Origin of the sequence: Tsukamurella pulmonis, from assembly GCF_900103175.1 — a bacterium.
In the GTDB taxonomy this organism is placed as follows: Bacteria; Actinomycetota; Actinomycetes; order Mycobacteriales; family Mycobacteriaceae; genus Tsukamurella; species Tsukamurella pulmonis.
This window is the reverse complement of record NZ_FNLF01000002.1, coordinates 3949383-4004905: the sequence shown is the minus strand read 5'-3', so window position 1 is coordinate 4004905 and position 55523 is coordinate 3949383. Positions and strand designations below refer to the sequence as shown.

56 protein-coding genes and 1 tRNA gene (2 of these 57 cut by a window edge) are annotated in these 55523 nt (G+C 72.5%); 33 read left to right on the top strand and 24 right to left on the bottom strand.

The window, feature by feature from the left end:
* The 3 genes from BLQ62_RS19650 to BLQ62_RS19640 all read left to right on the top strand — a co-directional run.
* Positions 1-182, top strand: the 3' end of a protein-coding gene (locus BLQ62_RS19650) for an MFS transporter (protein ID WP_082756232.1). 1108 nt of this gene lie to the left of the window's left edge; 182 of the gene's 1290 nt are visible here — the last part of the coding sequence; the start codon falls outside the window, past its left edge; its stop codon occupies positions 180-182.
* Between the two features lie 170 nt (positions 183-352).
* On the top strand, positions 353-838 hold the full coding sequence (locus BLQ62_RS19645) for a hypothetical protein (protein WP_068564474.1): 486 nt from the start codon (positions 353-355) through the stop codon (positions 836-838).
* Positions 839-918: 80 nt separating this feature from the next.
* Complete coding sequence (locus BLQ62_RS19640) at positions 919-1290, top strand: hypothetical protein (RefSeq protein WP_139184259.1); 372 nt, start codon at positions 919-921, stop codon at positions 1288-1290.
* 241 nt (positions 1291-1531) lie between these two features.
* Here the strand turns inward: BLQ62_RS19640 and BLQ62_RS19635 are convergent, their stop codons facing one another.
* From BLQ62_RS19635 to BLQ62_RS19615, 5 genes are read right to left on the bottom strand one after another with little or no spacing between them, the layout of a single operon-like run.
* Positions 1532-2185, bottom strand: a complete 654-nt coding sequence (locus tag BLQ62_RS19635; RefSeq protein ID WP_068564478.1) for a hypothetical protein — start codon at positions 2183-2185, stop codon at positions 1532-1534.
* 14 nt (positions 2186-2199) lie between these two features.
* Positions 2200-2958 (bottom strand): DUF6928 family protein, encoded by a 759-nt coding sequence (locus BLQ62_RS24035; RefSeq protein WP_068564481.1) that lies wholly within the window; start codon positions 2956-2958, stop codon positions 2200-2202.
* A 4-nt stretch (positions 2959-2962) separates the two neighbouring features.
* On the bottom strand, positions 2963-3754 hold the full coding sequence (gene sepH, locus BLQ62_RS19625) for a septation protein SepH (RefSeq protein WP_068564483.1): 792 nt from the start codon (positions 3752-3754) through the stop codon (positions 2963-2965).
* 25 nt (positions 3755-3779) lie between these two features.
* Positions 3780-4904 (bottom strand): phosphoserine transaminase, encoded by a 1125-nt coding sequence (gene serC, locus BLQ62_RS19620; protein ID WP_068564485.1) that lies wholly within the window; start codon positions 4902-4904, stop codon positions 3780-3782.
* Between the two features lie 3 nt (positions 4905-4907).
* Positions 4908-6011, bottom strand: coding sequence for a citrate synthase 2 (locus BLQ62_RS19615; RefSeq protein WP_068528139.1), 1104 nt, complete (start codon positions 6009-6011; stop codon positions 4908-4910).
* Positions 6012-6074: 63 nt separating this feature from the next.
* Between BLQ62_RS19615 and pdxH the strand changes: the two genes are divergently transcribed.
* The gene (pdxH, locus tag BLQ62_RS19610) at positions 6075-6695 is read left to right on the top strand and encodes a pyridoxamine 5'-phosphate oxidase (RefSeq protein WP_068564700.1); all 621 of its coding nucleotides are present in this window, start codon (positions 6075-6077) and stop codon (positions 6693-6695) included.
* Here the strand turns inward: pdxH and BLQ62_RS19605 are convergent.
* Positions 6692-8104 carry an amidohydrolase gene (locus BLQ62_RS19605; protein ID WP_068564486.1) on the bottom strand — a complete coding sequence of 471 codons (1413 nt, stop codon included), beginning with the start codon at positions 8102-8104 and terminating at the stop codon, positions 6692-6694. The two genes, pdxH and BLQ62_RS19605, sit on opposite strands and share 4 nt — an antisense overlap.
* Positions 8105-8166: 62 nt before the next feature.
* On the opposite strand from BLQ62_RS19605, the gene BLQ62_RS19600 reads away from it, so the two are divergent.
* Both BLQ62_RS19600 and BLQ62_RS19595 read left to right on the top strand, forming a co-directional pair.
* A complete protein-coding gene (locus BLQ62_RS19600; protein ID WP_068528145.1) occupies positions 8167-9393 on the top strand; it encodes an MFS transporter in 1227 nt (408 codons plus the stop codon).
* 19 nt (positions 9394-9412) lie between these two features.
* Entirely contained in the window at positions 9413-10081 is a 669-nt protein-coding gene (locus tag BLQ62_RS19595) for a DsbA family protein (protein WP_082756234.1), read from the top strand.
* A gap of 6 nt (positions 10082-10087) precedes the next feature.
* Here BLQ62_RS19595 and BLQ62_RS19590 read toward each other — a convergent pair whose 3' ends face one another.
* Positions 10088-11005 carry an SDR family NAD(P)-dependent oxidoreductase gene (locus BLQ62_RS19590; protein ID WP_068564490.1) on the bottom strand — a complete coding sequence of 306 codons (918 nt, stop codon included), beginning with the start codon at positions 11003-11005 and terminating at the stop codon, positions 10088-10090.
* Positions 11006-11115: 110 nt separating this feature from the next.
* Here BLQ62_RS19590 and BLQ62_RS19585 point away from each other — a divergent pair, with 110 nt between their 5' ends.
* The 5 genes from BLQ62_RS19585 to BLQ62_RS19565 all read left to right on the top strand — a co-directional run bounded on the left by BLQ62_RS19585 (position 11116) and on the right by BLQ62_RS19565 (position 16308).
* A complete protein-coding gene (locus BLQ62_RS19585) occupies positions 11116-11781 on the top strand; it encodes a TetR/AcrR family transcriptional regulator (protein WP_114652470.1) in 666 nt (221 codons plus the stop codon).
* 80 nt (positions 11782-11861) lie between these two features.
* On the top strand, positions 11862-12749 hold the full coding sequence (locus tag BLQ62_RS19580; protein ID WP_068564492.1) for an aldose 1-epimerase family protein: 888 nt from the start codon (positions 11862-11864) through the stop codon (positions 12747-12749).
* Between the two features lie 87 nt (positions 12750-12836).
* Positions 12837-14129: a citrate synthase gene (locus BLQ62_RS19575; RefSeq protein ID WP_068528160.1), complete on the top strand. Its 1293-nt coding sequence runs from the start codon at positions 12837-12839 to the stop codon at positions 14127-14129.
* Between the two features lie 51 nt (positions 14130-14180).
* Positions 14181-14540, top strand: coding sequence for an FKBP-type peptidyl-prolyl cis-trans isomerase (locus BLQ62_RS19570; RefSeq protein WP_068528163.1), 360 nt, complete (start codon positions 14181-14183; stop codon positions 14538-14540).
* A 169-nt stretch (positions 14541-14709) separates the two neighbouring features.
* Complete coding sequence (locus BLQ62_RS19565; RefSeq protein ID WP_068564494.1) at positions 14710-16308, top strand: hypothetical protein; 1599 nt, start codon at positions 14710-14712, stop codon at positions 16306-16308.
* A 15-nt stretch (positions 16309-16323) separates the two neighbouring features.
* On the opposite strand, the gene BLQ62_RS19560 is transcribed toward BLQ62_RS19565, so the two are convergent.
* Entirely contained in the window at positions 16324-17124 is an 801-nt protein-coding gene (locus BLQ62_RS19560; RefSeq protein WP_068564496.1) for a HugZ family pyridoxamine 5'-phosphate oxidase, read from the bottom strand.
* 136 nt (positions 17125-17260) lie between these two features.
* On the opposite strand from BLQ62_RS19560, the gene BLQ62_RS19555 reads away from it, so the two are divergent.
* Complete coding sequence (locus BLQ62_RS19555; protein WP_068530258.1) at positions 17261-18457, top strand: Nramp family divalent metal transporter; 1197 nt, start codon at positions 17261-17263, stop codon at positions 18455-18457.
* Between the two features lie 130 nt (positions 18458-18587).
* Positions 18588-19112, top strand: a complete 525-nt coding sequence (locus tag BLQ62_RS19550; RefSeq protein WP_068528173.1) for a DUF4333 domain-containing protein — start codon at positions 18588-18590, stop codon at positions 19110-19112.
* Between the two features lie 9 nt (positions 19113-19121).
* Here BLQ62_RS19550 and BLQ62_RS19545 read toward each other — a convergent pair whose 3' ends face one another.
* Positions 19122-20627 carry a carboxyl transferase domain-containing protein gene (locus BLQ62_RS19545; protein WP_068564498.1) on the bottom strand — a complete coding sequence of 502 codons (1506 nt, stop codon included), beginning with the start codon at positions 20625-20627 and terminating at the stop codon, positions 19122-19124.
* 51 nt (positions 20628-20678) lie between these two features.
* Between BLQ62_RS19545 and BLQ62_RS19540 the strand changes: the two genes are divergently transcribed.
* Entirely contained in the window at positions 20679-21503 is an 825-nt protein-coding gene (locus BLQ62_RS19540; RefSeq protein WP_068564500.1) for an aldo/keto reductase, read from the top strand.
* Here the strand turns inward: BLQ62_RS19540 and BLQ62_RS19535 are convergent.
* Entirely contained in the window at positions 21490-22626 is a 1137-nt protein-coding gene (locus tag BLQ62_RS19535; protein WP_082756237.1) for an NAD(P)-binding domain-containing protein, read from the bottom strand. The two genes, BLQ62_RS19540 and BLQ62_RS19535, sit on opposite strands and share 14 nt — an antisense overlap.
* A gap of 23 nt (positions 22627-22649) precedes the next feature.
* Here BLQ62_RS19535 and BLQ62_RS19530 point away from each other — a divergent pair, with 23 nt between their 5' ends.
* From BLQ62_RS19530 to BLQ62_RS19515, 4 genes are all read left to right on the top strand, one after another.
* A complete protein-coding gene (locus tag BLQ62_RS19530) occupies positions 22650-23384 on the top strand; it encodes an enoyl-CoA hydratase (protein ID WP_068528183.1) in 735 nt (244 codons plus the stop codon).
* Between the two features lie 97 nt (positions 23385-23481).
* Entirely contained in the window at positions 23482-24477 is a 996-nt protein-coding gene (locus tag BLQ62_RS19525) for an MBL fold metallo-hydrolase (protein WP_082756276.1), read from the top strand.
* A 10-nt stretch (positions 24478-24487) separates the two neighbouring features.
* On the top strand, positions 24488-24727 hold the full coding sequence (locus BLQ62_RS19520) for an antitoxin (RefSeq protein ID WP_068528185.1): 240 nt from the start codon (positions 24488-24490) through the stop codon (positions 24725-24727).
* Positions 24728-24758: 31 nt separating this feature from the next.
* Complete coding sequence (locus BLQ62_RS19515; protein WP_068564501.1) at positions 24759-26336, top strand: VWA domain-containing protein; 1578 nt, start codon at positions 24759-24761, stop codon at positions 26334-26336.
* A 3-nt stretch (positions 26337-26339) separates the two neighbouring features.
* Here the strand turns inward: BLQ62_RS19515 and BLQ62_RS19510 are convergent.
* Positions 26340-26413: transfer RNA gene (locus tag BLQ62_RS19510), tRNA-Arg, on the bottom strand.
* Positions 26414-26496: 83 nt separating this feature from the next.
* On the opposite strand from BLQ62_RS19510, the gene BLQ62_RS19505 reads away from it, so the two are divergent.
* Entirely contained in the window at positions 26497-27639 is a 1143-nt protein-coding gene (locus BLQ62_RS19505; protein WP_244499920.1) for a metallophosphoesterase, read from the top strand.
* Positions 27640-27730: 91 nt separating this feature from the next.
* Here BLQ62_RS19505 and rnhA read toward each other — a convergent pair whose 3' ends face one another.
* Positions 27731-28174 (bottom strand): ribonuclease HI, encoded by a 444-nt coding sequence (gene rnhA, locus BLQ62_RS19500; RefSeq protein ID WP_068528191.1) that lies wholly within the window; start codon positions 28172-28174, stop codon positions 27731-27733.
* A gap of 81 nt (positions 28175-28255) precedes the next feature.
* On the opposite strand from rnhA, the gene BLQ62_RS19495 reads away from it, so the two are divergent.
* Positions 28256-28855: a pyridoxamine 5'-phosphate oxidase family protein gene (locus BLQ62_RS19495; protein WP_068564503.1), complete on the top strand. Its 600-nt coding sequence runs from the start codon at positions 28256-28258 to the stop codon at positions 28853-28855.
* 1 nt (position 28856) lies between these two features.
* On the opposite strand, the gene BLQ62_RS19490 is transcribed toward BLQ62_RS19495, so the two are convergent.
* Positions 28857-29831 carry a hypothetical protein gene (locus tag BLQ62_RS19490; protein WP_068564504.1) on the bottom strand — a complete coding sequence of 325 codons (975 nt, stop codon included), beginning with the start codon at positions 29829-29831 and terminating at the stop codon, positions 28857-28859.
* 143 nt (positions 29832-29974) lie between these two features.
* Between BLQ62_RS19490 and BLQ62_RS19485 the strand changes: the two genes are divergently transcribed.
* Positions 29975-30598: a TetR/AcrR family transcriptional regulator gene (locus BLQ62_RS19485; RefSeq protein WP_068564508.1), complete on the top strand. Its 624-nt coding sequence runs from the start codon at positions 29975-29977 to the stop codon at positions 30596-30598.
* On the top strand, positions 30595-31359 hold the full coding sequence (gene cobF, locus BLQ62_RS19480) for a precorrin-6A synthase (deacetylating) (RefSeq protein WP_068564509.1): 765 nt from the start codon (positions 30595-30597) through the stop codon (positions 31357-31359). Before BLQ62_RS19485 ends, cobF begins: the two co-directional genes overlap by 4 nt.
* Here the strand turns inward: cobF and BLQ62_RS19475 are convergent.
* From BLQ62_RS19475 to BLQ62_RS19465, 3 genes are read right to left on the bottom strand one after another with little or no spacing between them, the layout of a single operon-like run.
* Positions 31332-32252 (bottom strand): sterol desaturase family protein, encoded by a 921-nt coding sequence (locus BLQ62_RS19475; protein WP_068564703.1) that lies wholly within the window; start codon positions 32250-32252, stop codon positions 31332-31334. The genes cobF and BLQ62_RS19475 overlap by 28 nt on opposite strands.
* A 53-nt stretch (positions 32253-32305) precedes the next feature.
* Entirely contained in the window at positions 32306-32971 is a 666-nt protein-coding gene (locus BLQ62_RS19470; protein ID WP_068564511.1) for a helix-turn-helix transcriptional regulator, read from the bottom strand.
* A gap of 3 nt (positions 32972-32974) precedes the next feature.
* A complete protein-coding gene (locus BLQ62_RS19465; RefSeq protein WP_068564512.1) occupies positions 32975-33727 on the bottom strand; it encodes a 3'(2'),5'-bisphosphate nucleotidase CysQ in 753 nt (250 codons plus the stop codon).
* 22 nt (positions 33728-33749) lie between these two features.
* Here BLQ62_RS19465 and BLQ62_RS19460 point away from each other — a divergent pair, with 22 nt between their 5' ends.
* The 3 genes from BLQ62_RS19460 to efeB all read left to right on the top strand — a co-directional run bounded on the left by BLQ62_RS19460 (position 33750) and on the right by efeB (position 37993).
* Positions 33750-34622 carry a DNA-formamidopyrimidine glycosylase family protein gene (locus BLQ62_RS19460; protein ID WP_068528215.1) on the top strand — a complete coding sequence of 291 codons (873 nt, stop codon included), beginning with the start codon at positions 33750-33752 and terminating at the stop codon, positions 34620-34622.
* A gap of 76 nt (positions 34623-34698) precedes the next feature.
* Positions 34699-36732, top strand: a complete 2034-nt coding sequence (gene efeU, locus BLQ62_RS19455; protein WP_068564514.1) for an iron uptake transporter permease EfeU — start codon at positions 34699-34701, stop codon at positions 36730-36732.
* Complete coding sequence (gene efeB, locus BLQ62_RS19450) at positions 36722-37993, top strand: iron uptake transporter deferrochelatase/peroxidase subunit (protein WP_068564516.1); 1272 nt, start codon at positions 36722-36724, stop codon at positions 37991-37993. Before efeU ends, efeB begins: the two co-directional genes overlap by 11 nt.
* A 543-nt stretch (positions 37994-38536) precedes the next feature.
* Here efeB and BLQ62_RS19445 read toward each other — a convergent pair.
* The 4 genes from BLQ62_RS19445 to yczR all read right to left on the bottom strand — a co-directional run bounded on the left by BLQ62_RS19445 (position 38537) and on the right by yczR (position 42603).
* On the bottom strand, positions 38537-39157 hold the full coding sequence (locus BLQ62_RS19445) for a DoxX family protein (protein WP_068564517.1): 621 nt from the start codon (positions 39155-39157) through the stop codon (positions 38537-38539).
* 96 nt (positions 39158-39253) lie between these two features.
* Positions 39254-39751, bottom strand: coding sequence for a hypothetical protein (locus BLQ62_RS19440; protein ID WP_068564519.1), 498 nt, complete (start codon positions 39749-39751; stop codon positions 39254-39256).
* A gap of 27 nt (positions 39752-39778) precedes the next feature.
* The gene (locus BLQ62_RS19435; protein ID WP_139184258.1) at positions 39779-41083 is read right to left on the bottom strand and encodes a phthiocerol/phthiodiolone dimycocerosyl transferase family protein; all 1305 of its coding nucleotides are present in this window, start codon (positions 41081-41083) and stop codon (positions 39779-39781) included.
* 74 nt (positions 41084-41157) lie between these two features.
* Positions 41158-42603, bottom strand: a complete 1446-nt coding sequence (gene yczR / locus BLQ62_RS19430; RefSeq protein WP_068528233.1) for a MocR-like transcription factor YczR — start codon at positions 42601-42603, stop codon at positions 41158-41160.
* A 61-nt stretch (positions 42604-42664) separates the two neighbouring features.
* Here yczR and yczE point away from each other — a divergent pair, with 61 nt between their 5' ends.
* From yczE to BLQ62_RS19415, 3 genes are all read left to right on the top strand, one after another.
* A complete protein-coding gene (yczE, locus tag BLQ62_RS19425) occupies positions 42665-43396 on the top strand; it encodes a membrane protein YczE (protein ID WP_068564522.1) in 732 nt (243 codons plus the stop codon).
* The gene (locus BLQ62_RS19420) at positions 43315-44052 is read left to right on the top strand and encodes an SDR family oxidoreductase (protein WP_068528239.1); all 738 of its coding nucleotides are present in this window, start codon (positions 43315-43317) and stop codon (positions 44050-44052) included. Before yczE ends, BLQ62_RS19420 begins: the two co-directional genes overlap by 82 nt.
* Positions 44053-44181: 129 nt before the next feature.
* Positions 44182-44409, top strand: coding sequence for a hypothetical protein (locus tag BLQ62_RS19415; RefSeq protein WP_068528242.1), 228 nt, complete (start codon positions 44182-44184; stop codon positions 44407-44409).
* A gap of 8 nt (positions 44410-44417) precedes the next feature.
* On the opposite strand, the gene BLQ62_RS19410 is transcribed toward BLQ62_RS19415, so the two are convergent.
* Together BLQ62_RS19410 and pgi are read right to left on the bottom strand one after the other, a co-directional pair.
* Positions 44418-45311 carry an NAD(P)-dependent oxidoreductase gene (locus BLQ62_RS19410; protein ID WP_068564524.1) on the bottom strand — a complete coding sequence of 298 codons (894 nt, stop codon included), beginning with the start codon at positions 45309-45311 and terminating at the stop codon, positions 44418-44420.
* Between the two features lie 41 nt (positions 45312-45352).
* Positions 45353-47011, bottom strand: coding sequence for a glucose-6-phosphate isomerase (gene pgi / locus BLQ62_RS19405; protein ID WP_068564526.1), 1659 nt, complete (start codon positions 47009-47011; stop codon positions 45353-45355).
* Between the two features lie 113 nt (positions 47012-47124).
* On the opposite strand from pgi, the gene BLQ62_RS19400 reads away from it, so the two are divergent.
* Positions 47125-48588 (top strand): NAD-dependent succinate-semialdehyde dehydrogenase, encoded by a 1464-nt coding sequence (locus tag BLQ62_RS19400; protein WP_068564528.1) that lies wholly within the window; start codon positions 47125-47127, stop codon positions 48586-48588.
* A 22-nt stretch (positions 48589-48610) separates the two neighbouring features.
* Here the strand turns inward: BLQ62_RS19400 and BLQ62_RS19395 are convergent, their stop codons facing one another.
* Entirely contained in the window at positions 48611-49273 is a 663-nt protein-coding gene (locus BLQ62_RS19395) for a TetR/AcrR family transcriptional regulator (protein WP_231857543.1), read from the bottom strand.
* A gap of 73 nt (positions 49274-49346) precedes the next feature.
* Between BLQ62_RS19395 and BLQ62_RS19390 the strand changes: the two genes are divergently transcribed.
* Complete coding sequence (locus BLQ62_RS19390) at positions 49347-50486, top strand: FAD-dependent oxidoreductase (protein WP_068564532.1); 1140 nt, start codon at positions 49347-49349, stop codon at positions 50484-50486.
* Here BLQ62_RS19390 and BLQ62_RS19385 read toward each other — a convergent pair.
* On the bottom strand, positions 50483-50767 hold the full coding sequence (locus BLQ62_RS19385) for a chorismate mutase (RefSeq protein WP_068524189.1): 285 nt from the start codon (positions 50765-50767) through the stop codon (positions 50483-50485). The genes BLQ62_RS19390 and BLQ62_RS19385 overlap by 4 nt on opposite strands.
* A 42-nt stretch (positions 50768-50809) precedes the next feature.
* On the opposite strand from BLQ62_RS19385, the gene BLQ62_RS19380 reads away from it, so the two are divergent.
* The 3 genes from BLQ62_RS19380 to BLQ62_RS23540 form a co-directional block, all read left to right on the top strand.
* Positions 50810-52633: a hypothetical protein gene (locus BLQ62_RS19380; protein WP_068564534.1), complete on the top strand. Its 1824-nt coding sequence runs from the start codon at positions 50810-50812 to the stop codon at positions 52631-52633.
* Between the two features lie 206 nt (positions 52634-52839).
* Complete coding sequence (locus tag BLQ62_RS23920; protein WP_068564536.1) at positions 52840-54660, top strand: hypothetical protein; 1821 nt, start codon at positions 52840-52842, stop codon at positions 54658-54660.
* 262 nt (positions 54661-54922) lie between these two features.
* Positions 54923-55523, top strand: the 5' end (the start) of a protein-coding gene (locus tag BLQ62_RS23540; protein ID WP_139184257.1) for a hypothetical protein. 1196 nt of this gene lie beyond the right edge of the window; 601 of the gene's 1797 nt are visible here — the first part of the coding sequence; it begins with the start codon at positions 54923-54925; its stop codon lies beyond the right edge, outside the window.

Below are 55523 nucleotides of genomic sequence, written 5' to 3'. Positions count from 1 at the left end.
TCACCACCCCCGCCGCGCCGCTGCTGGTGGGCGGGACGGTCTCCGCGCTCACCTGCGGTCTGTGCGGTCTGTACGCGCTGCGGCGGTCCTCCGCCATGACCGCGGTGCGCGATGACGGTGCGCGCGGCGCGGCCGCCCCGGCTGGTGCTGCGGGCGGAGCGGCGGCGCGCGGAGAGCAGTAGTCGCGCAGAACAGCGATGCGTTCCGCGCATAACGCCTGGACGGCCACTTCGTCATAGCCATGAATACGTCAGGTATCTATCATAGATTTGATTTGCTGTATTCGGTGGTGATCGGGGGCGCGATGGCGGGGTGGCTTCGACGACGGAGTCGACTCGAGTGGATTCTCGCAGTGGCCTGCGTCGTGCTCGCGGTGCTGCTCGGCCTGACGACGGCCCGATCGATAGCGGACGCGAATCGTGCGCGCGCGGCCGACCGGGCCGAGCAGATCGAGCGGGAGAGTCCTCGGAACGGGCTGCATCTGGTGAGTATCGACGGCCTGCGGGGCGGCACCGTCGACCAGGCGAAGACGGACCTGAAGATCGACTCGCGCGGGAACGCCGTCGGCATCGCCGCGGTCCGCGGATTCCTGATCCCCGACCCGACCGGAGACCCTGTTTCGGATCGTGTCCTGGGGCCGATGATCGTCACGGCAGCGTGCCTGGATCAGTACACGAAACCGGGGCCGACGCTCTACCTCGCGGTCAGCACGCCTGAGGATTACACCGCCGATGTCCGCGAACAGGCGCTCAGTCGGTCCCGGCCCCTCAATGGGAGGCTCGAGAACCTCGCGAACTGCCGACCGTCGTACCTGGCGGTCTACGTGAACAACGAATAGGGCGGACAGACATGTGGACTGCATTCGGTTCAATGCCGCGACGACGGCGGAGGTACGTCGTCGCTGCGGCCGCGATCGCGGTGATCGTCGTCGCCGTTCTGGGGGCTCGTGCGGCGTGGTCCGAGGCCGACAAACGCTCCGCGGTCGAGTGGTCCGGGCTGTCGGACTACGTGAAGCCCGGTGATATCGCGTGGTTGGAGTCGAACGCGGCGCCCGATGGTCAGACGTACCGCTACTTCGCACGCATCCCTGCGAGCAGGATGGCGCCTGAAGCGCTCGGCCGCGCCGCGACCGACGATCACTTTCTGCTGCGTGACGAGATCCGGGTCGACGGAGTGAGTGACGTCGTCTATCGCACGATCTCCTACTTCCGGGACCCCGTCGAGCTCGGCAATCGAGAGGTCGCACTCCTCGTCGGCGTATCGAACGCCGACAAAGCACTCGCCGGGTGAACGAAGTGCCGGTGCGCCGGCGAGAAGCCGGTGCGCGGTCCACGGGGCACCTGCCGGCGCGGAGGCTGCGGCACGCGGGGAGTCGTAGTCGCGCGGAACAGCCATGCGTCGCGCGCATACCCACGGTCGCACCCGTTTCGCGCGGGCGCACCCGGCATGACGGGTGCGCCCGCGCGTTTCGGGTGCGGACCGAGGTGAGCCGTGGATCCACCGTGCTCGGCCGCGTCCGTGGGAGTGGCGATCACCGGACGATGGGATTGCTCTTGTCAGCGATGTAGGGGAGCGCCGAATGGGCGGCCCACCAGCCCTGTCCGTGGGGAAGGCCCGCGCGGGCGAGAGTGAGGTCGGACTCGTCGACCCGGCGGCCGAACGGCCCGGTCCGACTTGTGATGGTGTCGAGTAGTACCTCGATCATTCGCGCGTCGTCGCCTTCGATCCTGGTCCACTGGCCCGCCTTGCCGACGTATTTGAAGGTCCATTGGCCGCCCTGGTCCCTCCGCCACTCCTCGATGCCGTCGCTGAGGTCGATCAAGATGCGGCCTGCCTCGACCTCCGAGTACTCAGGGTTCAAGCCCACCGAAGCGCGGCGCATTTCGGCAGCCAGTTCTTCCGGCCGCCAGCCCATCGGGAACCGGGCGAGCAGGGCCACGCGCAGCACCGTCGGGCAGGGGTACGGATCGGCGCACTGCGCGCACCGCACCGAGGCCACCGCGGATCGCTCGTACCAGTGCTGGGATTCGGGCTTGTGCTGGTCGATGACACCGAGCAGGAGGAAGCGGGCCGCCGAGTCGACGGCGGGTGTGGGATCGAGCTCGTAGAGGTACAGACTGAGCACCTGCGCGAACCGGGCGGCATCGCCCGCGGACGTGAACGGCGGTGTCAGCGGGTGAGGCATGGTCCGGCCGTGCGTCAGAAACCGAAGAAGCTGCGGACCTTGCCGCGGTCCTCGTAGCCCTGCTCGGGCTGCTCGACGGGAGGTTGCGGCGCACCGTCGGGACCGGGCGCCTGAGCCTGGGCCTGCTGCGGGGCCTGCTCGGGAGCGCCGGAGGCGGGCACGAAGTCGATGACCTGGATCCGCGCGGGATCGAGGTCCGTCGGCGCGAGGGGGTGCGTGAACCGGAAGCCGAGGATCTCGCGGTTGGCCTGCTCCGCGAACTCCATCGGATGGAAGGGCAGCGCCCGCGGATCGGGGGTGACGCCCTCGGCGTAGGTCAGCGGATGCTGACCGGCCCAGAACGGCCCCTCGAACAGCTCGGGCAGGCCCTCGTCCTCGAGGATGTCGACGGGGTGCGCGGCGAACGAGCGCTTGGGCGCACCGTCGGTGCGCAGCGCGAACCCGCCGACGGCGCGCTCGGGCGCCGCGACCAGCAGGAACGAGCGGTGCGCGGGCACCAGGTTCCACCAGGATTCGTCGAGTTCTGCGGGCCGGTCCACGCGCAGCCCCTCGTGGGTGACCACCGTGAGTCCGCCCCACGCGGCCACGTAGACGTGCCCGGGCAGGGGATCGGCGGCCCGCGCGAGGGATTCCGGCCGGCCCATCACCGGCCCGCCGAGCACCTGCTCGGCGATCGCCCGGGACGCGGCCTCGTCGGGACGCCCGACGATCGCCAAGATGCCCTTCGGCTCGGCTACGTCGATGAACCAGAGCGTCGCAGCTGTAGCGCCCACGCCCCTAGCCGTTCTTCCCACCGCGGACACCGAGGAGCACGTCCTCCCAGGACGGCATCTCCGGGTGCCGGCGGCCGTGCTGGCCGACCGCCGCCGCGGGCGCCTGCGCGGGACGGCGCTCGCCCCGCTCGACGGTGCCCTCCACGACGGGACCCGGCGCGACCGGGCCCGGCACGGCGCGCAGCGGCTCGTCGGCCGAGCGCTCGATGCTCCGCAGGCCCTGCCGGGCATCGGGATCGAGCAGGCCGCGGGCGGTGTCGTCGACGGGGCTCGCGGTGCCGCCGTGCGCGCCCGGCGCGTAGCGGAACAGCGCCTGGTTGCGGGACTTGCCCACGCTCCAGCTGATGGAGACGACCCACCGGTTGTCGGCGCCCTTGAAGGCGTCCCACTCGGTGGTGTCGGCGTGCCCGCGCTCGGCCAGGGCCATGCGGATCACGTCGGCGAGGGTGGCGTGCATCGGGCCGTCGCCGCGCACGGGGTGCGCCAGCTGCGCCATCTCCGCCGCGCGGGAACGCTCCAGCAGCACCGGACCGGCGAAGCGCTTGATCCGGTGGTTCGGTGCCCCCGTCAGCTCCGCGATCTCGTCGACGGTGGCGCCGGCGCGGATGCGGGCCTGGATGTCCCGTGGTGAGAGGTCGGCGCCCAATTCGATCTCCGTCTGCATGGCACCGGCGAGTTCACCGCTCACGGCGGCCTTCAACACCTCGTCGATCGGCACGCTGAAACGTCCTGCGCGGCCCTCGCAGACCACCGACGTCCCGTCGTCGTTCAGTCCCGTAGCCCGCAGCTCCTGCATGGTGCAAGGGTAGTTCTTCGATTCGCTACGCGTCGGCCGACACGCGCTCGACCACGAAATCGATGCACCGGGTGAGTGCCGTCACGTCCTCGGGGTCGATCGCCGGGAACATGCCGATGCGCAGCTGGTTGCGGCCCAGCTTGCGGTACGGCTCGGTGTCGACGATGCCGTTCGCGCGCAGCGTCTTGGCCACGGCGGCGGCGTCGATCTTCTCGTCGAAGTCGATGGTGCCGACGACCTGGCTGCGCAGTGCGGGATCGGTGACGAAGGGCGTCGCGAACTCGCTGGCCTCGGCCCACTGGTAGAGGCGGTCGCTCGAATCCTTGGTGCGCGCGACGGCCCAGTCCAGGCCCCCGTTGCCGTTGATCCACTCGATCTGGTTCGCGAACAGCAGCAGCGTGGCCAGCGCGGGGGTGTTGTAAGTCTGGTTCTTGCCCGAGTTGTCCACGGCGATCGGCAGCGAGAGGAACTCGGGGGTGTAGCGGCCCGAGGCCTTGATCTCCTCGACGCGCGCGAGGGCGGCGGGGCTCATCAGCGCGACCCAGAGGCCACCGTCGGCGGCGAAGCTCTTCTGCGGCGCGAAGTAGTAGACGTCGGTGTCGGCGACGTTGACGGGCAGGCCGCCGGCGCCCGAGGTGGCGTCGATCGCGATGAGCGCGTTCTCACTGCCCGCGAGGCGGCTGACCGGCACGGCGACGCCCGTCGAGGTCTCGTTGTGCGCCCAGCCGATGAGGTCGGCAGTGGGATCGGCCACGAGCTCGGGGGCCGATCCCGGATCCGACGAGACCACGATCGGATCGCCGATGAACGGGTTGCCCTTGGCGACCGAGGCGAACTTGTTGGAGAACTCGCCGTAGGTGAAGTGCTGGCTGCGCTCGCGGATCAGGCCGAAGGCGGCGGCGTCCCAGAAGGCGGTGGTGCCGCCGTTGCCGAGAACGACCTCGTAGCCCTCGGGGAGGGAGAACAGGTCCTTCAGGCCTTCGCGCACGCGGCCCACGACGTTCTTCACGGGAGCCTGACGGTGGCTGGTGCCGAACACCGAGGCACCGGTGTCGACGAGCGACTGCAGCTGCTCGGGGCGGACCTTGGACGGGCCGCAGCCGAAGCGGCCGTCGACGGGCTTGAGCGCGGCGGGGATCTCGATCGTCATGCCCTAAAGCCTAATGGTGTGCCACCCGGGCACGTCCTCCGGCTGCCGCGGGCCGTGCCCGGTGTACTGGGCGGACGGCCGGATCAGCTTGTCGGCGCGCTTCTGTTCGAGGATGTGGGCGCACCAGCCGGCCGTGCGCGCGCAGGTGAACATCGCCGGCATCATCCGCGGCGGCACGCCCGCGTAGTCCAGGATCACGGCGGCCCAGAACTCGACGTTGGTGGAGATCGCGCGGTCGGGCTTGCGCTCGGCGAACAGCGCGTTCGCCTCGCGCTCCAGGGCGGCCGCGGCCTCGTAGCGCGGGGCGTGCAGGTCGCGGGCCACCGAGCGCAGCACGTCGGCGCGCGGGTCCTCGGCGCGGTAGATGCGGTGCCCGAAACCCATGATCCGCTCGCCCCGGTCGAGCCGGGAGGTCACCACGCCGCGCGGGTCGTCGGTGCGGACCACCTCGTCGAGCATGGGCAGCACGCGCGACGGTGCGCCGCCGTGCAGTGGGCCCGACAGTGCGCCGACCGCGCCCGAGAGCGCCGTCGAGACGTCGGCGCCCGTCGAGGCGATGACGCGCGCCGTGAGCGTGGAGGTGTTCAGGCCGTGCTCCGCGGCCGCCACCCAGTAGGCGTCGATCGCGCGCACGTGGTCGGGATCGGGCTCGCCGTGCCAGCGGGTCATGAACCGGTGCGTGATGGTGGGCGACTGGTCGATGATCCGCTGCGGCACCGCGGGCCGCTCCAGGCCGCGGGCGGACTGGGCGACGAAGCTCAGCGTCATCACCGAGGCGCGCGCCAGGTTCTCCCGCGCGGTGGCGTCGTCGATGTCGAGCAGCGGCTCGAAGCCCCACAGCGGTCCCAGCATCGCGAGCCCCGCCTGCGCGTCCACGCGCACGTCGCCGCTGTGGATCGGCAGCGGGAACGGCTCCGCGGCGGGCAGTGGATTGCCGAACTCGCCGTCCACCAGCAGGCCCCACACCTCGCCGTACGTGACCCGGTCGCGCACCAGATCGGCCACGTCGACGCCGCGGTAGCGCAGCACCCCGCCCTGCTTGTCCGGCTCCGCGATCTCCGTGGAGAACGCGACGACGCCTTCGAGCCCGCCCGGAATCTCAGTCATGGTGTGCAGCCTAATCTCGCGCCGCCGGTGCGCGGGTAGCCTGCGGGAGTGGACCTGACGGCGATGCGCGAGAAGTACGACGGCGACTCCGACGACCTGCAGCCGGAGGACCTGACCGGCGGGTGGGTGCCGTTGTGGCGCTCCTGGTTCGACGAGGCCGTCGCCGCCGGGGCGCCCGAGCCCAACGCGATGGTGCTCGCCACCGTCGACGAGACCGGACTGCCGGCCACCCGCACCGTGCTCTGCAAGGGCCTCGACGAGAGCGGCGTGGTCTTCTACACCAACTACGGCTCCGACAAGGCGCGCGCCGTGGAGGCGAACCCGGTTGCCGCCGTGACCTTCCCGTGGATCGCGATCCACCGGCAGGTGCACGTGCGCGGCGCGGTCACGAAGGTGACGCCGGAGGAGACCGCCGCCTACTGGGCCGAGCGGCCCCGGGGCTCGCAGCTCGGCGCATGGGCCTCCGACCAGTCCCGCCCGGTCGCCGACCGGGCCGCGATGGCGGAGCGCTTCGCCGAGGTCGAGGCCCGGTTCGAGGGACGGGACGTGCCGGTGCCGCCGGAGTGGGGCGGGTACCGGATCGCGCCGCAGGTCGTCGAGTTCTGGCAGGGCCGGGAGAACCGCGTGCACAACCGCGTGCGGCTCGTCGCGCCCGCGTACGCGCCCTTCCGCCTGCAGCCCTAAAGGGCGCTGTGGGTGATCCCGCCGGCCACGAGGGTGAGGTCGACGGGCATGGTGCGTAGGCGTTCCGGCGTCGGCTCGGCGCCGAGGGCCACCAGGTCGGCGGGCTCGCCGACGGCGATCCGGGTGCGGGAGGACACGCGCAGCGCGGTCGCCACGTCGATCGCCTCCCACGGCTGCCACGGCGCGTCGCCGTCGCGGCTGCGGGTGACGGCGGCCGAGATCGCGAACCACGGGTCGAGCGGCGTGACCGGCGCGTCCGAGCCGAGGACCACATCGACGCCCGCGGCGAGGAGCGAGCCGACGCGGAAGGCGTCCGCGGCGCGGTCGCCCCAGAACCGCGCGACCAGGTCGCGATCGTCGAGCATGTGCTCGGGCTGGATCGAGGCGCCGATGCCGAGCGCGGCCATCCGCGCCAGGTCCGTCTCGGTGAGCAGCTGCGCGTGCTCGATCCGGCCGCGGACCCCGGCCTCGGCGAAGGCGTCGAGCGCGAGCGCATTGGCCGCGTCGCCGATCGCGTGGATCGCCGGGGTCAGGCCGAGGGCGGCGCCGCGGCGCAGCAGCGCGACGAGGCGGTCCGGCGGGACCTCCAGCACGCCGCGGCCCGTCGTGCCCGGGTACGGCGCGTGGCAGTACGCGGTGCGGGTGCCGAGCGAGCCGTCGGTGATGACCTTGAGCGGGCCCACCCGGGCGAGCCCGTTGATCGGGGCGCCGGTGCAGGCTCCGCGGGCGTCGGCGGCCTCGAGGTGCTGCGGGTAGACGCCCGCGTCGATCCGGACCGGCGGGGCGGGCCGTCGCTCCCAGGCGCCCACGGCATCGTCGAAGTCCAGGTCGACGACGCCGACGACGCCCCGCCGGCCCAGGCCGGCGAGGGCTTCGAGCACCCAGGCGTCGGCGCGGTCGGCGACCAGCGACTCGACGCGGGTGGCCGCGGCGAAGCTCGCCGCCTCGCGCAGCATCCCCGTCTCGTCCAGATCGATGCCGAGCAGCCGGCCGAGCGCCGCGTTCGACCAGGAGCTGTGCAGGTCGGAGGAGACGACCATGACGGGCACGTCGGGCGCGATCTCGTCGAGCAGCCGGCGCGACGGTGCGCCGCCCCACAGCCCGTCGCGCATGCCGACGGCGACGACGGGCAGGCCCGGGTCCGCGCCGGGCAGCGCGGCACGGATGAGCGCGACCGCCGCCTCGGGGCTCGTCGCGGCGCGCACGTCGATGCGGCGGGTGGAGACGGCCCAGGTGCGGACGTGCACGTGCTCGTCCCACAGGCCCGGGAGGAGCCGGCGGCCGTCGAGGTCGAGCAGGTGGTCCGGCGCGGGCGTCGACCCGGCGGGGGAGAGCGCGACGATCCTGCCGTCGTCGATGTCGACGTCGAGCAGCCGGTCGCCCTGGATCCGTGCGCGTGCGAGCCTCATCCGCGTCACGGTAGCGGGCTTCGGATCGCACGCAGTACTGAGACAGTCGTAGGATCTTTCGGGTGCCGAGACTCCTGGCCGACACTCGGCCACTGCAGAACCCCGACTACCGACGCCTGTGGTGGACCGGCGTGGTCACCGTCATCGGGGCGCAGCTCACCGCGGTGGCCGTCCCCGCACAGATCTACGCGATCACCGGCTCGTCGGCGTACGTCGGCCTGACGGGCGTCTTCGGCCTGGTCCCGCTGGTGATCTTCGGCCTGTGGGGCGGCGCGATCGCCGACGCCCTGGACCGCCGCCTGGTCATCATCGGCACCACCCTCGGGCTCGCCGGCACCGCGCTGATGCTCGCGCTGCTGCCCGACAACGTGTGGCTGATCCTCGGCGCCTTCGCGCTGCAGCAGGCCTTCTTCGGCGTGAACCAGCCCACCCGCTCGGCGATCTACGCCCGGCTCGTGCCGCCGGAGCAGTTGCCCGCGGCCAATTCGCTCAACATGACCGTGATGCAGTTCGGCGCGATCGCCGGCCCGATGCTGGGCGCGCCGCTGATCCCGGTCATCGGCGTGCACTGGCTGTACGCGCTCGACGCCGCGTCGCTCATGCTCACGCTGTGGGCGGTGTGGAAGCTGCCGTCGATCAAGCCCGAGGACAAGGGGCAGTCGCTCGGCCTGCGCTCCGTGATCGACGGTTTCCGGTACCTCGCGGGCCACAAGGTGCTGCTCATGAGCTTCGTCGTCGACATCATCGCGATGGTCTTCGGCATGCCGCGCGCCCTGTTCCCGCAGATCGCGCACGAGAACTTCGGCGATCCGATCGAGGGCGGGTGGGTGTTCGGCGCCCTGTTCGCCGCGATGTCCGTGGGCGCGGTGCTGGGCGGGGTGCTTTCCGGCTGGACCTCCCGGGTCTCCAGGCAGGGTCTCGCGGTGATCGTGATGATCGTGCTGTGGGGCGCCGCGATGGCGGGCTTCGGCCTGGCCGCGCACTTCAGCTGGCTGTGGGCGGCCCTGGTGCTGCTCGCGCTGGGCGGCGCCGCCGACATGTTCTCCGCCGCCTTCCGCACGACGATGCTGCAGGAGGCCGCGACCGACGACGTCCGCGGGCGGCTGCAGGGCGTGTTCACCGTGGTGGTCGCGGGCGGGCCGCGCATCGGCGACGCGCTGCACGGCGCCGCGGCCGCCAGCGCCGGCGCGGCCATGGCGGCCGCGGGCGGCGGCGTGCTGGTGATCGTCTTCACCGTGCTCGCGGCGTTCGCGGTGCCCGCGTTCGTGCGGTACCGCGTCACGCGCTGACGCCCCGTATCCTGCCGCTATGAGGATGCATCGGGGGATCTCCGTCGTGGCGGCCGTGCTCCTCGCGCTGTTCGCACTGACCGGCTGTGCCCGGTCGATTACCGGGACCGCGGTCGCCGAGCCCGGCGGCACCGCGGCCGGCGCTTCGGCCGGTTCGTCCGCGGGCGCCGTCCGGGTCGGGACCGGCGGGGAGTCGATCACGATCTACGTCGACTTCCTGTGCCCCGCGTGCAAGACCTTCGAGGATCGCGACGGCGACGCGATCGGCGCCGCGGTCGCGGCCGGGAAGCTGACCGTCGAGTACCGGCCGGTGAGCTTCCTCGACCCGCAGTCCGCGAGCGGCGACTACTCCTCCCGGGCGTTGCGCGCCTTCTTGGCGGTCGGCCGGGACGCGCCCGCGAGCGCCGTGCCCTTCCTGCGCGCGCTGTTCGCGGCGCAGCCGCAGGAGGCCGGATCCACCGACGCGACCGATCAGCAGCTGGCGGACCGCGCCCGCGGGGCCGGCGCACCCGACGACGTCGCGGAGAAGATCCGCACCGGCGCGACGGGCATCGACGGTAAGGCCGTCGGCGCCGCGAACGTGCGGCTGCTCGCCGCCGCGGGCGGCACCGGCACGCCGACGGTGCTGCACAACGGCGCACCGGTCGTCCTCAACGATCCCGGCTGGTTGCCGAAGATCACCGGCTAGCGGCCGCTACACCGGGAAGGCGACCCCGGTGAGTTCCTCGGAGACGGCCCACAGGCGGCGCTGCAGTTCCAGGTCGTAGGACTGCTCGGTCGAGGCGACGACCTTCGCGGCGCCGCGGCGCTCACCGAGGCCGTCGGGACCGTAGTACTGCCCGCCGAGCGCGCCGGGATCGGTCGCGGCCCGCAGCTGCGGGAGCGCGCCGTGCGCGGCGTCGTGCGAGAGCACCGGTGCGACCAGGTTGTTCAGCCCCTGCAGGAGCGAGGGGGTGTTGCGCATGAGCTCGGTGTCGGCGATGCCGGGGTGCGCTGCGATCGCGACGGTCCCGCGCTCGGCGCCGCGGGCCTGCAGGCGGCGCTGCAACTCGTAGTGGAAGAGCAGGTTCGCGAGCTTGCTCTGCCCGTAGGCGGCGACGCGGTCGTAGGAGCGCTCCCACTGCAGGTCGTCGAAGTGGATCGCCGCGCGGATGCGGTGCGCGAGGCTGGCGACGGTCACCACGCGCGAGTCGGGCACGTCCAGCAGCAGGTCGAGCACCTGCGCGGTCCAGGCGAAGTGGCCCAGGTGGTTGGTGCCGAACTGCAGCTCGAAGCCGTCGGCGGTGGTCTGCTTCGGCGGGTACATCACGCCGGCGTTGTTGATCAGCAGGTCCACGCGCGGGGTGCTCGCGCGCAGCTCCGCGGCGGACTCGCGGACGGAGGCGAGGGAGCCCAGGTCGAGCCGGTGCACGCGGACCGTCGCGCCCGGGGCGGCGGCGCTGATCCGCGCGGCGGCCTCGTTCCCCTTGTCGGTGTTGCGCACCGCGAGCACCACCTCGGCGCCGTGCTGCGCGAGCACGCGGGCGGTCTCGAAGCCCAGCCCGGTGTTCGCACCGGTGACGACGGCGACCCGTCCGGCCTGCGTGGGAACGTTGTTCTCGGTCCAGCTCATGTGTACTCCTCGGGTTCGCGACGGTTAAAAGACCGTCGGTCTGTTGTGCCGTCCACCGTAAGAGACCGCTGTTCTGTTGTCAAGAGAACGGCGGTCTGTAAAATCGATCCGTGGGATTCCAACGGGCGCGCAGCGCGGAACAGCGACAGGAACGGCGCGAGGCGATCATGGCCGCGGCCGCCGGCATGCTCGCCGAGATGCCCGTCGCCGCGCTCACCCTCAGTGAGCTCAGTCGCCGCGTGGGCCTGGCCAAGTCGAACGTCCTGCGCTACTTCGAGTCCCGTGAGGACGTGCTGCTCGAGGTGCTGATGCGCTCCGCGGCCGAGTGCATCACCGAGCTCGACGCGGCCTGGACCGAGCAGGGGAGCGCCGACGCCCCCCTGGCCGAGCGGATCGAGGCCTTCGCGGCCGTCTACGCCCGCGTCCTGGCCGCCCGGCCCGAGGTGCTCGACCTGCTCTCCGCGCAGGCCGCGGTGCTCGAGCGCAACGTCTCCACCGAGGCCGTCGTCCGGTTCAAGCGCGCCGCGATCGCCGGGATCGACGCGATGGCCGCGGTGCTCACCCGTGCCGTCCCCGAGCTGGGAGAGGCCGCACCGTCGGCCTGCGCGACGATCCTCACCCTCTCCGGCGCCCTCTACACCCAGGCGGAGCAGTCCGGTGCGTGCGAATCGGCCTACCTCGTCGCCCCGGAACTCGCGGCCCTGCGCACCGAGCTCGTGCCCGCGCTGCACGGGGCCGTCGCGACGATCGTCGCCGGGACGCTGGCCCGCGGCTGACCGGTTGCGCGGGGTTGCATCGGGCCGCGGTCGCGCCGACGCCGCTCGCGGCACCGTCGACCGCCCGTACTATTGCGGCCATGTCGGTGCAACCGGGGTTCACGATCGCGGCCGGCGGCTACGTCGCGGAGATCGCACGGACCGGCGCGGGGCTGCGCGGCCTGCGCCGCAACGGCGTCGCCCTCACGGAGGAGTGGCCGCTCGGCGAGAAGCCGCCCCTGTCGGCGGGCCTGGTGCTCGCGCCCTGGCCGGGCCGCACCGAGGACGGGATTTACACCTGGGACGACGAGGTGCACCACCTCACCGTCACCAGCGACGTCACCGGCACCGCCGACCACGGGCTGGTGCGCCGGGCCGACTGGGACGACGTCGAGATCGCGCCGGACGCGGTGACGCTGGCCCACGACGTGGGGCGGCACCCGGGCTGGCCCTTCGACCTGCACCTGCGCCTTCGCTACGGCGTCGGCGACGACGGCCTGCACTGCCGCTTCGAGGCCGTCAACACCGGCACGACCGACCTGCCGCTCGCTGTGGGCTTCCACACATACCTGCGGGTCGGCGATGCACCCGTCGACGCCTGCACCCTCGAGCTCGGGGCGCAGCAGTGGCAGCCGCTCGACGCGCGTCTCCTGCCCGACGGTGCGCCGCGTACCGTCGAGGGGACGGTGTACGACTTCCGCACCCCGCGCAGCCTGGACGGGGTGCAGATCGACACGCCGTTCACCGAGGTCACGGGCCGGTACGTGCTGCGCGGACCGGACGGGCAGGCGGAACTGTGGACGGCACCGTCGCTGCCCTGGGCCCAGGTGTTCATCGCCGATCCGGCGAACGGTAAGGGCTACCCCGACCGGGGCCGGGCCGTGGCGGTGGAGCCCATGTCCGCCCCGGGGAACGCGCTGCACACCGGAACCGACGTGATCCGGCTCGGCCCGGGGTCCGTCTGGAGCACCGAATGGGGCATCCGGTGACACCCTCGTTTTCGCGAGGAACCGCGATACCGCTAGGTTCTAGCCAGGTAGCTTTTATCCGCCGACTACAGCGAGGGGATACGAACATTGTCCACTGATGACAACACCGCGAACGCTACGGTCGCCTACCCCGGCGGCCAGATCGAGCTGCCGATCGTCAAGGCGACCGAGGGTGCAGACGGCATCGCTCTCGGTAAGTTCCTCGCGCAGACGGGTTACAGCACGTTCGACAACGGCTTCGTCAACACGTCGTCCTGCAAGTCGGCCATCACCTACATCGACGGCAACGCGGGCATCCTGCGCTACCGCGGGTACCCGATCGAGCAGCTCGCGGAGAAGTCGACGTTCATCGAGGTCAGCTACCTGCTGATCCACGGTGAGCTGCCGACCCCGGAGCAGCTCGCGGAGTTCACCGCGAAGATCCAGCGGCACACCCTGCTGCACGAGGACCTCAAGCTGTTCTTCAACGGCTTCCCCCGCAACGCGCACCCGATGCCGGTGGTCTCCTCCGCCGTCAACGCGCTCAGCGCCTACTACCCGGACTCGTTGGCCCCCAACGACCCGGCGCAGGTCGAGCTCTCGACGATCCGCCTGCTCGCGAAGTTCCCGACGATCTGCGCGTACGCCTACAAGAAGTCCGTGGGCCAGCCGATGCTCTACCCCGACAACTCGCTGTCGTTGGTCGAGAACTTCCTGCGCATGACCTTCGGCTTCCCGGCCGAGCCCTACGAGGTCGACCCGGAGCTGGTCAAGGCCCTCGACATGCTGCTCATCCTGCACGCCGACCACGAGCAGAACTGCTCCACGTCGACGGTGCGCCTGGTGGGCTCGTCGAACGCGAACCTGTTCACGTCGATCTCGGGCGGCATCAACGCCCTGTGGGGCCCGCTGCACGGCGGCGCCAACCAGGCCGTCCTCGAGATGCTCGACGACATCAAGGCCTCCGGTGGCGACACCACGGCCTTCATGAACAAGGTCAAGAACAAGGAAGACGGCGTGAAGCTCATGGGCTTCGGGCACCGCGTCTACAAGAACTACGACCCGCGTGCGGCGATCGTGAAGCAGACCGCGGACCGCATCTTCGAGCTGCTCGGCGTATCCGACGAGCTGCTCGACATCGCCAAGGGCCTGGAGGACGTCGCACTGCACGACGATTACTTCATCGAGCGCAAGCTGTACCCGAACGTGGACTTCTACACCGGTCTGATCTACCGCGCGATGGGCTTCCCGACGCGCATGTTCACGGTGCTGTTCGCGCTCGGCCGGCTTCCCGGCTGGATCGCCCACTGGCGCGAGATGCACGAGGATCCGACCACCAAGATCGGTCGTCCTCAGCAGATCTACACGGGCTCGACCGCCCGTGATTACCCCGGCGCGTAGATGCCGCCCATCCGGCGCGACAATCTGCACCGCCTGATCAAAGGAGTGTCAATGACCAAGCCCGAGATCGAGTTCATCGAGGGCCCCGCGCCCACCGAGCTCGTCATCAAGGACATCGTCGTGGGCGACGGTGCCGAGGCCCAGCCCGGCAGCGTCGTGGACGTGCACTACCTGGGCGTCGAGTTCGACAGCGGCGAGGAGTTCGACTCCTCGTGGAGCCGCGGCGAGTCCATCAACTTCCCGCTGCGCAGCCTCATCGCGGGCTGGCAGGAGGGCATCCCCGGCATGAAGGTCGGCGGTCGCCGCCAGCTGATCTGCCCGCCCTCGCTGGCCTACGGCCCCGCCGGCGGCGGTCACCGCCTGTCGGGCAAGACCCTCGTCTTCGTGATCGATCTGCTCGGCGTCAAGTAAGTCCGCGCAGCCGGGGCCCCGCATCGTTTCGACGGTGCGGGGCTCTTGCGTTCGCGCACTGTCTCGAATCGGTCCCGATCCCGTCCCGACGATGGTGTTCGCCGCGCGGGCCGATAAGAATGGGGGCATATCGCCGCGATCCGTGGCGGCGAGCGGTGTCGGAGGACAGATGAACAGGGTGAAGGTCGGGGCTGCGGCCGTGGCGATGGTCTCGGTGGCGGGCCTGCTGGCCGGGTGCGGGAAGGACGCGTCGAAGGAGGACTCGCCCGTCGCGTTCACTCCGATCACGGGCGACCAGTTCACCTCGAACCCCGGCGCCTTCCAGACGGACGGGGTGGCGGCCCCGCCCCGGGACGTCACGATGGTCGGTGACCCCATCCCCGCGCAGGCGGCCGTCAACGCCGGCCTGCCGCAGGGAACCATCACCTCCACGAGCGGGAACACCACCGTCTACTACCCGCCCGCCCCGCCGGTCCCGGGGCTCGCGGTGGCGCCGCAGCCCGCTCCGCCCGCGCCGCTGTCCCGGCCGGTGAACACCCGGCCGTGGCAGTACACGCCGCAGCAGATCGACGCCTTCCGCGCGATCTGCGAGACGGGCCGCTGGGGATCGTGGATCGCGGGCGTGCAGGCGCAGACCCAGACCTGCTGGACCCTCTACGGCCGCCAGCTGGGCGTGCGGCCGTGGACGCCGGACCAGCCCCGCCCGTGGCTGCGCCCCGGTTACCCGCGGCCCTGGTTCGATCCGGGCTTCCGCGCGGACGTCCCGGTGATCTGGGTGTACCCGCGCAACTGGACCCGGCCGCGGCCGCAGCCGATCATCTCGGTCTCCATCACGATCAACCTCGGCTCCAACCCGTACCGCCGGATCAATCCGCGCTACCCCGACCCGTTCTTCCCCGTCTGGGCCGTGACGCCCGGCCGCGTCGTGGACGTGCGGGATCAGGCCCGCATCCTCGCGCCGGTCTACACCGCCACGACGACGACCACGACCACGACCACGACGGTGAGCGCGCCCGTCGCGCCCGGCGTGGTGCTCGAGCCGCTGCCGTCCTCGGCGACGGTCACGCCGCTGCTCGCGCTTCCCGGCCAGGCGGTGCCCGGCAACGTGAACACCGATCCGGCGGTCACCGCCCCCGTCGCCGCGGCACTCGACGGCGCCACCGTGCGGGCCGGCAGCCGCGCGGGCCTGGAGGCCGCGATCGGCACGTCCGTCTCCGTCGCGGTCGCGAGCCCGACGACCACCACGGCCGACCGCACCGGGACCGCCGCCACGACCACGTCCGGTGCGGCGGCCACCCCCGGCACCGCGAGGCCGGAGGCGGGCACTCCCGGGGCGCCGACGTCCGGGGCGCCGGCGTCCGGAGCTCCGGCAGCGCCGGAGGGTTCGACGGTGCCGCCCACCGGCGCGCCCGCGACCACCGCGGCACCGACGGAGGCGGCCACCACCCCCGCGCCGACCGCCACCGTCGCGCCGGTCCCGACGACGGAGCCGCCGCGCGTCACCACGCAGCCGTCGGTCGTCACGCAGGCCCCCGTCACCACGCAGCCGCCCGTCACGACGCAGGCTCCCGTCGTCACGCAGGAGCCGGTGATCACGCCGCCGCGCACCACGCAGCCGCCCGCTGTCGTGACGCCGACGACCACGCTCGCGCCGGTGCCGACGACCGTCGCGCCCACGCCGGTGGCGCCGAAGCCGGTCGCCCCGAAGCCCGTGGCGCCGAAGCCGACGGCCGCCGTCACGACCACCACCCCGCCGCCGGCGAACTGAGCGGCGGGGGCGCGCCTACTGCGCGGCGGCCAGCCGGGCCAGGGCGACGGTGGCCTGCCGCAGTTCGGCGGGCGCGCTCAGTGGCTCGAGGTAGCCCACGCGGGTGACCGCCCAGCCGCGCGGCGTCTCCACGCGCAGGTCCAGGCCGTACCGGTCGGCCCGCTCGCAGCGGGCGACCGTGGCGTCGGGGTAGCCGCCGAGGGCCCGCGCCATGTCCAGCAGCGCCTGCGCGTGGTCGTCGTTGAGGTGGCGCACCGCGCCCGCGGCGTGCGGCGTCACCGGATCGGGCTCCGCGGCCGCGTAATCCGCGCGCGACGCCGAGTCCATGCGCCCGTAGCCGCCCACCCAGCGCACCCGCTCGACGTCGAGCAGCCACACGGTGAAATCGCTGTAGTCGATGTAGTACCGCGCAGCGGGCACCGCGGCCAGGTGCGCCTCCCGGGCGGCGGTGAGGAGCTCCCCGTCGGGCCGGCGGACGGTGCCGGCCAGGGTGATCCGGGCATTGGCGAGCGGGTCCGACGGGGCGTCGGGCGCCACGATCGACAGGCTCGCGCGGGGATCGCGCTGCAGGTTGCGGCCGTGTTCGGCCATGTGCGAGACGCAGAGCACGGGGTCGCCGCCGAGGAGCCCGTAGGTCACCAGCGAGGCCCAGGGGCCACCGTCGGCGGAGAGGCTGCCGAGCGTCGCGGTATTGGTGGCCGCGGCGACGGTGCGCGCCTCCTCGGCGGGGGAGGGGCGCCGGGGCTCGGCGACGTCCGTCAGGGGCGGGGCGAGAGTGGGGGCGTCACCGGGATCGCCGTGGTCGCGAGTGCTCATGGATGCAGCCTAGGGCCGTAGCGTGTCCGGGCGCCCAGCGCGCAAGGTTTCGGTTGACCGAAAACTCTTCTTCGCATAGCCTCGCAACGTGCTCACCGATACCGTCGCGCAGAAGCAGACCCCGGCGCGTGCGCTCATGCTCCTGGGGCCCGCCTTCGTCGCCGCCATCGCCTACGTCGATCCGGGCAACGTCGCCGCGAACGTCACCGCCGGCGCGAAGTACGGCTACCTGTTGGTCTGGGTCCTGGTGCTGGCCAACGTGATGGCCGTGATGATCCAGTACCAGTCGGCGAAGCTGGGCGTGGTCACCGGTCGTTCGTTGCCGCAGGTGCTCGGTGACCGGCTGCCGCGGCGCGCCCGCCTCGCGTTCTGGGGCCAGGCCGAGCTGGTGGCCGCCGCCACCGACATCGCCGAGGTGATCGGCGGTGCGCTCGCCCTGAATCTGTTGTTCGGCGTCCCGCTGGTGTGGGGCGGGCTCATCGTCGGCGTGATCTCGACGGTGCTGCTCACGCTCGCCGACGGTCGCCGGCAGTACCGGTTCGAGCTGGTCATCATCGGCATGCTCGCGATCATCGTGGTCGGCTTCCTGGCGGGCCTGATCGTCGCGCCGCCCGACGCCGGCGCCGTCCTCGGCGGCCTGGTGCCGCGCCTGCAGGGCACCGAGACCGTGCTGCTGGCCGCGTCGATGCTGGGCGCCACCGTCATGCCGCACGCGATCTACCTGCACTCGGCGCTGGTCGTCGACCGGCACGGCGCGCCGCCCGCGACCGGGCGGGCCGAGCGCGCGCGCCGCCTGCTCAAGGTCACCCGGATCGACGTGATCCTGGCGCTCGTCATCGCCGGCGCCGTGAACATCGCGTTGCTGGTGCTCGCCGCGAGCGCGCTGTACGGCCGCGAGGGCACCGACTCGATCGAGGGCGCGCACGCCGCGGTCCGGGACGCGCTCGGGCCGATCGTCGCCGGGCTGTTCGCACTCGGGCTGCTGGCCTCCGGCCTCGCCTCCACGTCGGTCGGCAGCTACGCGGGCGGCACCATCATGGCGGGGCTGCTGCGCCAGCGGATCCCGGTGGTGGTGCGGCGGCTGATCACGATGATCCCCGCGATCGGCGTGCTGGCCATCGGTGTGCCGCCCACCCAGGCGCTGATCATCTCCCAGGTCGTGCTGAGCTTCGGCATCCCGTTCGCGCTGCTGCCGCTGCGCCGCTACACCTCCGATCGCGCGCTGATGGGGGAGTTCGTCGACCGTGCGCCCCTGCGCTGGGCCTCCGCGCTGGCCGGCGCGCTCATCGTCGCGCTGAACGGGGCGCTCATCGTGCTCACTTTCACCGGCTGAGACCGCGCGCACCAGGGACGGGAAAGTGCGACGCCGCTCACTCGGATATTGAGATCGCAACCGACTCGTGATTCAGTAAACGCAATTCACGCATGGTGAAGGCGGAGTTTAGTCACGGAAACGAGTCACGATGGGTCTGCGGGCGGTCGCGGTCGTCGTCGGCGGTGCCGGCGTCGCGGTCGCGCTGTGCTGGTCCATGATCTCGCCGCCCGAGATCGACCAGGAGCAGGTCGAATCGGGCACCCTGGCCCGCGTAGCGGCGGCACCGACCGATCACCTGCACTGCGACGGCGGCCTCAAGGCCGAGGTCGGCGCGGCGCAGTCGTGCGTCCTGGACCGGGGCGACGAGGAGTTCGCCGTGCACCTCACGGTCACCGACGTCGATGGTGACCGGGTCAACTGGGACTCGACCGTCGCCGGCGTTCCGCGCTCGGGCCAGCGGGTCACCGTCGCCGAGCTCGAGCAGCGCACCCGCGAGGTGCTCGCCCGCGACCGCCGCGTCGACACCGTGACCTGCGCGGGCGGCCTGCCCGGCACCGTCGGAGCGAGGCAGAGCTGTGCGATGACGGCGCAGGGTCATCGGCACGACGTCGTCGTCACCGTCACCACCGTCGATCCCGCGCGGGTGCAGTGGGGCGTCACCGTCGACGACTGACCGGCCCCGTCAGCGGCCCAGGAAGCGGTAGCGGTCCAGCCGGCGGCTGATCCGGATGGGATCGGGGATCAGCGAGAGCTCCGCGAGCGCGTCGCTCACCGCGAGGCCCACCCGGCGGGAGAACTCGGTGGGCTCCTGTGCGGCATCGGGGCGCTCCGGGATCACCCGGTCGACGATGCCGTCCGCCAGCAGATCGGCCGCGCGGATCCGCTGCCGGTCCGCCATCTCCGCCGCATGCTCGGTGTCGCGGTACATCACCGCGCTCGCCCCCTCCGGCGGCAGCGGTGCGAGCCAGGCGTGCTGCGCGCACAGCACCCGGTCGGCGGGCAGCATCGCCAGCGCGCCGCCGCCCGTGCCCTGGCCGAGCAGCACCGACACCGTCGGGACCGTGAGCGTGACGAGGTCCGAGAGGCTGCGCGCCACCTCGCCCGCGAGGCCGCCCTCCTCCGCCTCGGGCGAGAGCGCCGCGCCCCAGGTGTCGATCACCAGGACCAGCGGCAGCCGCAGCTCGGCGGCCAGCCGCATGCCGCGCCGGGCCGCGCGCAGCGCCGCGGGGCCGAGCAGGGGGAGTGCGGCACCGTCGGCGCGGGTGGTGTCCTGCCCGACCACGACGCACGGATAGCCCTGCACCCGCGCGAGCGAGAGCAGCAGGGTGTGGTCGGTCTCGCCCTCGCCGGTGCCCGAGAGCGGCAGCCGGTCCGTGGCCGAGTGCCGCAGGAAGGCGCGCACGCCGGGGCGGTCGGGCTCGCGGCTGATCCGCACCGATTCCCACGCCGGGGTGCCGTCGTCGGTGGCGTCGAGCTCCTCCCGGTCGCCCAGGTGCGGCGCGAGCGGATCGGCGTCCTGCTGGCCGGCGAGGACCCGGAGCGTGCGGTGCGCGAGCAGCCGGACGAACCGCAGCGGAACCACCCCGTCGATGAGGCCGCGCTCGAAGAGGTGCTCGGCGGTCTGCACCCCGTCCGGGAAGGGCTCGCCGCGCAGCGCCTCGTAGACGCGCGGGCCGAGGAAGCCGATCCGCGCGCCGGGCTCGGCGATGGTGACGTGTCCCAGCGAGCCCCACGACGCGAAGACCCCACCCATCGTGGGATCGCGCAGGTACACCAGGTAGGGCAGGCCCGACTGCTTGTGCAGGGTGACGGCCGCCGAGATCTTCACCATCTGCAGGAAGGCGACGGTGCCCTCCTGCATCCGCGTGCCGCCCGAGGTGGGCGTCGCCAGCAGCGGCAGCCGCAGCGCCGTCGCGCGCTCGACCGCGGTGACGATCCGCTCGGCCGCGGCCACGCCGATCGAGCCGCCGAGGAAGCCGAAGTCGCACGCGATGAGCGCCACCCGTTGCCCGCGGATGCGGCCCTCGCCGGTGATGACGGCCTCGTCGTGGTGGGAGTGCTCGCGGGCGCGCTGGAGGGCGGCGGCGTACTCCGCGTCGGGGTGGACGTCGACCAGCGGGCCGTCCCAGCTGGTGAAGGTGCCGCGGTCGAGGATCGCATCGATGAGGTCCTGCGCGGTGATCGCCATGGAATTCAGGTTACTGGGAACATCGAGCGCCGCGGACGCGTTGTTCGTGCCATGACCGTACCGAACGTGAAGCTCAATAACGGAACGCCCATCCCCCAGCTCGGCTTCGGCGTCTGGCAGGTCCCGGACGACGGTGCGCGCGACGCCGTCGCGGAGGCCCTGCGCGTCGGTTATCGCTCGATCGACACGGCCAAGGTCTACGAGAACGAGGCCGGCACCGGCCGCGCGATCGCCGAGAGTGGCCTCGCCCGCGACGAGGTGTTCCTGACCACCAAGTTGTGGAACTCGGACCAGGGCTTCGACGAGACGCTGCGCGCCTTCGACGGTTCGCTCGAGCGCCTCGGCACCGACTACGTGGACCTGTACCTCATCCACTGGCCCGTCCTCGAATACGACCGCTACGTCGACACGTTCAAGGCCTTCCAGCGGATCCGCGACGAGGGGCGCGCGAAGGCCATCGGCGTCAGCAACTTCACCGTCGAGGCGCTGCGCCGCGTGATCGACGAGACCGGCGAGACCCCGACCGTCAACCAGATCGAGCTGCACCCCGGCCTGCCGCAGGACGAACTGCGCGCCTTCCACGCCGAGCACGGCATCGCCACCGAGGCCTGGTCCCCGCTGGGGCAGGGCGAGTCCCTCAAGGATCCCGTGATCACCGAGGTCGCCGCCGCGCACGGCGTGACCCCCGCGCAGGCGATCCTGCGCTGGCACCTGCAGCTGGGCAACGTCGTGATCCCCAAGTCGGTGACGCCCGCGCGCATCGCCGAGAACTTCGACGTCTTCGGCTTCGAGCTCTCCGCCGACGAGGTCGCCCGGATCAGCGCCGTCCCCGGTCAGCGCATCGGCCCCGATCCGGCCACGTTCAACCTGCGCTGAGCCCCCTCGCCCCGGGCGTCGAGCTGCCCCGCCCCATCCGGCCCTGAGCGCCGGACGCGTCCACGCCGAGGACCTCGGAGATCGCTCGCGCCGCCTCCCGCCCCGCCCGGTTCGCGCCGATCGTCGACGCGGACGGGCCGTAGCCCAGCAGGTGCAGCCGCGGCTCGCCCGCGACCTCGGTGGCGAGCCGGCCGGTCATCACGATGCCGCCGCCGGGGGAGCGCAGGTTCAGCGGCGCGAGGTGGTCCATCGAGTAGCGGAAGCCGGTGCACCACAGGATCACGTCGGCCGCCGCGACCGAACCGTCGGCGAGGAGCGGACCGTCGGGGGTGAGCGCGGCGAACATCGGCTGCCGGACCAGCACCCCGGCCTCGATGCCGCGGCGCATGGCCTCGGTCATCGGCAGGCCGGTCACCGAGACGACGGACCCGGGCGGCAGCCCCGCCCGCACCCGCTCCTCGACCCGCGCCACCGCGCGCCGGCCCTTGTCGGGGTCGAAGGGCGTGGTGTCCCACTGCACCTCGCGGCGGGTGAACCACAGCGTGTCGGCGACCGCGGAGATCTCCAGCAGCAGCTGTACGGCCGTGATGCCCGCGCCGACCACGGCGACGGTCTTCCCGGCGAAGGGCTCCGCGGTCCGGTAGTCGTGCGCGTGCAGCTGCACCCCCCGGAACGAGGCGGCCCCGCGGACCGTCGGCCAGAACGGGCTGTCCCACGTGCCGGTGCTGTTGATGACGGCGCGCGTGCGGTACTCGAAGGGCCCCTCGGCGCCGTGCCCGGCCACCAGGAAGCCGTCGTCGCAGCGCGAGACCGAGGCGACGTGGGCGGGTCGGTGCACGTCGATGCCGAAGCGCTTCTCGTACTCCCCGAAGTACTGCGCGACGCCGGTGGAGGCGGGGATGTCATCGCAATCGGTGCCGAGCGCGTCCTGCAGTCCCCATCCGGGGAGGTCGTGCACGCGGTTGGCCGCGCGCAGCGTCAGCGACGGCCAGCGCTGCCGCCACGCGCCGCCCGGCCCCGAGTTGTGATCGAGGACAACAGAATTGTCGATCCCGAACCTGGGAAGGAAATAGGCGGCCGACAAACCGGCCTGGCCAGCACCGACCACGACGACATCCTTCACCCCCGTAGCGTAGATTGCGGGCCATGATTGGTTACACGCTGGAGGACAACGTCGCCGTCATCGAGTTCCAGCGCCCCGAAGCGCGGAACGCCCTCAACCCCGAGATCATGGAGGGCCTGGAGGCCGCGTTCGACCGCGCGGAGGCCGACGGTGCCTTCGTCATCGTGTTGACCGGCCAGGGCACCGTGTTCTCCGCGGGGGCGGACTTGCGATCGGGTGCGGTGCTGGACAAGGGCTTCATGGAACGGGTCATCCAGTTCTACCGCCGGGTCGAGGCGATGAAGCAGATCGTGGTCGCCGCGCTCAACGGGCCGGCCGTCGGGGCGGGGGTGCAGATGGCGATGGTCGCCGACCTGCGCGTCCTCGATCCCAGTGCGAGCATCGCGATCCCCGCCGCCAAGCTCGGCGTCACCATCGACAAGTGGACGCTGCGGCGCCTCGAGGACCTCATCGGCGGCGGCCACGCCCGCGGCGTGCTCATGGCCGCACAGAAGATCGGCGCCGAGAAGCTGGCCGAGCTGGGATTCGCCAACGCCATCGGCGACCGCGAGGCCGCCCTCGAGTTCGCCCGCGGCATCGCGAAGCTCGCGCCGCTGTCGCTGCAGAACTACAAGGCGCTGTTCAAGACCGACGTCGCGGTCGAGCCGCTCACCGAGGCCGAGGAGGCCCGGCTGCACGCGGTGTGGGACTCCGAGGACCTCAAGGAGGCCATCATGGCCCGCATCGAGAAGCGCGAGCCGCGCTTCCAGGGGCGCTGACGTGCGGCTGAGATCGGCCGCGACGTTCGCGGCGGGCGCCGCCGCCGGCCTGGCCGGCGGGTCGCTGCTGCGCGCGGGACGCGGCCTGCGCCGCTCGATGGGCGCGCGGGTCGACACCGTCTACACCAACTCCGACCCGGACAGCCCGCACGAGCGCTTCGACGCGGGCAAGATCGCCCGCGGCGTGATCGGCCGCGCCCGGCACGGCCAGGGGCGGCCGTCGAATGCGATCCCCCTGGTCGCGGTCCCGGCGCCGGAGCGGGCCTCCGACCTGGCCGTGACCTGGTACGGCCACTCGTCGGCGCTCATCGAGGTCGACGGGTTCCGCATCCTCGCCGATCCGGTCTGGGGCGAGCGGGTCTCCCCGTCGCCCACGATCGGCCCGGCCCGGCTGCACCCCGTCCCGGTCGCGCTCAGCGCCCTGCCGGAGATCGACGCGGTGATCATCAGCCACGACCACTACGACCATCTCGACCTGCCCACGATCGACGAGCTCACCCGCGATCGCGACGTCGTCTTCTGCGTGCCCGTCGGCGTCGGCGGGCACCTGCGCGCATGGGGCGTGCCCGAGGACCGGATCGTCGAGCTGGACTGGGACCAGGCGCACACCCTGACCCGCGACGGGAAGAGCCTCAAGGTGGTGTGCACCGAGGCCCGGCACTTCTCCGGCCGCGGCCTGACCCGCAACTCCACGCAGTGGGCGTCCTGGTCGCTCGTGGGCCCGGAACACTCCGTCTTCTTCGGCGGCGACACCGGCTTCACCGAGCGGTTCAAGCTGGTCGGCGATCATTTCGGGCCGTTCGACCTGACGCTGCTGCCGATCGGCGCCTACGACCCGCTCTGGCCCGACGTGCACACCAACCCGGAGGAGGCCGTCGCCATCCACGCGATGATCGCCAAGCCCGGCGCCCCGCTCGTGCCGGTGCACTGGGCCACCTTCAACCTCGCCTTCCACGACTGGTCGGAGCCCGTCGAGCGGCTCCTCGCCGCCGCGGAGGAGGCCGGCGTCGCCACGATCATCCCCATGCCGGGTGGCAGAGTCGACGGTGCCGCCGACGTTGCGATCGCGGACTGGTGGTCGACGGTCCGCTAGCCTGGCACGCATGGATTTCAAGAATCTCGTGAACAAGGCCAAGGAAGCTCTCGGCAAGAACCCGAGCGTCATCGACAAGGCGGGTGACTTCGTCGACAACAAGACCGGCGGCAAGTACGCCTCGCACGTGGACAAGGCGCAGGACGCCGCGAAGAAGTTCGCCGGCGGCCAGCAGGGCCAGCAGGCGCCCCAGCAGGGCCAGCAGGCGCCCGAGCAGGGCCAGCAGGGCCCGCAGGATCAGCAGCAGTAAACACCTTTGAAGAAAGGGCGACACCGCACTCATGGGTCGTCATGACGCGCCGGGGGACCCGGCGCCGGAGAAGCCGCGCGGGCGCAACCTCGCGCGGCTTCTGCTCGCGGCCGGTCTGGTCGCGGTCCTCGTCGCCGGGATCGTCGCCATCGTCGGCGGCAGGTTCGCGAGCTGCGGGGACACGAACACCGTCACCGTGATGGCAGACCCCGCCCTCGCGCCGGCCGCGCGCACGCAGGCCGCGGCGGCGTCCGACAAGTGCACCACGATCACCGTCGCCGAGGCGCCGGACCGGGAGGCCGCCGGGCGGCTCACCACCGGCACGGCCGATCTGTGGCTCGCCCCGTCGCGCGCCCGCGCCGACGCCGTGGCCGCGCAGCTCGGACGCGATCTGCCGACGACCCCGGTCGCCGGGTCGCCGATCGTGCTGGCCGGCGCGGCGATCCCGCAGCCCGCGAGCTGGCTCGAGGCGATGTCGCAGGCCAGCATCCGCGCGGTGAACGCCGACTCCGCCTACGCGGTGACGCCGGTGATCGCGGGCGTGGCCGAGACCTCCCGGCCCGGCTCCGACCCGCAGGCGCTCACCTCGGCGCTGGCCGGTTACGCCCAGGCCGCCAAGCGCGTCAGCGGCGAGCCCGTGCGCGCCGCGGCCGCCGAGGGCGGCGTCGTGGTCGTGCCCGAGTACGCCTATCTGGCCGCGAAGAAGAGCGGCGACGGCGTCTCCGCGGTGGTTCCCAAGACCGGTGCCCCGCGCGACGAACTGCTGCTCGCCGTCGCCGCCACCGGCGATCGGCAGGCCGCGGCCAAGGACGCCGCCGGTCGCCTGTCCGCCGCCTTCACCTCTCCCGACGGGCTGCAGGCGCTCGCGCGCGACGGCCTGCGCGGCGTCGCGCTGGGCGAGGAACCGTCGGGCGGCGTGGGCCCGGTGTCCGCGCTCCCGGACCCCGATCCCGCGCGGCTCGCCACGTCGGAGCAGCAGTACTCGACCCTCGCCGTGCCGCTCAAGGCGCTGGTCACCGTCGATACCTCCGGCTCGATGGAGGAGAAGGTCGGCGACACCACCCGCATCGGGATGCTCGCCTCCGGCTTCACCAAGGTGGTCACGCAGATCCCCGACGCGAACGCCGTCGGCCTGTGGACCTTCGCCCTGGCCACCGGGGGCGGCAAGGACTGGACCGAGGTCGTGCCCACCGCGAAGCTCTCCGACCGGCGGGGTGACAAGACCCAGCGCCAGGCGCTGCTCGACGGGGTGAACTCGCTGCCCGGCCGCGTCCGCGGCGGCACCGGCCTCTACGACACGACGCTCGCCGCATACCGGCAGGCGGTCAAGGACTTCGACCCGGCGTACTCGAACTCGCTGATCCTGCTCACCGACGGCGGCAACGAGAAGAACGGCGGCACCACCCTCGACGAGCTGGTGGCCGAGCTGAAGAAGCTGGTGGACCCGGCGCGCCCGGTGAACATCCACACCGTCGGCATCAGCAAGGACGCCGACCTGCCGGCGCTCAAGCGGATCGCGGACGCCACCGGCGGCACCGCCCAGTCGGCCGATACGGAGGAGCAGATGCTCACCGACTTCGTCACCGCCGTCGCCAAGCGCGCGAAGTAGACGTGCCCCCGACAGGAATCGAACCTGCGACCTGATCTTTAGGAGAGATCCGCTCTATCCGACTGAGCTACGAGGGCGTGCGGCACGAGTGTAGCCACGCGCCCCCTGCCGGGTACATTCGGATGTCCGAGTTTGCATCGTGGAAGAGGGGGACACGCGCGTGCCCACCGGCGTCATCGTGGTTCTCATCGTCACCCTGGCGTCGCTCGCCCTGGTCCACCGGCGCGTCGTGCGCCGCGCGAGTGCGCGTCCGGCGCGCATCGCCGGCACCGTCGCGGTGGTGCTCGCGGGCCTGCTCACCCTGGCCACCCCGGTGGGGCTGCTCGCGGGCAACGGCCGCATCGACCCGGATCGGTGGCGCTGGATCAGTGCGGCCGGCCTCACCTGGCTCGCGACGGTCTTCTACCTGCTGCTCACCCTGCTGGTGCTGGGGGTGCTGTGGGTGCTCACCCGGCTGATCCGGCTGGCGCGCCCGGAGTTCGACGGTGCGCCGCTGCGCCGCGTCGTCGCCCTGGTGGGCGTGGTCGGTGCCGTCGGCGCGACGCTGTACGGGCTGGTGGAGGCCGCGACGCCGCGCATCACGCACACGCAGGTGGGCCTCGCGTCGATGCCCGCCGCCTTCGGCCCGCTGCGCGTCGCGCTCATCACCGACATCCATGCCGGGCCGGTGCGCACGCGCGCGTTCGTGCAGGACGTGGTGGACCGGACCAACGCCGAGAACCCGGACCTGGTGATCCTGGGCGGCGACCTCATCGACGGGACCGTCGCGCAGATCGGGGAGGACCTCGCGCCGCTGCGCGGTCTGCGCGCCCCGCTCGGCGTGCTCGCCGTGACCGGCAACCACGAGTACTACGCCGGTGACGCGGTGAACTGGGTGCAGCGCTGGCGCGACGTCGGCGTGCGGCCGCTGGTCAACGAGTCGGTGCGGATCGAACGGGGTGGCGCCGCGATCACCGTCGTCGGCGTCAACGACCGCAAGGGCACGGCGCCGCTCGCGGTGGACTACGACGCGGCCTTCGCCGGCGTCGACCCGTCCGCGTTCGCGCTGGCCGTCGCCCACGAGCCGCTGCAGGGCCGCGAGTTCGCCCGCCGCGGTGCGGATCTGCAGGTCGCGGGGCACACGCACGGCGGACAGCTGTGGCCCTTCCGGTACTTCGTGAAGCTGCAGCAGCCCGCCCTGCAGGGGCTCGAATCGGTCGACGGGATGCCCGTCTACACCAGCCGCGGCGCCGGAGCCTGGGGCCCGCCGGTGCGCGTCGCCGCGCCGCCCGAGATCGCGATCCTGGAGTTGCGCGCGGCCTGACCGAGCGCGCCGTCCCGAATTTCGGGTTCTGCGACGATCGGCTGGCGAATTCCCCGGCGGAGCCCAGCAGAACCCGAATTTCGGAACGGGCCTAGGAGTCCCGCGCCTCCTGCGCGCCGCGGGAGGCCAGCTGATCGGCGAGCTCGTTGCCCTCGTTGCCCGCGTGTCCCTTCACCCAGCGCCAGTCGATCTCGTACTGCGCCGCCGCCTGTTCCAGGCGCTGCCACAGCTCGGCGTTCTTCACGGGCTGTTTGGCGGAGGTCTTCCAGCCGTTGCGCTTCCAGCCGGCGATCCACTTGGTGATGCCGTTCTTCACGTACGAGCTGTCGGTGTAGAGCACCACCGGCATCGGGCGGGTGATCGCCTCCAGCGCCGAGATGGCGCCCATGAGCTCCATGCGGTTGTTCGTGGTGTCCTTCTCGGCGCCGTAGAGCTCCTTCTGGTGCTCGCCGAAGCGCAGCACCGCGCCCCAGCCTCCGGGCCCGGGGTTCCCCAGGCACGCGCCGTCGGTGTAGATCACGATCTCGTCCGCCACCCGGCCATCGTAGTCGGGACGGGTGGCGGGCTCCGCATTCCCCGCGGCCGGCCGCCGGAGCGCCCGGCGTATGTTCGGGGCGTGCCGAACAATCACTACCACCACCTGGTCTTCGGCGACGACGCGTTGCAGCGGCAGCGCCGCAACGGCAGTTACGTGGCCTACGGCCGGCACCTCGAGCGCGGCGACGACGGCCCGCAGGCCCTCACCGACCGCGAACTGCTCATGATCTCCCGGGCCGATCAGTTCTGCCTCGCCACCGTCACCCCGCAGGGCTGGCCGTATCTGCAGTACCGCAGCGGCCCAGCCGGATTCGTGCAGCACGACCCCGCGACGGGGCGCCTCGGCTTCATCGACCTGCCGGGGAACAACCAGTTCGTCACCCTCGGCAATCTCGCCGGCGACGACCGCCTCGCGATGTTCTTCGTCGACTACCCGCGCCGGGTGCGGCTCAAGGTCTTCGGCCGCGGCACCGTGCGCGAGACCGAGGGCAGGCGCGTGATCGAGATCGCCGTCGAGGCCTACGACTGGAACTGCCAGCGCAGCATCATCCCCCGCTTCGACCGCGAGTACCTCAAGCAACTCGGCGAGGCCTACCAGAAGGCGGCCGCCGAGCGCGAGGCCGAGCTGCAGGCCGAGATCGACCGGCTGCGCGCCCGCGTCGCCGAGCTCGAGGGCTGAGTCACAGGGGCTCGGTCGGCGCGTCGAAACGCGGGTCGCGCGGGATCGCCTCGGTCTCGGGGCGGGGCGAGACCTTCACCGGGCGCGGCGGCCGCCGCACCACCTGCGTGCGCTGCTCCGACGGTGTCGCCGGGCCCGGCTGCGGCGGGACCGCGGCCGGCCAGTTCCGGTCCCAATCGGGCTGCGGGCGGCGCCGCGCGACCGGCGCGACCGCGGTCCGCACCTGCGCCTCGGGCAACGGCGGCGGGACCGGCGCGACGGGCGGCGCAGGAGCGGCGGGGCGCGCCCACGCCGCGTCCGGCGTCGGGGCCTGCCGGTTCGACGGTGCGTACCCCGGCCGTGGCACGGCCGGCGGCGCGCTCGGGAACGACGGCGCCGGGACGCGCGGGGCGGGCGCCGACGGTGCCGCGGCGGACCGAGCGGCGGAGTGCCGGGCGCGGTCGAACAGTGCGCCGCCGACCCCGAGCACCGCGGCGGCGGCGATCACGACCCAGGGGCCGAGCGCGGCCGTGGTCTCGACCCGCAGGCTCAGCCCGTGGGTGGTCACCGTCTGCGTGCCGATCGGGACGAGCAGCGCGTACGCGCCGAGGGCGAAGCCGAACACCGTGAACGCGACGGTGCCCGCGACGCCGATCGTCCGCCGGTTCGCCGGCCCGACCGCGGCGACGGCACCGGTGAGCAGGGCCCCGACGGCGATCGCCAGGACGGCGATCCCGCCCCAGGCCATCTGCGTCGGCACGGTCGAGGAGAGGTCCTGGCCGGCGACGGGAGCCATGCTCACCCTGCCCAGGCCGCTGACGCGGGCCTCCAGGGACGAGGGCAGATCGCCGAGCCGGACGCTCTCGGGCAGCGACGCGGTCACCCGGTACCAGTCGAGGAACGCCGCGACGACCAGGCCCGCGGCGCCCGCCACGACCAGGACGAGCCCGCCGATCCGGAGCGCACGGGACGCGGATGCGGGCGATGAATCGGGCATTGCGGACCTCCTACGGCGTGATGGCGGCAACGCTAGGGGCCCGCGGTTGGCGACCGCTGAAGTCCGGCTGAAGCGGGGGCTACCGACGGGTACACTGATCGGATGACACAGCGACGCGAATTCTGTCCCATGGGGACGGCGGAGTGACCGCGGCGCTGCAGGCGACCGACGATCCGAAGGGCCGCGCCAAGACCCGCCGCCGCCTGATCCGGGCGGCGTACCTGGTATTCGCCCAGCACGGCTACGGCTCGACGAACGTGACCATGGTGTGCGAGGCGGCCGGCTTCACGCGTGGCGCCTTCTACTCCAACTTCACCAGCCTCGAGGAGCTGTTCATCGAGGTCTGGCGGTTCCACGTGCAGTGGATCATGGACGTGATGGCCAAGGTCGTCGACACCTACGTGGTGCAGGGCGCCGACTACGGCAAGCTCATCGAGATGGCGGTCCGGGCGATCCCCGTCAACGAGCGCTGGCAGCGCGTCAACGGCGACTTCGTGGCGCTGTGCACCCGCACCCCGGAGCTCAACCAGACGGTCCGCGACGCCCAGCAGATGCTGCTCGCGAACATGCTGCCCACCGTGATGCACGTGCTCGAGGCCGCCGGCCGCCGCGTCACCAAGCCGGAGGCGCTCGGCTACGCGCTGCTCGCCGTGCACGAGGGCACCGCGAGCTACTGCGTGATCGACCCGGACAACGAGACGCTCAAGCAGAACCGCATCGACCTGCTCACCGCCACGCTGAACATGTACAGCGAGCCGATCGCGTGACCCGCACCGCGCTGGTCATCGGCATCGGCGCCGGCGACCCGGGCCACGTCACCGTGGGCGCGATCGACGCGATGCGCGCGGCCGACGCCCTGTTCGTCCTCGACAAGCCCAACGCGGGCACGCTCACCGGGATCCGGCAGGAGATCGTCGAGAAGTACGCGCCGGACACCCCCGTCGTGCTCGTGCCCGACCCGCCGCGGGACCGCTCCGCCGAGCGCGGCGCCTCCCGGCCCGACGGTGCCTACGCCGCCAACGTCGACGCCTGGCACGACGCCCGCGCCGACGCGCTGGCCGCCGCGATCGCCGAGCACGTCCCCGACGGCGGGACCGCCGGCTTCCTGGTGTGGGGCGACCCGTCGCTCTACGACTCGACGCTGCGCGTCCTGGACCGCGTCGGGCGCTCGCTTCCGCTGGCGCCCAGGGTGATCCCCGGCATCACCAGCGTGCAGGCGCTCACCGCCGCGCACGCGATCCTGCTCAACCGGGTGGGCGAGCCGATCCACATCACCACCGGTAGGCGCCTGCACGAGGACGACGGCCGCAACACCGTGGTGATGCTCGACGCCGACTGCACGTTCCGCGAGACCGCCGCGCCGACGGACCACGTCTACTGGGGCGCCTACCTGGGCACGCCCGACGAGATCCTGATCGACGGCCCCGTCGGCGAGGTGGGCGAGACGATCGCGCGCACCCGCGCGCAGGCCCGGGAGGAGCACGGCTGGATCATGGACGTCTACCTGCTCCGCCGGCCGACCGACTGAAGCCGCTCGCGCGCGGTCCGGCGCGGCAACGGGCCCATCTCGCCGCAGCCACCGGCCGCGGTGAACGGCGCGACGAGCTGCTCGCGGTACGCTGCCGGATAGTCCGGCTTGGCAGCCATGCCGAGGTCGGCGCTGGTGAACCGGCGCCGGCGATCGAGCACGTACGTGCCGAAGGCGTGGTCCCAGAGCAGGGTGAACAGGCCGAAGTCCACGTCGCCCGCCCCCGCCTCGCGCTGGTGGTGGAACCGGTGCCCCTCGTTGAGGGCGAGCACGGACCGGAGCGCCCCCACCCGGTAGTCGGCGTTCGAGTGCTGGAGCAGCAGTTGCACCGCGACCATCGCGGCGAGCGCCGACGCGACCGGGACGGGCATCCCCAGGATCAGCAGCGGCGTCACCCCGCCGAGCGTCTCCAGCGTCTGGTGCAGCGGGTGTTTCATCAGTCCGTTGAGCCCGTAGCAGCGGGTCACGCTGTGGTGCACCGCGTGCAGCCGCCACAGCCAGCCGTACCGGTGGCTCGCCATGTGCACCGCGGTGATGCCGAGGTCGGCCACCAGCACGGCGAGGAGCACCTGCGCCCAGAAGGGCAGCGCGTGCGGCCACCACGCACCCGGCCCGCGCAGCGCGGCGACCAGTGGGATCACCGCCAGCGAGGCGAGCATGAGCGACTCGTTGACCACGACGTGCGCCACGTCGCGCCCGGCGTCGCCGTGCGAGCGGTTCCAGTCCGCCTCGTAGGGGATCGCGCGCTCGGCGGCGAAGGAGAGCCCGATCGCCGCGAGGACCACCGCGACGAGCAGCGCCTTCGGCGCGCCCGACCCGGCCAGCGCGATGATCGCTCCGTTCACCCCGACGAGCATGAGCAGTGGATAGCCGTAGCGGACAGCGTTCTTCATGCCCTCCACCCTCGCTGCGGACACCGGTCCGCGGCTTGAACGGATCGATCACGTCAGCCGAGCGCGGCCAACAGCTCCTGCGGCGCGAGCCCGAACATCTCCCGGCACACCCGGCTGGCGTGGGCGCCGTCGGCGAACCCGGCGGCGTGCGCGGCGTCGGTGATCGAGGCACCGTCGCGCACCCGCTCGGCCATGGCCCGCAGGCGCGACCACCGCACCCACGCGGGGAAGGCGAGGCCCAGATCGCGGCGCCACAACCGGCTCAGATGCGAGGCGGACACCCCGATCTCGGCGGCGACCGCCGTCAGCGACAGCGCCTCGGAACGCCTGCGGCTCACCACTTCCAGCGCGGAGACGACGTACGGGTGGACGGGCCGCAGGCCGTCGTGCGCCGTCGCGAGGTGGCGCAGGTCGTCCTCGGTGGGCGCGTCGGGCAGGGCCAGCGGCACCGCGCCGGGATCGAGGTAGACGGTCAGCCCGGCGGCGTCGGGCGAGACCGTCTCGACGGCGTGCTCGGTGCCGGCGGGGATCACGAAGGCCGTGAGACCGGCGCGGGTCGAGGGCTCACCGTCGGGCGGCCAGACGGTGAGCCCGACGGTGCCCGACCGCAGCGCGAGGAGCTGCCACGCCGCATGCCGGTGCCTGCCGGTGGTGCCCACGGCACCGTCGTAGGCGAGCGCCCCGACGCCCAGGTGCACCGAGCCGGTCCAGCCGCCCATGGGTCAGTTCAGCGCCGCGAGGACCTTCTCCGCCAACTCGGGGCGGCAGATCACCAGGTCGGGGAGGTACGGATCGGAGTTGTTGTAGGTCAGCTCGCTGCCGTCGAGCCGCGAGCAGTGCAACCCGGCGGCCCGCGCGACGCCGACCGGTGCGCAGGAGTCCCACTCGTACTGGCCGCCCGCGTGCAGGTACACGTCCACCCGCCCGGTGACGACGGCCATCGCCTTCACCCCGGCCGATCCCAGCGAGACCGGCGTGAGCCCGAGCTGATCGGCGACGCGGAACATGCCCGGCGTCGCGCGGCTGCGCGACAGGGCGAGGTTGCCGGTCAGCTCGCCGGTCGGCGGGGTCACGGTGTCCGAGCGGAAGACCTGCCCGAGCGCGGGTAGCGCGACCGCACTGTGCACGGGCTGCCCGCCCTGCGTCAGCGCGACGTGCACGGCGTAATCGGGGCGGTGCACGGCGTAGTCGCGGGTGCCGTCGAGCGGATCGATGACCCACACCCGCTCGGCCGAGAGCCGCTCGGCGGAGTCGGGCGCCTCCTCCGAGAGCACCGCGTCCTGCGGCCGGTAACGACGCAGCACCCGGGCGATCCACGCCTGCGCGAGCCGGTCGCCGGTGTCACCTAGGACGGCGTCGTCGAGCAGCTCCCCGTGCCGGATGGCCTGCAGGATCCGGCCGGCACCGTCGGCGATCTCGGACGCGAGGTCGATGTCGGACAGGGCGCCGCCCTCGGAAGGGCCGAAGAAGATCATCCCCCCACATTAGATTGGAGCCATGCCCGAACTTCCGGAGATCACCGCGATCGCGGACTACGTGGGCGCCAAGGCCGTCGGCACGCAGGTCCGGCGGGTCGACGTGGCCGCCCTGTCCGTACTCAAGACCTACGCGCCGGGCCCGCACGACCTGGTGGGCGCCACCGTGACCGGCACGCGCCGGATCGGCAAGTACTTCGTCCTCGATGCGCGCAAGGGCGACGAGGATCTCGCCCTCGTGGTGCACCTCTCCCGCGCCGGCTGGCTGCGCTGGTCCGACAAGCTCTCGCCCACGCCGCTGCGGCCCGGCGGCAAGTCGCCCATCGCGCTGCGCGTGCACGTCGGGCCCGAGGGGGAGGGGTTCGACCTCACCGAGGCGGGCACGCAGAAGCGGCTCGCGGTGTGGATCGTGCACGATCCGAGCGAGATCGAGATGGTCGCGACGCTCGGACCGGACGCGCTGGAGATCACCCGTGACGAGTTCGGCGCGATCCTCGCCGGCTCGAAGGCGCAGCTCAAAACCCTGCTTCGGGATCAGCGCACGATCGCCGGGATCGGCAACGCCTACTCCGACGAGATCCTGCACACCGCGAAGCTCTCGCCCTTCGCCGCGGCGAGATCGCTGGACGAGGCACAGGTCGACGCCCTGTACGCCGCCATGCGGTCCGAACTCGAGGACGCGGTGCAGCGGTCCGTCGGGCAGCACGTCGCCACGCTCAAGGCGGAGAAGCGCTCCGGGATGAAGGTGCACGCCCGCACCGGCAGCCCGTGCCCCGTCTGCGGCGATGTGGTGCGCGAGGTCTCCTTCGCGGACCGCTCCTTCCAGTACTGCGCCACCTGCCAGACGGGCGGCAAGGTGCTGGCGGACCGTCGGATGTCCAAGCTGCTCAAGTAGGGCGCATATCGCCCGAAACGCCCTGAGCTGGGACGTTGGCGTCGCGCCCGGCGAAGGCGTGCCTTACCTTCTACCCATGAACTGGGGTGATGCCGTCCCGAACTTCCTGATCGGCCTGCGTGAAGGCCTGGAAGCGGGACTGATCGTGAGCATCCTGCTCGCCGCCGTGAAGAAGTCGGGCGGTTCGCGGATGCCGGTGTGGTTGGGCGCGCTGGGCGCGGCCTCGTTGTCGGTGAGTTTCGGTGCGGTGCTGACGTTCACCACGTCGGAGCTCTCGGCCACCGCGCGTGAGGTGGTCGCGGGGACGCTGAGCGTGCTCGCGGTGCTGCTCGTGACGATGATGATCTTCTGGATGCGGCGCACCGCGGCGTCGCTGTCGAAGGGGCTGCGCGCCGACGTCGAGACCGCGATGGTGCTCGGCGCGGGCGCGCTCGTGCTCACCGCGTTCTTCGCCGTCGCGCGCGAGGGGCTGGAGACCACGCTGTTCCTGTGGACCGCGGCCCGCGCGTCGGGCGACGCCGTGGCCCCGGCCGTCGGCGCGGCGCTCGGCCTCGCGGTGGCCTTCGGGATCTGCGTGCTGCTCTACCGGCAGGCCGTGCGGCTCAACCTCGCCACGTTCTTCCGGTACACCGCGATCCTGCTCATCGTCGTGGCCGCGGGCGTGCTCGCCTACGGCCTCGGCGACCTGCAGAACGCCGGCGTCCTGCCCGGCCGCACCTGGATCGCCTTCGACCTGTCCGGCAGCATCAGTACCGACTCGTGGTGGGTGGCGCTGATCGGCGGGATCACCAACCTCGCGCCGAAGATGACGGTGCTGCAGGTGTTCGCGTGGCTCGCCTACCTGGTGGTCGTGCTCGGGATCTTCCTCGGTACGAAGCCCGCGCCGGCGACGCCCGGGGAGAAGGGACGCTTCGAGGCCTGGGCCGCGCGCCTCGCCGGCGCGCGCACCGGCCTCGCGGCCGCGGTCGTCGTGCTGGTGCCGCTGCTCGTCGCGGGCCTGATCATCGCGATCCTGCCCGCCAAGCCCGCCGCCGCGGGCGCGGTCACCGTCACCGAGGCGGACTGCGCGCGCGGCTTCACCGGTGCCACCGCCGGTCAGCAGCGGATCACCGTGACCAACAAGTCCGGCAGGTCCGGCGAGATCACGCTCGTCGACAGCGGCGACGCCGTCGTCGGCGAGATCGAGACCCTCGGCCCCGCCACCACCGCCGATCTGTCGGCGACGCTGGCGGGCGGCAGCTATCGGTTCGTCTGCTACCTCGCCGGCCAGAAGGAGACCCGCTCCGAGCAGTTCACGGTGACCGGCGGCGCGGGCGATGCGCCGAAGCCCGTCGCGCGGGTCACCAAGGACGACCTCGACGGGGCCAACGCGAAGTACCAGGACTACGTGCTGACGGTGCTGCCCGCCGTCGAGTCCGCGCTGAACCGCGTGAAGGCCGCGCTCGGCGGCGGCGACACCGCGGGCGCCAAGGCCGCCTGGCTCGACGCCATGACCGCGTGGGAGAAGGTCGGCGCCTCGTACAACAGCTTCGGCGAGGCGGGCACCGCCGTCGCGGGCCTGCCCGACGGTTTCGCCGACGGCGTGCGCGATGCGGGGTTCTCCGGCATCCGGCGCATCGAGCACGGGCTGTGGACCGGCGAACCGTCGGCGACCCTGACCGCCCAGGTCGACACGACCCTCGAGGGCCTGACGAAGGTGCGCACCGACCTGCGCACCGACGACATCGCCGGCGATCCGATCACGCTCACCAAGCGCGCCCAGGAGATCCTCGAGGACGCGCTGCGCGACCACCTCACGGGCGTCAGCGACCAGGGCGCGCACGCCGGCTACGCCGCCACCGCGGCCGACGTCGAGGCCACCCGCGCCGTGCTCCGCGTGCTCGAGCCGCTGCTCGCGCCCCGCGTGCCCGACCTGCTGCCCACGGCGCGCCGCGAACTGGACGACATCGCCACGGCCCTCGACGCCGTCAAGCGGCCCGACGGCACCTACCCGCCGCTGGAGGCGCCGCCCCTGGCGCTGCGGCAGAAGATCAACGGCACCGTCGGGCAGGCCCTCGAGACCCTGTCCGCCGTGCCCAACCTCCTGGAGATCCCTAAGCATGAGCGATGAGCAGAAGACCGCGCCGGAGGAGTCCGGGACCGGGCGGCGGAAGTTCCTGCAGGGCACTGCGGTCGGCGCCGTGGGCGTGGCCGCCGTGGGTGGGCTGCTCGTCGGGGGCGCGCGGAGCGACGCCGCGCAGTCCTCGGGCCCGACGGTGCGCGAGTCCTACCCGTTCGAGGGGGAGCACCAGTCCGGGATCCTGACGCCGGCGCCCGCCGAGAAGCAGGCGGCGCTCATGGTCGCGGCGTTCGACGTGATCACCGATCGCGCGGGCCTGGAGAAGCTGCTGCGGACGATCACCGACCGCGCGCGGTTCCTCACCGCGGGCGGCACCCCCGCGAACCTGGGTGTGGGCAAGCCGCCCGCCGACAGTGCCGTGCTGGGGCCGGTGGTCCCCGCCGACGGGCTGACCATCACGCTCGGCGTGGGCTCGTCGCTGTTCGACGATCGGTTCGGGCTGGGTGCGCGCAAGCCCGCGAAGCTCAAGCCGATGACCGTCTTCCCCAACGATCAGCCCGATCCCGCGCAGATGCACGGCGACCTGGTGCTGCAGTTCTGCGCCAACAACCCCGACACCGTGCACCACGCGCTGCGCGACATCGCCAAGCACACGCGCGGCGCGATGCAGCTGCGGTGGAAGATGCAGGGCTACGGCGCGCCGCCGCGGCCCGAGGGCGCGGCGCGGAACCTCATGGGGTTCAAGGACGGCAGCGCGAACCCCGTGGGGTCGCAGGCCGAGGAGCTGATCTGGGTGGACCCCACGAACGGAGCCGGCGAGCCGGCATGGACCGAGGGTGGCACGTACTTCGTGGTGCGGCTGATCCGGATGATGGTCGAGTTCTGGGACCGGGTCTCGATCGCGGAGCAGGAGGGCATGTTCGGGCGTCGCCGCGACTCCGGTGCCCCGCTCGACGGCGCCGCCGAGGCCGACGAGCCCGACTACGCCGCCGACCCCGAGGGCGACGTGATCCCCATGGACTCGCACATCCGCCTCGCGAACCCGCGCGAGGGGGAGAAGACGGAGAAGCAGCGCCTGGTGCGCCGGTCGTACAACTACGACCTGGGCCTGGACATGAACGGCAACATGGCCTGCGGCCACGTCTTCCTGTGCTTCCAGCAGGACGTCGAGGCGCAGTTCGAGGAGGTGCAGAAGCGCCTGATCGACGAGCCGCTCACCGATTACGTGACCCCGTTCGGTGGCGGCTACTTCTTCGCCGTCCCCGGGGTGCGGGATGAGTCGGACTTCCTGGGGGCCGGCCTGTTCCGCTGAGCGGTGCGGGGAGGGCGTCCTGAGGGGGCGGTGGTCTTCGCGAAAGCCATGCGTGCCGCGCATGGCGTGATTCGCCCAGTTCAGGGTGGGTTTCTCGGCTGTGAGCGACGCGTGGCACGCATGGCCGCGCCGGGGTGCACGACGCTGCGCCGACCCGGAATTCGCGGCAGTAGCGTGCCATCGGCCGAAGCGGTGGGCCGCAAAGACGCCTGCGCAATGCCTGCTCGCACCCGTGTCACCCGGTAGCACCCGGCATGCCGGGTGCGCTGACGCATTTCGGGTGCGGGCACGCATCCGCACCCGATTCGTCACGTGTACCCGCACGTGGCAGCTGCACCCGGCGCCCCGCCCCGCAAGCCCCGCGCAACCACCGGGACTCTCACGATGTCGGATTCTGCGGCGGTGGAGGTGTTCCAGCGCACCTGCGACGCCGCAGAACTCGACATCCTGAGCCGGGTGCCCCACACACGACGATGCCGCCGCCCCCGGGTGAGGGGCGGCGGCACGCGCTGTTCGCGGCAGGTGAGTGCCGCGACGGCGGGACTACTTGATGAGCTTGTCCGCGCCGTCGTTCCTGCCCGTCTCCGGGTTGTAATCGCCGAGGATGACATCGCCCTCGGCCGCCTCGTCCTCGATGGCCTGGGACACGGCCTCGGCCTGCGCGAGCGCGGCGTTGCGGCGCACGATGGTGGCCGCGCCGCCGGCGACGGCGCCGCCCAGCGCGACCGCGGCGAGCCACGGCTTGTTCAGGCGATCGCCCAGCAGGTGGTCGACGGAGTACTTGCCGGGGCCCGTCAGTGCCAGCGCGGCCGCGGCGACGCCGAGGGTGACCGGGTACTCGTTGCCGCCGCTCTGCGCGGCGAAGCCCTGCGGGCGGTGCACCTCGGCGGCGACCAGCATCGCGCCCACGCCGCCGGCGGCGGCCAGCGGGGTCGCGGCACCGAGCGCGAGCGCGGCACCGGCCAGCTCGCCCGCACCCGCGAGAGCGGCGTTCGGCTTGCCGGGGGCGAAGCCCATCGACTCGAAGCCCTGGGCGGTCGCGTCCAACCCGCCGCCGCCGAAGGCTCCGAACAGCTTCTGCGCGCCGTGGTAGGCCAGCGCCCCGCCGACGGCGGTGCGCAGGGCGAGAAGCCCGAGGTCACGTGCGGTGTTGTTCTGTCCCATGTCTCTGGTGTCCCTTCCAGCGGAGATCGTCGGTTCCGTACGGCTCAACCGGACCGCGGTCCCGATGATTCCGGAGCGTCGCGAATGTGGTGGACGTCACGCCTGCCCGGTCGAGTGCCGCTGTCGATACGAGGAGATGTGGCGGAGGGTCACCCAGACCGCGGCGTTCGAGACGGCCGTGTACCCGATGAATGCCACGACTTCGACGACGGACGGTCCGTGCTGTTTCAGATAGACGCCGGTGATCAAGAATGTGAGGAGCGTGATGCCGAGGCCGAGGCTCGCCAGCGCGTCGCGCGTGCTGATCAGCGAGACGAGCGGCTTCCACGTTCCATCGCGGTCCTGGGCGTAGTAGTCGGGCTCACCGTTGTGCTCGCTCCCCGTTGTCACGGCCTGGATCACGCACGCCGCTGTGGCGAGGGCGAAGAGTCCGACGAGCACGCCGGTGGTTGCGACGCGGGGTGCGTCGCTCGCGAGCCAGACCCACGCAATCGCGCAGATGTACCCGAGGTGGGCCGCGAGGTTGAGGCGTACGACCCATGTCGCCGAGCGGTAGTGGAACAGCGGATTCGGATGCCCCGGGGCGGTATTCACAAAGCGAATGTACAGCTTCGCTAGTCACTATTCGTCGAGGGTGAACGCGCGCAGGTTGCGGAGGGTCTCGGGGAGGAGGGAGTCGGGGAGGGTCGCGCCGGAGACGTCGATGCTCAGGCGTCCCTGGAACGACGAGACGATACCGATGGTCAGCGTCGCGGCGACGGCGTCCCACATCGCGGTGTCCGACGGCGCGCCCCCCGCGAGGTGCAGGGCCGGATGGAAGTCGGTGAGCGTCAGCCCCGGTGGGGTGGGCAGGTGCGGCACCGGCCCCCAGTTGGTGAGGATCGCGACGGCGCCGTCCGCGGGCGGCGCCATCGCGGCGCCGACGGACATCGGCCGCTGCACGGTGCCCGCCGCGAGATCGCGGGCGAGGCCGTCGCCGACCTGTGCGGCGAGCTCGTCGAGGCCCGCCTCGTCGGCATCGGCCTGGAAGAACGCCATGCCCAACGCGTTGGTGATCTCGGTGAAATCGGCCGCGGGTTCGCCCAATCGGCGACGCAGGTCCACGGGGTAGCCGTAGACGACGCCGGTGAGTCCGAGCCCGCGAGCCGCGGCCGTGGCGGCGACGAACGCGGCCGACACCAGCTGATTGACGGTGCGTCCCGTGCGGTGGCCGTACGCGATGAGCGCGGCGCTCTCCTCGCGCGAGAGCTGGATCCGGTGCAGCGCAGGTGCATCCGCCGGCGCGGGCGCCGCGGCGGGAACGCCCTCCGGGAGCGGCGGCAGCGGCGGGGCCTCGATCGGCTCCTCGGCGGCGGTGGGGTAGCCGCGCTCGGTGAGGAACTGCTCGAGCGGCTTCGGGAAGTCGGTGCGGGCATCGAGGGGGTCGTCGGCCCCCGTGACGATCGCGGTGTAGGCGCGCCACAGCGACTGCAGTAGTGCCAGCGCGTGGTGGCCGTCCGCGAGGGCGTGGTGCACGAGGAGGTGGACCAGCCGTCCGCCGTCGGGATCGGTCACCACGTGGACTCCGGCGAGGGCGCTGCCCTGCGCCAGGTCGAGGTCGGGGAGGGGTGCGGTGCCGTCGGTGGGGCCGGCGCTCTCGGTGACGGGGGTGACGTTCCGCTCGTCTCCGGCCACGAAGGTGCCGCCCGCGAGCGCGCCGCCGGGCGCCGAGCCGGCGGGAGCGTCGGCCGCGATCCGGGCGCGCAGGGCGGGGTGGGCGTCGACGAGGCGCGCGGCGGCGCCCCGCAGCGCGTCCAGGTCCAGCGGCCCCTCGGCGCGCACGCCGTAGCCGACGTACATGCCGTCGCCCAGCAGGAAGAACGACTCCGTGGCCGCCAGCTCGCGGATGACCGAGTGCGGCGCAGACAAGTTAGTTGCGGTCGTCATGTATCCGACGATAGGGCGCGCCGACCGCGCCGCGCCACGATGTGTGACCGGACGCATACCGATGCGGCGAGCCGCTACACCACCAGCTGCCCCGCCAGATCCGGCACGCTCGCGCCGCCCGTCGCGCGACGGTACGCCGCGCCCACCAGTTCGATCGCGCGCTCGAGCTGGTCGGCGGGCAGCGAATAGGGGATGCGGATATTGCGCTCGAGCGCACCGTCGACCCCGAAGGCGGAACCGGCGGCGATGCGCACCCCGAGCGCGGCCGCGGCCGCGGCGGTCGCGGTCCCGACCGGCCGCGGCAGCGTCACCCACAGGCACAGCCCGCCGACGCCGGGGGAGACCGCCGCCCCGGGCAGGTGCTCGGCGACGGCGCGCTGCGCCACGGCGCGGGACGCCCGCAGGGAGTCCAGCCGTCCGGGGAGGAAGTCCGCCAGGTGATCGAGGGCGTAACCCGCGGCGAGCTGCTCGAAGACCGCGCCGGCGAGGTCCATGTCGTAGCGGGCGGCGGTCATTGAATCCGGCGCGCTCTCCGCCCGGATCCAGCCCACCCGCAGGCCCGCCCAGATGGTCTTGCTCGCCGAGCCGAGCGTGATGATCCGGGCGCCGCGGGGCGCGAAGGCCGCCACCGGCGGCGGCGCGGGAACGTCGAGGGCCAGTTCGGCCATCGTCTCGTCGACCACGACGGGCACGCGGTAGCGCGCCGAGATCTCGCCGAGCCGCCGCCGGCCGGCCTCGTCGAGCAGCAGCCCGGTGGGGTTGTGGAAGTCGGGGATGGTGAAGATGATCCGCGGATTCTGCTGCTTGACCACGGCCTCGAGCTGATCGAGGTCCCAGCCGAGTTCGGGGTGCAGCCCCACCGCGACCGGCCGCGCGTTGTGCCGGCGCAGCGCGAGGATCGTCCCGTGGTGCGTGGGCTGCTCGATCACCACGCGGTCGCCCGGGTGCACCAGGGTGTCCAGCACGACCCGCAGTGCGTGCTGCGCGCCGGAGGTCACCAGGATCTGCTCCTCGGCGGTCGGCAGGCCGCGTTCGGTGTAGCGCCGGGCGATCGACTCGCGCAGTGCGCGCACGCCGCCCGGGTACAGGCCGATGCCCGCGAGGTAGGGCGGCGCGCAGTCGAGGGCGTGCCGGTAGCCGTCGTGCACGATCTGGTCCGGGGCCGACGGTGCCGCGATGTTCAGCCGGATCAGGTCGGCCTCCGGGCCCGTGTCCGCGGGTTCGGCGGGCACGGCGTGCGGGAGCGTGAGCACGCTGCGCGCGCCTTGCCGCGACTGCAGGTGGCCGCTGTCGCGCAGCTCGGCGTAGGCGGTGGTCACCGTCGTGCGGCTGACCTCGAGGTGTGCGGCGAGGGCGCGCTCGCTCGGCAGCGCGGTCCCGACGGGGACCCGCCCGTCCAGCACCAGCAGGCGCAGCGCCTCGGCGAGGGCGAGGTACGCGGGACGCGGACCGTCGGGCTTCCAGGAGCCGAGCTGACGGACCAGGGCGGCCGCGCCGACAGTGCCAGTTGACGGGAACATGGGGCCAGTATCTCAGAACTGGCTATGGATTGTCATGCCACTTGGCGACACAGTGGGTGTCATGATGATGCGACTCGGGAAGTTGTTCGTGGGCCTGTGGCTCTACGGCACGGCGATGGTGGCGATCCTGCGCGCCGGCCTCGGCAACATGCCGTGGGACGTGCTGCACCAGGGGCTCGCGGAGAAGATCGGGCTGTCGGTCGGCGTGGTCTCGATCATCGTCGGCGCGCTGGTGCTGCTGGCGTGGATCCCGATCCGGCAGAAGCCGGGCTTCGGCACCGTCGCCAACGTGATCGTCATCGGCGTCGCGTTCGACACCATGGCGCCGCTGTTCCCGGAGAACCCCGCCCTGGTCGTGGCGATCCCGATGATGCTCGGCGGCATCGTCCTCAACGCCTTCGCGACGGTGCTCTACATCGGCGCCGGCATGGGGCCCGGCCCGCGCGACGGCCTGATGACGGGGCTCGTGGCCCGCACGGGCGGCTCGGTGCGGGTGGTGCGCACGTCGATGGAGGTCCTCGTCGTGGTCGTCGGCTTCCTGCTCGGCGGCACCCTCGGCATCGGCACCGTGCTCTACGCGGTCGGCGTCGGCCCGCTGATCCAGCTGTTCGCGCGCACCGGGCTCGGCGGTCCGGCCCTGGCCCGCGGGGGCGACGCGCACGGCGCTCCCGCCACCGGCCCGGACGCCCACGGCGTGGATAAGGTGGGGGAATGCGGATCCTCATCACCGGAGCGAGCTCCGGTCTCGGCGAAGGCATGGCTCGGACGTATGCGGAGCGCGGCGAGGACGTAGGGCTCCTCGCCCGGCGCCTCGACCGGCTGGAGGGCCTGCGCGCCGAGCTCAGCTCCTGCCCCAAGGCGGGCGCGGTGGAGATCGGCCGGCTCGACGTGACGGACTTCGCCGCCGTGCCGGTCGCGATCGCCGACGTGGTGGAGCGGCTCGGCGGCCTCGACCGCGCGATCATCAACGCCGGCATCGGCAAGGGCGCGCCGCTCGGCACGGGCAAGGCGCACGCCAACCTGGAGACCGTGCAGACCAACCTCACCGGCGCGCTCGCGCAGGCCGAGGCGGTGCTCGAGGTGTTCCGCGCGCAGGGCCGCGGCCATCTGGTCCTCATCAGCTCCATCGCCGGACAGCGCGGCATGCCCAAGGCGCAGGCGGCCTACTCCGCCAGCAAGGCCGGTCTCACCGCGCTCGGGGAGGGGCTGCAGGCGGAGTTCGCGGGCAGCGACATCACCGTCACCGTCATCAAGCCGGGCTTCATCGAGACCGACATCAACAAGGGCGTCAAGACGTCGATGAAGTCCTCCCTCGACGACGGGGTGAAGGCACTGGTCAAGGCCATCGACCGGGAGCCGAAGGAGGCCGCGGTCCCGTCGTGGCCGTGGACCCCGCTGGGCGCCGTGCTGCGCCACGCCCCCGACGAGCTCACCCGCCGCCTGATCTGACTCCCGCGCGGATCCCCCGGACGGGCTAGGGGCTCAGCCCTGAGACCCCGCCCCGAATCTGGGGGACCGGCCCGGATGTGCCGCGCCGCCGTCGTTCCTAGCGTGAGAAGGGACGAAAGGTGGTGCGAAATGCGCACATTCATCACGACAGCCACGATCGCCTCCGCAGCGGGAGCAGCCCTGATCCTCGCAGCGGCCCCCGCCCACGCCGACCCGGACATCGACGACTACGCCCGCGGCAGCATCGGCGAGAGCTGCGCCGGGTACCCCGTCGGCAAGCTGGCGCTCGAGCGCAACCAGGGCTTCGTGCTCAGCTGCAACAGCGACGGCACCTGGCACATCCCGACGGCGCCCTGAGTCGTCCGTCAGCCCGGTTCCCGCTCGGCCACGAACCGCCGGGTGACGGCCATGTCCCGCTCGCCCAGCCCGGCGTCCACGAGCTCCTCGAACTCGGCCAGGAGCGCCGGCAGCAGCGCCGCGTGCGTCCCGGTCGCCGCGGCGACCTCCGCTCCCGAGCGGAGGTCCTTGAGCAGGTACTTCGCCATCCCCGACGGGGCGTCGTCGCCCGTGATCAGCTTCTCCTTGCGCGTGTCCAGCAAGCGCGAGGCGGCGTAGCCCCCGCCGAGCAGGTCCCACAGGGTCCGCAGGTCGATCCCGGACCGATCGGCCAGCACCGTCGCCTCGCCCAGCGCGGCGATCGTCGCGGCGACGACGAGCTGGTTGCACGCCTTGGCGACCTGCCCCGCCCCGAGCGGCCCGAGCCGCACCGGCGTGCCGCACGGCTCCAGGACCCGCCCGGCCAGGGCGCAGTCCTCCTCGGTGCCGCCCATCATGATCGACAGGGTGCCGGCGATCGCACCGTCCTCGCCGCCGGAGACCGGCGCGTCGACGACCCGGACCCGGCCACCGCTCTCGCGGTCCAGGCGCTCGGCGAGCGCGCGGACGCCGGGAGCGGACGATGTGGAGCCGATGATCACCAGCAGCGGCCGATCGCCTGCGAGCAGGCCGCCGGCCAGCACCTCGTCGACCTCCGGCAGGTCCGGCAGCATGAGCAGGACCACGTCGGCGACGGCCGCGAGCGCCGCGGCGTCGGCGTGCTGGACGGCGCCGTCGGCGACGAGGTCCGGGCGCGGGCGCCGGGCGGTGATGTGCACGCGACCGTGCCCGCGCGCCAGGTGGCGCGCCATGGGGGCGCCCATGGCGCCGAGCCCGATCACGCCGAGCGCGACCCCGTTCGCGGGGTGGTGCACGTCCGTCATGCGGGCAGCGTAGCGAACGCGGAGGCCGCCGAAGCCGCCGTTCAGGCCGAGCGGCCGCGCTGTCCGCGGTACCAGCGCACCTGCGCCGCGGTCGACGAGTCGAGATCGGCGGCGGGCGCGTCCTCGGCCGCGATGACGGGCAGCAGTTCGCCCGCCTGCACCTTGCCCAGCTCGACGCCCCACTGATCGAAGGCGTTGATCCCCCACACCGCCGCCTCGGTGAACACCTGGTGCTCGTAGAGCGCGATCAGCTGGCCCACGACCGACGGCGTGAGCTTCGGCGCGAGGATCGTGGTGGTGGGCCGGTTCCCCGGCATCACCTTGTGCGGCACCACGGCCGGATTCGTTCCCTCCGCGGCGATCTCGTCGGCGGTCTTGCCGAAGGCCAGCACCTTCGTCTGGGCGAACAGGTTGCTCATCAGTAGGTCCTGCATGGTGCCGACGCCGTCCGTGGTGGGCAGGTCGTCGGTGGACTGCGCGAAGCCGAGGAAGTCGGCCGGGACCAGGCGCGTGCCCTGGTGCAGCAGCTGGAAGAAGGCGTGCTGCCCGTTGGTTCCCGGCTCGCCCCAGAAGATCTCGCCCGTGGCGGCGGTGACGGGCGTGCCGTCGATGCGCACCGACTTGCCGTTGGACTCCATCGTGAGCTGCTGCAGGTAGGCGGGGAAGCGCGCCAGGTCCTGCGAGTAGGGGAGCACCGCGCGCGACTGCGCGCCGAAGAAGTCGGAGTACCAGAGGCCGATGAGCCCCAACAGGATCGGTGCGTTCTGCTCGATCGGCGCGGTCGCGAAGTGCTCGTCCACCGCGCGGAAGCCGCCGAGGAACTCCGCGAACCGCTCGGGTCCGACGGCGATCATCACCGACAGGCCGATCGCCGAATCCACCGAGTAGCGGCCGCCCACCCAGTCCCAGAAGCCGAACATGTTCGCGGTGTCGATCCCGAAGGCGGCCACCCGCTCCGCGTTGGTGGACACGGCCACGAAGTGCTTGGCCACCGCCTCCTCGCCGGAGCCGAGACCGTCGAGCAACCAGCGCTTGGCGGCGTGCGCGTTGGTGAGCGTCTCCTGGGTGCCGAAGGTCTTCGAGGCGACGATGAACAGCGTGGTCGCCGGGTTCAGGCGCGCCAGCGTCGCCGTGACGTCGGCCGGGTCGACGTTGGAGACGAAGTGGCAGGTGAGACCGGGCTGGACGTACGCGCGCAGGGCCTTGTAGACCATGGCGGGCCCCAGGTCGCTGCCGCCGATGCCGATGTTCACCACGTCGGTGATGGCCTCGCCCGTCGCGCCGCGCCAGCGGCCCTCGCGCACCTCCTCGCTGAAGGCGCCCATCTTCGCCAGCACCGCGTGCACGTCGCCACTGACGTCCTGCCCGTCCACCTCCGGCGCGCGGCCCGACGGTGCGCGCAACGCGGTGTGCAGCACCGCCCGGTCCTCGGTGGCGTTGATGTGCTCGCCCGCGAACATCGCGTCGCGGCGGGCGGTGACCCCGGCCTCATCGGCCAGTGCGGTCAGCAGGCGCAGCGTCTCGCGGGTGACGCGGTGCTTGGAGTAGTCGATGTACAGGTCGCCCACCTCGAGCACGAACTCCGCTCCGCGCTGCGGATCGGCGGCGAAGAGCTCCCGCAACGTGGTGTCGGCGATCTCGCGCTGGTGGTCGACGAGGTCCCGCCAGGCGGTGGACGCGGTGATGTCGCTCTCGCTCATGGCGCCAGCCTAATGTCCACGGCGCTCGCGCGGGCGGTTCGCGAGAGCCGCCGCTCGTGACGTGCGGGACAACGCCCTGCGGGCGCGCTCGGGCCGGAGTTAGGGTGGCGGGTATGGCAACCGAGCAGCGCATCCGCGATCTCCTGGGCAGCATCCCCACCGGGGTCTTCGTCAACGGCGAGTTCCGCGATTCGAGCACCGGCGCAACGTTTCCGGTGCACGACCCCGCCACCGAGGAGGTCCTGATCGAGGTGGCGGACGCCGCGCCCGAGGACGGCGCCGCCGCCCTGGACGCGGCCGTCGCGGCCGGCCCCGCCTGGGCGGCGACGCCCGCCCGCGAGCGCGCCGAGATCCTGCGCGCCGCCTACGAGGGGCTCGTGGCCCGCACGGACGACTTCGCGCTGCTGATGACGCTGGAGATGGGCAAGGCGCTGCCGGAGTCCGTCAACGAGGTGCGCTACGGCGCGGAGTTCTTCCGCTGGTTCTCCGAGGAGGCCGTGCGCGTCGCCGGCCGGTACACGCCCGCGCCCGCCGGCACCGGCCGGATCCTGGTGAGCAAGGCCCCCGTCGGGCCGTGCCTGGCGATCACGCCGTGGAACTTCCCGCTCGCGATGGGCACCCGCAAGATCGGTCCGGCGCTCGCGGCCGGCGCCACGATGATCATCAAGCCCGCGGGCCTGACCCCGCTGACGATGCTGCTGCTCGCGCAGGTGCTCAAGGAGGCCGGCGTCCCCGACGGTGTGATCTCGGTGCTGCCGACTTCGCACTCCGGCGCGCTGACCGGCCCGCTGTTCACCGACCCGCGGCTGCGCAAGGTCACCTTCACCGGGTCCACCGAGGTGGGCCGCACGCTGATCGGGCAGTCGGCGCACGGCATCCTGCGCATGTCGATGGAGCTCGGCGGCAACGCGCCGTTCGTCGTCTTCGAGGACGCCGATGTCGATCACGCCGTGGAGCAGGCGCTGCTGGCGAAGCTGCGCAACGGCGGCGAGGCCTGCACCGCCGCGAACCGCTTCCACGTGCACGCGTCGGTGCTCGAGGAGTTCACCGACAAGTTCGTCGAGGGCATGAAGAAGTACGTCCTGGGCCCGGGGACGCAGGACGGCGTCACGATCGGGCCGCTGGTCTCCGCGGATCAGCAGGAGATCGTCTCCGAGCTGGTGCAGGACGCCGTCGCCAAGGGCGCCGTGCTGCGCCTGGGCGGCGTCGCGCCCGAGGGGCCCGGCCACTTCTTCCCGCCGACGATCCTCGCCGACGTCCCCGACGACGCCCGCATCCTCACCGAGGAGGTCTTCGGCCCCGTCGCGCCCATCGTCTCGTTCACCGACGAGGAGGCGGGCATCGCCGCCGCCAACGCCACCGAGTACGGCCTGGTCGCGTACGTCTTCACGCGCGACCTCGACCGGGCGCTGCGCGTCGCCGACCGGATCGAGTCGGGCATGGTCGGCGTCAACCGCGGCGTCATCTCCGATCCCGCCGGGCCGTTCGGCGGTGTGAAGGCCTCCGGTTTCGGCCGCGAGGGCGGCAGCGAGGGCATCGAGGAGTACCTCGAGACCCGCTACATCGCGCTGCAGTAGCCGTCGGTCACCGTCGCCGTCGTCACCGGGCCTCGATGCCCGTCAGCAGGAGGTCCAGTCCGGCGAGGAACTGCGTGCGGTCGTCGTGCAGGGCCAAGGTGGCGGCGATGCGGTGCAGGTACGGGAACTCGTCCGGGTCGAGCTGCTCGATGCGGGAGGCGACGCCGCCCAGGAGGTCCTCGCGGCTGGGCCCGCTGCGGGCGAGATCCGAGCGGGCGTTGGCGGCGTTCTGCGCCGCCGCCCCGAGGATGTAGCCGACGACCGCGGTGGCGGCGTCGAACAGACCCGCCTCCGGCGTGCCCATCGCCAGCACTGCTCCGCCGATCCGCTCGCTGAGCAGCAGGTTCGCCGGCCTGCCCGGATCGGCCATCACCTGCGCGGCGAGCCATGGATGCTCGTCGATCGCGTCGAACAGGGTGAGCGCCAGCGTGCGGATGCGTTCGCGCGGTTCCTCGGCGCCCGCGGGCGCGGCGAGGATCGGCCGCAGGACCGTGTCGGTCGCGGCGGCGAGGAGCTCGTCCTTGCCGGCGACGTGATGGTAGATCGCCCCGCTCCCGGTCCGCAGGGCGCCGGCGAGGGCGCGGAAGGTCAGCGCGTCGGCGCCGCTCTCGTCGAGCAGGGCGATCGCGGCGTCCACGATGCGGTCGCGGGTGAGGGCGTCGGTGCGGCGGCTGCGGGGTGGCACCCTCCCATCTTGACATGTCTGGAACAGTGTTCCAAACTTCATTGGAACACCGTTCCAATGAAAGGGGAGCGCCATGGAGGCACCCATCACGATCATCGGCGCCGGGCTCGGCGGCCTCGCCCTCGCCCGCGTCCTGCACGTGCACGGGATCGCGGCCGTCGTCTACGAGGCGGAGCCGACGCCGATGTCACGCACCCAGGGCGGGCAGCTCGACATCCACGAGGCCGACGGCCAGGCCGCGCTCGAAGCGGCCGGACTCACCCCGCAGTTCCGCGCGCTGATCCACGAGGGCGGCGAGGCGACGCGCGCCCTCGCGCAGGACGGCACCGTCCTCCTCGATCTCCCGGACGACGGCGACGGCGGCCGCCCCGAGGTGCTCCGAGGGGAGCTGCGGCAACTGCTCATCGACGCGGTGCCCGCGGACGCGATCCGCTGGGGCGCCAAGGTCGTCGCGGTGCGCGCGCTCGGCGGGGGACGGCACGAGGTGAGTTTCGCCGACGGGACCGTCGTCACCACCGGCCTCCTCGTCGGGGCGGACGGTGCCTGGTCCAAGGTGCGCGCCCTGGTGACGGACGCGAAGCCGGCCTACTACGGCACCACCTACGTCGAGACCTACCTGCACGACGTCCGTCGCAGCCACCCGGGCATCGCCGAGCTCGCGGGGGAGGGCGCGATGTTCGCCCTCGCGCCCGGCCGCGGGATCAGCACGCACGCCGAGGCCGGCGACATCGTCCACACCTACGCGCAGCTGCACGTGCCGGAGGAGTGGGCGGACGGGATCGACTGGACGGACCCGTCGGCGCCCGAACGCGTGATCGCCGAGTATCCGGGCTGGTCGGGCGAGCTGCTCCGGCTGATCGGGGAATCCGATACGCCGCTCGTGCCGCGGAAGCTCTTCACGCTGCCCGTCGGCCTGCGCTGGGAGCACGTCCCCGGCGTCACGCTGGTCGGCGACGCCGCGCACGTCTGCCCGCCCGCCGGCGAGGGCGCCAACATCGCGCTGTTCGACGGTGCCGAGCTGGCCCGGCACATCGTCGAGAACCCCGGCGACCTCGACGGCGCGCTCGCCGCCTACGAGCGGGAGATGTTCGACCGCGCGGAGGAATCCGCGGCGTCCGCGGAGGAGATGGCGACCATGCTCCTCGGTGACGACGCGCCGAACGCGCTCGTCGAGTTCTTCACGGCGATGCCGGACCGCGGACCGTCGGACTAGCGGCCCAGGGGCCCCCGGCCGAGGCGCAGGAGCAGCATCGCGAGGGTGTGCCCCTCGCGGCCCAGCTCCGAGAACCGCTCGAGCACCTTCATCTCGCGCGAGTGCACCAGGCGGGTGCCGCCCGACGCCATGCGCGTGCGGCCGATGATCTGCGAGACCTCGCTGCGGCGCTTGATCGCGGCCAGGATCTCGGCGTCGAGGCGATCGATCTCCTCGCGCAGGGCCTGGATCTCCTCGTCGGCGAGCGGCGTCTCGGCGCCGGTGTCGTCCGGTGTGCTCATGGCTCAAGTTTTCCACAGCCGCGGGACCTACTATCGAGCACCGTGCTCCGTCCGTCCCGGCTCCCCGCTCCGCAGCGCCTGCTGTGGATCGGTGCGGCAGTGCTCATCGTCGGGCAGCTCGTCGTGCGCGGCTTCGTGCTGGCCCGCGGGAACTTCTACTGGGACGACGTCGCCTTCATCGGCCGAGCGTCGCGACCGCTCACGGATCTCGGCGCATGGTTCGTCGACTACGACGGCCACTTCATGCCGGGCACGCTGTTCACCGCGGCCGCGATCACCAAGGTCGCGCCGCTGAGCTGGCCCGCCGCGGCCGCCTCGCTGCTCGTGCTGCAGGCCCTGGCCTCCCTGGCGACCCTGCGCGCGCTCGTGGTGATCGCCGGGCGCCGCCCGGTCGTGCTGGTGCCCTTCGTGTTCTTCCTGTTCAGTCCGCTCACGCTGACGGCGATGGCGTGGTGGGCCTCGGGGTTGAACGCGCTGCCGCTGCAGATCGGCCTGGCGGTGGTGATCGCGGAGACGGTGCGCTACCTGCGCGGACACCGTCGGTCCGGGGTGTACGCGGTGCTCGCGCTGCTGGGGACGCTGCTGTTCTTCGAGAAGGCGCTGGTCATCCCGTTCGTCGCGCTCGCGACGGCGTGCCTGCTGCCGTACCTGCGGGGGCATGGGCGCCCGGTGCGGACGGTGCTGCGTCGCGGGCGCGCGCTCTGGCTCGCGTTCGCGGTGATCGTCGCCGGATGGATCGTGCTGTGGCTGACGGTGACGGCGTCGCGGCCGGGTACACACACCGTCGACTTCACGGCGAAAGTGCTCGGGCGGTCGCTGAACGCGGTGCTCGCGCCCGCCGCCCTCGGTGGGCCGTGGACCTGGACCCGCACCAATCCGGGGCCGCCGCTGGTGGTCACCGCGGTGGCGCTGACCGTCGTCGGGCTGCTCGCGGTCGCGGCCATCCTCGCCGTCACGGGGCGGCTCGCGCCGCGGGGCGTCGCCGCCTGGGGCGCGGCGGGCGTGTACTTCCTCGGCGCCTCGTCGACGGTGTTCTTCCTGCGCAGCTCCGAATTCACCTCGCCGCTGCTGCCGCTGTCGCTGCGCTACTTCGCCGACTTCGCCTGGGTGCTCACGCTGGCCGGTGCCCTGGTCCTACGGACCGAAACCGGGCGTTTTCGAGCCCGCGACGGCCTCCGGGGGAACCTGACTCGAAAGACGGCCGGTTTCGTGAGCGACCGGCGGCTGCGGATCGCCGTGGTGATCGCCTTCGCGGTCAGTGGCAGCGTCTCGGCCGTCCGCTTCGCCCCGGTCTGGCACGACAATCCGACCGGTCCCTACCTGCAGAATCTGCGCGCCGGGGCGGCGCAGTACGCGGATCGCGAGATGATCGACCAGGAGGTCGACCTCGGCGTCCTGAGCAGGCTGTCCGGCCCCAACAACCGGCTCTCCCGGATCCTCGCCACACAGCCGGCGTACCCGCGCTTCGCCGAGTACGCGGGGGAGGCCACGGTGGCGGACCGGTCCGGGCGCTTCCAGCCCGGCACGGTGACGCGCGTGCGCAGCCTGCCGCTCGGGCCGTTCCCGTGCGGGACCCGGGTCGACGACGGTGCGCCGGCCGTCCTCGCGTACGAGGGCCCGCTCGCGTTCTGGGACTGGGTCGTGGAACTGAACTACCTGGCCTCCGAGGACGGCGAGCTGACCCTGGCGCAGCAGCGCGGCGCGACGCCCGTGCGGGTGCCGGTGCGCAAGGGCGCGCACACCGTCTACGCGCGGGTGACGGGCACGGGCGACGGGCTCATCGCGCGCGCGGAAACGCCGGGCCTCGTCGCGTGCGTCGGCAGCGGTCCCGTCGGGCTGCTGGTGCCCGCGACGGCGGCGCGCTGACGCTCCATCCCCGACGGTGTGCTCCTGACCTGCGGCAGCGTCTGACCTGCTGTTTACCCGCAGCGTGGATTAATTTCTGCGACACAGCAACGTTCAATGTCTCAAGGTTTCCATGGAATCGGACGTAAATCCACGGTGTGGGTTGTATGGTGCCCTGGTCCGAACTCCTGTGATCGGTATCACTCAAGCGAAGGGTGCCTGCCTCCATGCATGCCGCTGTCCGTCGTCCCGTCTCGCGCCGCTACGCCGGCGCCTCCCTCGCCCTGGTCACCGCGGCCGCGATCGCCGTCGCCCCGGTGACCGCCTCCGTCGGGGCCGTCACCGCGCCCGCGTCCACCGTCCTCGTCAACCCGGCGAAGCTGGTGAGCCTGCAGGCGCAGGTCGCCGGCTCCGTCGCCGACTTCCTGCCCCGGGCCGCCGGGCCCGTGGCCACGGCTGCGGCCACCGCGCCGACCTGGGGCTGGGGAGATGTCACCTTCGTCGCCGACACCCTGCGGGAGGCGTTCCAGCAGGTGCAGGCCAGCCTCGCGGGCGAGTACGGCGGCGGCGTGCAGAAGTCCTTCGAGCAGGCCTTCGAGGCGCTGAGCAAGGGCAGCATCGCGGGCGCGTACCGGCCGATCGGCGGCCTCGTCGAGACCACCACGATGATCGCCATGATGGCCGTGCTCTTCCCCGTCGCGGGCGAGTTCAATCCCAAGCTCGGCGCCCTCGGCAAGGGGCTCGACGCCGCCTTCCCGCACCTGATCCCGATCGGCCAGTCCGCTCTCGCGCTGGCCACGCGCCTGCCCTACGAGGTGCTCGCCGCGGGGGAGGCCATCGTCAAGTCGGTCTTGACCGGCGACGTCACCAAGATCGGCGCCGCGGTCGCGAGCGGCGTCGCGGGCATCGGCAAGTTCCTCGAGGCCAACCTCTCCAACGCGTCGACGGGGCTCATCCCCAATCTGGTCAAGGCCGGCTCCGCGGTGCTCGGCGAGATGCTGCCGAAGCTGCCCGCCTCCGCGCAGGCCGACGCCTTCGCCGCGCGCGCCGCCGTCGCCGCCGCACCCGTCGGGATGCCCGCCTTCGACGCCCTCTTCGAGGCGTGGAAGGCCGGCTACGAGATGTTCGTCGCGTCCTGGAAGGGCGACCAGTGGACGCCCGGCGTCGCGGGCACGATCGCCGACGCGCTCGCCAAGCTCGCCAAGGGGGATCCCGCCGGCGCGATCGGCGACGTCACCGACAAGGCCAAGGCACTGTCGATCATCGTCCTGCTGGGCGGCGTCCTGCCCATCACCGATCTCATCAACCCGTACCTCGGCCCGATCGGGACCGGTCTCACGAACTCCCAGGCGGACTTCATCGGCCTCGGCAACTCCGCGCTGGCGGTGCTCTTCGACACCCCGGGCAAGGTGGTGGCGATCGGCCAGAACCTGGTGACCGCGCTGCTCTCCGGCGACCCGGCCAAGGCCCTCACCGGGCTCACGGCCGACATCGGCGCGTTGACCACCTTCCTCAACGACCGCCTCTTCGTCGCCAAGGACAATCCGTTCGACAACGCCGTCTTCCCGGGGTTGGCGAACATCGGCAAGAACATCCTCGACGCCTTCAAGCCCGCCGCACCCGCCGCACCTGCCGAGGCTGCGAGCGTCGCGAAGTCCGCCGAGGTGACCGTCGTAGCGCCGGCGGCCGGCGCACCGGCGGTCGCGACGCCGGCGACGGGGGCCGTCGAGGTCTCGGCCCCGACGGTGCCGTCCGAGTCCGTCGATCCGGCCGTGCCGTCCGCGCCCGCGGACCCGGTCGCGCCGACCACGCCCGAGGCCACCACTCCCGAGGCCACCACTCCGGAGGCCACGACGCCTGAGCCGCCGGTGCCTGCGGAGCCGACCGCCGAGACCCCGGCGGAGGCCGTTGAGACCCCGGCGGAGGCCGCCGAGACCCCGGCGGAGACCGTCGAGGCCCCGGCCACCGGCGGGGCGGAGGAGGGCGGCACCGTCGAGGCCGGCGAGTCCGACGACGCCTCCGGCACGGGGGAGTCCATCGACGCCTGACGTCGATCCCGAACAGCTCCCCAGTGGAGTCCGCGTGGAACTACCGGCCGCGCGGCCCGCTGGGGAGCTGTTCTCCACTCCGGCCCCGAAAAGGCCCGTGACCTGCTCCATTCAGAAACGTGCAGACCGCATTGAGACAGATTGACGTGTGGTGTCGCAAAGCTTCCTTCAAAGCGGCCCGAATATCCACGGCGTGGGCGTATGTTCCGTTCGTCCGGTTCGTCGTGTGATCCGGCTCACTCCAGTTGAAGGGTGTTCCTCCATGCTCGCAGCAGATCCTCGGTCCTCCCACCGTCGTTACGCCGCACCCGCCGTCGCCATGGCCGCGGCGGCGGCCGTCGCCGTCGCCCCCGTCGCCACGTCGATGGGCGCGGTGACGGCACCGTCGCTCCCGCCGATCGTCACCGACATCGGCGACGCGGCCGGCGCCATCGCGAACTGGGCCACGACGATGGGCCTGAAGTTCGTCACCGATCCGGTCACCGGCCTGACGAAGCTGGTGCAGGACCAGTTCGCCACCGCCGGCACGATCGCGGGGGCGGCGGGCGACGCGGGCGAGGCCTTCTTCGGTTACCTCGAGGACAACCTGCTGGTGAACCTCGAGAAGATCCAGGCCGACCTCGCCGCGGGGAAGGTGGGCGAAGCGTGGACCACCTTCGCCACGACCATCACCGGCGCGGTCCTCACGCCCGCGATCAGCCTGCTCCCGGTGATGGACGCGATCGGCGGCCAGCTCGGCCCGATCGGGGACGGCCTGACCGCCGCGCTGGGCCCGTTGCTCGGCCTCGCCCTCGGACCGCTCCAGGCGGGCATCGAGGTGCCGGCCCTCCTGGCCGACGGCGTCACCGCCGCACTCAAGGCGC

Excerpts from the sequence above, each read along its gene's own strand:
- BLQ62_RS19385 (WP_068524189.1), bottom strand. The coding sequence starts at position 50,767 with ATGAGCACACCGGACGACACCGGCGCCGAGACGCCGCTCGCCGACGAG.
- serC (WP_068564485.1), bottom strand. The coding sequence starts at position 4,904 with ATGACGATCGAGATCCCCGCCGCGCTCAAGCCCGTCGACGGCCGCTTC.
- efeB (WP_068564516.1), top strand. The coding sequence starts at position 36,722 with ATGAGCGATGAGCAGAAGACCGCGCCGGAGGAGTCCGGGACCGGGCGG.
- BLQ62_RS19460 (WP_068528215.1), top strand. The coding sequence starts at position 33,750 with ATGCCCGAACTTCCGGAGATCACCGCGATCGCGGACTACGTGGGCGCC.
- BLQ62_RS19490 (WP_068564504.1), bottom strand. The coding sequence starts at position 29,831 with ATGCCCGATTCATCGCCCGCATCCGCGTCCCGTGCGCTCCGGATCGGC.
- BLQ62_RS19570 (WP_068528163.1), top strand. The coding sequence starts at position 14,181 with ATGACCAAGCCCGAGATCGAGTTCATCGAGGGCCCCGCGCCCACCGAG.
- BLQ62_RS19545 (WP_068564498.1), bottom strand. The coding sequence starts at position 20,627 with ATGGCGATCACCGCGCAGGACCTCATCGATGCGATCCTCGACCGCGGC.
- BLQ62_RS19400 (WP_068564528.1), top strand. The coding sequence starts at position 47,125 with ATGGCAACCGAGCAGCGCATCCGCGATCTCCTGGGCAGCATCCCCACC.
- BLQ62_RS19525 (WP_082756276.1), top strand. The coding sequence starts at position 23,482 with ATGGGCGCGCGGGTCGACACCGTCTACACCAACTCCGACCCGGACAGC.
- yczR (WP_068528233.1), bottom strand. The coding sequence starts at position 42,603 with ATGTTCCCGTCAACTGGCACTGTCGGCGCGGCCGCCCTGGTCCGTCAG.
- BLQ62_RS19595 (WP_082756234.1), top strand. The coding sequence starts at position 9,413 with ATGAGGATGCATCGGGGGATCTCCGTCGTGGCGGCCGTGCTCCTCGCG.
- BLQ62_RS19470 (WP_068564511.1), bottom strand. The coding sequence starts at position 32,971 with ATGGGCGGCTGGACCGGCTCGGTGCACCTGGGCGTCGGGGCGCTCGCC.
- yczE (WP_068564522.1), top strand. The coding sequence starts at position 42,665 with ATGATGATGCGACTCGGGAAGTTGTTCGTGGGCCTGTGGCTCTACGGC.
- BLQ62_RS19515 (WP_068564501.1), top strand. The coding sequence starts at position 24,759 with ATGGGTCGTCATGACGCGCCGGGGGACCCGGCGCCGGAGAAGCCGCGC.
- BLQ62_RS19475 (WP_068564703.1), bottom strand. The coding sequence starts at position 32,252 with ATGAAGAACGCTGTCCGCTACGGCTATCCACTGCTCATGCTCGTCGGG.
- BLQ62_RS19580 (WP_068564492.1), top strand. The coding sequence starts at position 11,862 with ATGTCGGTGCAACCGGGGTTCACGATCGCGGCCGGCGGCTACGTCGCG.
- sepH (WP_068564483.1), bottom strand. The coding sequence starts at position 3,754 with ATGCAGGAGCTGCGGGCTACGGGACTGAACGACGACGGGACGTCGGTG.
- pdxH (WP_068564700.1), top strand. The coding sequence starts at position 6,075 with ATGCGCGAGAAGTACGACGGCGACTCCGACGACCTGCAGCCGGAGGAC.
- BLQ62_RS19615 (WP_068528139.1), bottom strand. The coding sequence starts at position 6,011 with ATGACTGAGATTCCGGGCGGGCTCGAAGGCGTCGTCGCGTTCTCCACG.
- BLQ62_RS19565 (WP_068564494.1), top strand. The coding sequence starts at position 14,710 with ATGAACAGGGTGAAGGTCGGGGCTGCGGCCGTGGCGATGGTCTCGGTG.
- BLQ62_RS19415 (WP_068528242.1), top strand. The coding sequence starts at position 44,182 with ATGCGCACATTCATCACGACAGCCACGATCGCCTCCGCAGCGGGAGCA.
- BLQ62_RS19390 (WP_068564532.1), top strand. The coding sequence starts at position 49,347 with ATGGAGGCACCCATCACGATCATCGGCGCCGGGCTCGGCGGCCTCGCC.
- BLQ62_RS19635 (WP_068564478.1), bottom strand. The coding sequence starts at position 2,185 with ATGCCTCACCCGCTGACACCGCCGTTCACGTCCGCGGGCGATGCCGCC.
- BLQ62_RS19540 (WP_068564500.1), top strand. The coding sequence starts at position 20,679 with ATGACCGTACCGAACGTGAAGCTCAATAACGGAACGCCCATCCCCCAG.
- BLQ62_RS19560 (WP_068564496.1), bottom strand. The coding sequence starts at position 17,124 with ATGAGCACTCGCGACCACGGCGATCCCGGTGACGCCCCCACTCTCGCC.
- BLQ62_RS19550 (WP_068528173.1), top strand. The coding sequence starts at position 18,588 with ATGGGTCTGCGGGCGGTCGCGGTCGTCGTCGGCGGTGCCGGCGTCGCG.
- BLQ62_RS19520 (WP_068528185.1), top strand. The coding sequence starts at position 24,488 with ATGGATTTCAAGAATCTCGTGAACAAGGCCAAGGAAGCTCTCGGCAAG.
- BLQ62_RS19435 (WP_139184258.1), bottom strand. The coding sequence starts at position 41,083 with ATGACGACCGCAACTAACTTGTCTGCGCCGCACTCGGTCATCCGCGAG.
- BLQ62_RS19530 (WP_068528183.1), top strand. The coding sequence starts at position 22,650 with ATGATTGGTTACACGCTGGAGGACAACGTCGCCGTCATCGAGTTCCAG.
- BLQ62_RS19465 (WP_068564512.1), bottom strand. The coding sequence starts at position 33,727 with ATGATCTTCTTCGGCCCTTCCGAGGGCGGCGCCCTGTCCGACATCGAC.
- efeU (WP_068564514.1), top strand. The coding sequence starts at position 34,699 with ATGAACTGGGGTGATGCCGTCCCGAACTTCCTGATCGGCCTGCGTGAA.
- pgi (WP_068564526.1), bottom strand. The coding sequence starts at position 47,011 with ATGAGCGAGAGCGACATCACCGCGTCCACCGCCTGGCGGGACCTCGTC.
- BLQ62_RS19445 (WP_068564517.1), bottom strand. The coding sequence starts at position 39,157 with ATGGGACAGAACAACACCGCACGTGACCTCGGGCTTCTCGCCCTGCGC.
- BLQ62_RS19410 (WP_068564524.1), bottom strand. The coding sequence starts at position 45,311 with ATGACGGACGTGCACCACCCCGCGAACGGGGTCGCGCTCGGCGTGATC.
- BLQ62_RS19605 (WP_068564486.1), bottom strand. The coding sequence starts at position 8,104 with ATGAGGCTCGCACGCGCACGGATCCAGGGCGACCGGCTGCTCGACGTC.
- BLQ62_RS19590 (WP_068564490.1), bottom strand. The coding sequence starts at position 11,005 with ATGAGCTGGACCGAGAACAACGTTCCCACGCAGGCCGGACGGGTCGCC.
- BLQ62_RS23920 (WP_068564536.1), top strand. The coding sequence starts at position 52,840 with ATGCATGCCGCTGTCCGTCGTCCCGTCTCGCGCCGCTACGCCGGCGCC.
- BLQ62_RS19420 (WP_068528239.1), top strand. The coding sequence starts at position 43,315 with ATGCGGATCCTCATCACCGGAGCGAGCTCCGGTCTCGGCGAAGGCATG.
- BLQ62_RS19555 (WP_068530258.1), top strand. The coding sequence starts at position 17,261 with ATGCTCCTGGGGCCCGCCTTCGTCGCCGCCATCGCCTACGTCGATCCG.